This window comes from Yoonia maricola, from assembly GCF_002797915.1.
GTDB lineage: Bacteria > Pseudomonadota > Alphaproteobacteria > Rhodobacterales > Rhodobacteraceae > Yoonia > Yoonia maricola.
The window spans coordinates 1,474,091-1,531,761 of record NZ_PGTY01000001.1 but is presented as its reverse complement, the minus strand read 5'-3'; the positions used below and the strand labels follow the sequence as shown (position 1 = coordinate 1,531,761).

Here is a 57,671-nt window from a genome sequence, read left to right as displayed (position 1 = left end):
CCAGCGTTACCGCCAGCACCTGTTCAACAAGCCCGGTGCATGTCCCGCAGGACCCGGATGCTTTGGTGGTTGCCCGCACGGCACCTAGATCAGTGGCACCTGCTGCGATAGCGTCTTCGATTTGTCCCTTGCAGATACCGTTGCAGCCACAGATCTCCGCGTCACGCGGTAAGGCTGCAACAGCTGCTAAAGGGTCCAGGGGGGCACCCCCTTGGTAGGCCGGACCAAAGATGAGCGTATCGCGCATGTCAGAAATGTCGGTCTTGTCGCGGATCAGCCCGAAGAACCAGTTGCTGTCGGCGGTGTCGCCATACATCACGGCACCTTTGACAATGTTCTCTTCGATCACAAGGCGGCGATAAACGCCCCGTGCCGGATCGCGAAAGACAATATCCTCGCGTCCTTCGCCATCGGCGAAATCACCTGCACTGAATAGGTCACAACCCGTGACTTTGAGCTTGGTAGAGAGCTCTCTCTGGACGAATTTGGCCTCTTCTCCGATCAGGGTCTGAGCCGCCACTTTCGCTTGGTCATAAAGTGGGGCGACAAGGCCAAAGATAGCGCCGTCGTGTTCTACACATTCCCCAACAGCGAGCACATCTGCATCGGATGTGATCATCTGGTCATCGACATGAATGCCTTTGCCAACAGCCAGCCCGCTTTCTTGGGCTAGTGCCACGTTGGGGCGAATACCCACTGCCATGACGAGTAGATCGCAGGGCAACTCGGTGCCATCATCCAGCAACAGCGCCTTCACGTGGCCGTTCTCGCCCAAAATCTCTTTGGAATTGGCTGCGCATTTCACGGTGATGCCCTTGTCCACCAGCGCCTTGCGCAGCAGATAACCGGCGGCCTCATCCAACTGACGCTCCATCAGGTGACCCATGATATGCACAACAGTCACGTCAACACCGCGCGCGGCCATGCCTGCGGCGGCTTCCAGCCCCAGAAGGCCGCCACCAATAACAACACATTTGTTGTCTGGCCCAAGGTCCATCATGCGCTGCGTATCTTCCAGATCGCGATAGGCGATGACGCCCTCCAGATCATGGCCGGGCAGCGGGATCATGAAGGGATTGGAGCCTGTGCCGAAGATCAGCTTGTCATAGCGCAGCACATCACCGTTTTCGGCTGTAACGGTCTTGGCCGCGCGGTCAATGCTTGCGATACGCTCGCCAAAACGGCAGGTCACGCCATTGTCGGCGTACCATGCATCATCATGGGTCACGATTTCAGTGTAGGTTTTCTCGCCCGATAGAACGGGCGACAGCATGATGCGGTTATAGTTCCCTCGCGGTTCTGCATTGAACAAGGTGACATCATAGTCGGAGCCTGCATCAAACAGATGGTCCAGCACACGGCCAGTTGCCATGCCTGCACCAATGACGATCAGTTTCTGTGTCATAGTGCTGCCTTTGGGTATGCTGCATCAATCATGACCGTTGACAACGTGCCATAGGCCGCGATCCAGCTGTCTTTGGTTGCATCCGTAAAGCCGTCGCCCAATCCCTGTTCCAAGGTATAGATCAAGGCTGCGCCAACGGGTTCGTAGTCTTTGGCTTCAACGCCGTAGTGAACATGCCGCACGGCCAGCTCTTGCGCGACAGGAACGATCTTGTCCAAGTCCCGCAATCCGTTCACCACAACCCCCAAGGTCGACATAAGCTTTGCGCCCTGCTCACCCATGTCGCCTCTGAAGTAGGGCCTGACCTCAGGTGCGATTTCAAACAGACGGTCATAAAAAATGGTCGCGGCTGCATCGCTGATGGGTGCAACTTGCTTGAAACTATCCTGAATGAGTATGATCTGATCTTCAGTCATGGCACCCTCCGCGTTGGCGGGGTGCCAGCAGTTTCAGGCTGCGGTGTGTACCAGCATCGCTTCGGTCATAAGATCGGATATTTGCGTATAGGCGGCCACCCAGGCGTCGGTTTCGACCTCCGTCAAACCGCCCGGCATGTGTTTTTCCAAAGCAAAGATCAGCGCGTGCCCCACTGGCGCAAAATGCTCGGGCTTTGCGCCATAGCTGACGTGCCGCCGTGCCAATCCGATCACCGTATCCGCTATCAGCGGAAGCTGATGCAGGTTGTTGACCACCGCGCCCAGCGTTTCCGACAGTTTCACCCGTTGTTCTGTCATATCCTCGGCAAAGAACGGGCGCACACTTGGCGCTATCCGAAACAATTCGTCGTAAAAGGTCGCCGACAGGGCTTCGTGAACAGGGTAGATCTGCTGAAAACTGTCTTTGACGGTTTCGATCTGATTGGGGGTCATGCCACTGCTCCTGCGCCGCTGGGCACATGCTGGCATAAAAACCTTTAGAATGTCTTTCCATGGCTCTACTCCGCGGCAATGGCTTTGGGTTTCGGTTTGGGCGTGGCGCCGTGCTCGTACTCCTCAAGAAAATCGAGGACTTCTTGGCGATAGGCGTAGTAATCGGGATGCTCGAGCAAGGCTTTGCGGGTCCGTGGGCGCGGCAGATCGACATCCGTGATCTTGCCGATGGTCGCCTGTGGCCCATTGGTCATCATCACAACGCGGTCAGCCAGCAGGATCGCCTCATCCACGTCATGGGTGACGCAGATTGCGGTGACTTTGGTCCGCGACCAGACTTCCATCAATACCTCTTGCAGCTCCCAACGAGTCAGGCTGTCGAGCATGCCGAAGGGTTCATCAAGCAGCAGAAGTTTAGGAGAGAGCGCAAAGGCGCGGGCGATGCCGACGCGTTGCTTCATGCCATTGGAAAGGCTCGCGGCACCTTTATCCATGCTATCGGCAAGGCCAACGCGTTCGAGATAGTATTCGACCACATCCTGCCGCTCGGCCTGGCTGGCTTTTGGGTAGACTTTATCGACACCAATCGCCACGTTTTCCTTGGCCGTCAGCCACGGGAAGAGGTTGGGTGACTGGAAAACAACAGCGCGTTCAGGGTCTGCCCCCTCGACATTCCAGCCATCCAGCTTGATGGCACCCTTTGAGATTGGGTTCAGACCGGCTGCCATCGTCAATACGGTAGACTTGCCGCAGCCGGAGTGGCCGATAAGTGAAACGAATTCACCCTTGTTGATCTTCAGATCAAAGTCCTCGACCACAGTGAGTGGACCCTTTGGGGTCGGATACACTTTGTGCAGGGCCGAGAAGTTGAGGTAACGCTCTTCAAGCCCACCTTCCTGCGCCTTGGCAACAGCTGCAGGGACGCTGTGGATCGGTGTGACCTTTGGCAGCGTCTTGGTGCCTTCGACTTTTGCGGCAATACCCACATCCATCAGGTAGGTGGTGACCTCGGCGCGCAATGCCTTGAACGTGGTGTCGTTATTCATCGCAATGCGGTCGCGTGGACGGGCGATGTCGACTTTGAATTCACTGCCCAATGTCCCATCTGGCTTCAACGCGATGATGCGGTCGGCCAGAATGATCGCTTCGTCCACGTCATTGGTGATAAGAACGCAGGTTTTCTTGTCTTTCTCCCAGATCGCCTCGATCTCGTCCGCCAGATTGGCCCGCGTCAGCGCATCAAGTGCGGACAAAGGTTCGTCCAGCAGTAGCATTTCTGGATCCATCGCCAAAGCGCGGGCGACGTTGACCCGCTGGCGCATCCCACCCGACAATTCGGCAGGGCGGCGCGTTGCAGCGTGGCTGAGCCCGACCATACCAACGTAATGATCGACCTTAGCGGCACGTTCTGCCTTTGGCAGGTCAGGGAACATCGTATCGACGGCAAGCGCCACGTTCCCGTTAACTGTCAGCCACGGCATCAACGAATAGCTTTGAAAGATTACCCCACGCTCGCGCCCCGGTTCAGTCACAGGTGCACCTTTGTAAGTGACAGCCCCACTGCTGGGCTGCTCCAACCCAGCAATCAGATTGATTAACGTGGTTTTCCCTGTGCCCGAGAAGCCAAGGAGGACAACAAACTCGCCCTCTGCGACGTCAAGGTTGATGTCCTTGAGAACCGGCGCTTCACCATAGCTTTTCGAGACATTTTTAAGTGAAAGAATGCTCATCTGGATCACCGGTTATTTGAGAAAGTGAACATGGATTGCAGAGCATACATGACCCGGTCCAACAGGAAGCCGATGATGCCGATGGTGAAGACGGCGACCATGATGCGGGCCAGTGACTGGGACGACCCGTTCTGGAATTCATCCCAAACGAATTTGCCAAGACCGGGGTTCTGCGCCAGCATTTCAGCCGCGATCAAGACCATCCAACCCACACCAAGCGACAGACGCAGACCTGTAAAGATCAGCGGCAAGGCAGAGGGCAGTACCAGTTTGGTGATCTTGGTATAGGTATTCATTTTCAATACGCGAGACACACTGACGAGGTCTTTATCGATGCTGCTGACGCCAAGCGCCGTGTTGATGAGCGTGGGCCAGAGCGAGCAGAGCGTCACTGTGATGGCCGAGATCAGAAATGATTTCGAGAACATACCATCATTGGTGGTGTAGACGGCAGAAACAATCATTGTAACGATGGGCAGCCATGCCAGTGGCGAAACTGGTTTGAAGATTTGAATAAGCGGGTTGAGAGCGGCGTTTGCTGTAACAGAAAGGCCAGCCGCAATGCCCAGTGGGATGGCGACCACAGAGGCGATGAGAAAGCCAAAGAAGACCGTTTTGATAGAGGTCCAGATTTGATCGTAGTATGTAGGCTTGCCGGTATAGATACGCTCACGTACGCGGTCTGCATTGCCGTTTGCGATCAGCTCTGCATTGCGCGCCTCTTGGCGTTCGTAGAATGCGACAGCCCTTTCACCCTCGCGCAGCGCGTCTGCATGCAACACGCCGACCTGCTCCCAAACCTGAGACGGGCCTGGTACGGCGCCGAGGGATGTTTGGACTTTAGGCGCCAATGTGCCCCAAGCGATCAGGAACGCTGCGATGGCCAGCAATGGGACGCCCAGCAGTTGCCAGATTTCCTTGACCTGTGCGCGGGGATTATCCCCTGCGGCGGCTTTCAGGATGGGTGTCATCCATGACAGGCCAAAGACTTTGAACCATGCGTCAGCCTTGTTGATGCGTGTGAAACGGCGCGCGCGGCGGGCCTCAACGTCAAGTGTATCTGGGTCAATCGCGGTCATGGGTGTGATCCATTTGCTGCTTTGAAAGAAGGGTGGGCTGAAGCCCACCTTACGCATCCGCAAGGTGGGCCAGAGCGATTAGCCTTGGATTTCGTTGTCGACGACTGTTTGGCCGCTCTTCAGGCCAATTGGCAGGCTATCGATATAGGCGTTTGGTGTGCGCCCGTCGTAGCCGATCCCATCAATGATGTCGGCGGCAGGGGTCGCTTCTTTGAAGCCGTCGCTGTCCCAAGGGAAATCGGCCTCATTTGCCATACCTTCGTCGACTAGCATACGGGCCGCTTCAAGATAGATGTCGGGGCGATACACCTCGGCCGCGGTCTCAAAGTACCACTCATCCGACATGGTCTCAGGAATTTGGCCCCAGCGGCGCATCTGGGTGAGGTACCAGATTGCGTCAGAGTAGTAAGGGTATGTCGCGTTGTAGCGGAAGAAGACGTTGAAGTCAGGTGCCGGGCGCACATCGCCTTTCTCAAACTCGAAGAAGCCGGTCATCGAATTTGCGATCACGTCATAGTCAGCGCCGACATACTCAGAACGTGCGAGCATTTCGACCGCCTCGGGCCGGTTCGCATTGTCGTTTTCGTCCAGCCACATGGCTGCGCGGATCAGTGCTTTGGTCAGCGCCAGTGTGGTGTTGGGGTTCTCTTCGGCGAACTCATCTGTAATGCCGAACACTTTTTCAGGGTTGTTTTTCCACATATCATAGTCTGTGATCACCGGCACACCGATGCCCTTGAACACGGCCTGTTGGTTCCATGGCTCACCCACGGCGTAGCCATAGATTGTGCCCGATTCCATCGTGGCTGGCATCTGCGGTGGCGGTGTAACAGAGAGCAGGACGTCCGCGCCAATTTGGCCAGAAATATCCTGTGGGCTGTAGTAGCCGGGTTCTAGACCACCCGCAGCCAGCCAGTACCGGATTTCGTAGTTGTGGGTGGATACGGGGAAGACCATACCCATGTTGAAGGGAATACCTTGATCTTGGTAATCTTCAACAACAGGCGCCAGCGCGCTGGCGCTGATCGGGTGCTGTGGGCGGCCGTCGTCCATGAGGGGGACATTAGGCTTCATTTCTTCCCAAATTTCATTGGACACGGTAATGGCATTCCCGTTCAGGTCCATCGAGAAGGGTGTAATAATGTGCGCCTCGGTGCCGTAGCCAATAGTCGCAGCCAAAGGCTGACCGGCCAGCATGTGTGCGCCGTCAAGCTGTCCGCTAATCACGCCGTCCAGTAGAACCTTCCAGTTGGCTTGCGCTTCGAGCGTGACGAAAAGACCTTCGTCTTCGAAAAAGCCTAGCTCATAGGCGACGGCCAAAGGGGCCATGTCGGTGAGTTTAATAAAGCCGAATGTTAATTCGTCCTTTTCAAGCTCTAAAAACTCGGCAGAGGCAGTGGTGGCGAGCAGACTGGCACTCGCTAGCATCATGGCACGCATTGTATTCATACTGTAATTCCTTTTCCCAAGCCCCAAAGGGCAAAAACATAAAAGCCGCTCGTTTAGTTCACGGAGGAGGAGATCCGTGTTCCAAACGAGCGGCTTTGCTCTTTGTATGATGCGTGAACCGACAGTGGTTTGCGCATATATGAAGGCGTCGATGCCCTTTGAAATGAAATTGGGGGATGGCCGGCTGCAACGCAATTTTAAATCGGCGTTATCGATATCTTTTGCGCTGCAATGCAGAAACTGCCTAAGAATTGGTCAGAAATTCAGGTGAAATCGAACATGCTGCCATCAAAGAAGGCATCAGGGGCAAGAATCATATGCCCGTGCGTCGAGGCAACAGCCGTTTCAAACTTCAACGATCCTTCGATTTTTTCGGATGCGCCGGGCAAATCAGCGCCAATGCCATTCAGATGCTTGCGATAAAGGTCAGAGCGGAAGCATTGCTTGGCCCGTGCAATCCCATCCGCATCTGCGCCAAGCTGTTTTGCGATCCACGCGGCCTGACTGCGCCAGGGAAAGTTGGCGGCGTATTTGTGGAACTGCAAGAATCGCTGCACGGCAACAGGCGGTTGGCCAAGTCCCGGCGTCAAATGGCCCGTCACCGCAGGATCAATCAATTCGGGCGACAAATTCAAATGTTCACTGCGGCCCAGAATTTCGATGGCCAATGGTTTATTCTGTCGCGCATCAAGCCATTTGGCAGCCCCATAGACGGCCCGCATCAGTCGGCGTACGGCATCGTCGTTTTCGGCAATCCAGTCGTGGCGGGCGGCCAGTACCTTTTCGGGGGCGAATTTCCACACATCGCTGCCTGTCATCATCAACTGCGCGACACCGCGCTGCACAGCGACGCTGCCCCATGGTTCACCCACCCAGAAAGCATCGACATGGCCTTCTGACACAGCATCGGCCATGCGTGGTGGTGGAACAGTGATTTCTTCGATCTTGAGCGCGGGCACGGTTGCCGTCCAATAAGATAGCAACAGCCGATGCATGGCATAGTGGAATGGCACCCCGATGCGCAGCGGTCGGTCATCTTCATATGCGGCGATACATTCTAACAGGGCCTTTGCATCACCAAAGGGAATGTCGCCAAACGTAGTTGCCAAAGCTTTTGACGCCCCAAATACGGTCCCGTTGACCGAAAGGACCATGAGGGTGTCAATTTGGGCTGGAAGCCCGCCAATGCCCATCGACATCGCAACCGGCATGGGTGAGAGCATTTGTGCAGCATCCAGATGCCCCAGTGCCAGCATGTCCCGTAATGCCGACCAAGACGGCTGGCGGATCAGGTTCAGCTCCAACCCTTCTTCTGCGGCAAAGCCAAGCTCTTTGGCGATGACCAACGGCGCGCAGTCGACAAGCGGCACATATCCGCAATTCAGCACAATCCCTGTCATGAAAGAAGATCCGCTGCCGTGACAAGCGCATTTGCGACCTCGATCACCTTACGCCCTTGGTCCATCGCGGTCTTGCGCATCAGGCTATAGGCTGCGTCCTCGGACAGGCCGCGCTGACGCATCAAGAACCCTTTGGCGCGGTCGATTGTCTTGCGGTCTTCCAGCGCCTGCTTGGCTGCGTCCAGTTCGGATTGCATCTGACGAATGACCTTGAACCGGGCGATTGCCGTTTCCAGGACAGGTTTGATCCGGCCCATGGTCAGGCCATCAACCACATAAGCACTGACGCCTGCGTTCAGGGCGGCCTTGGTCAGTGTGTCATCCGTGCGATCAACAAACAGAGCGACTGCGCGCTTGTCGGTTTCTGAGGCGAGAGTGATATGTTCCAACGTATCGCGGTCAGGGTGGGCGAGGTCGATCAAGACAATATCGGGTGCAAACTCCTTGACCGTGCGATCCAGCGCTGAAATCTGGCCAAGCGCCTTCACATCGGTCCAGCCTGCGTCATTGAGCGCATCAACGATGTCGCGCACGCGCGCAGGGTCAGTTTCGACAACAAGAATACGGAGATTTTCACTCATGCTGCTGTCATCGCTGTCGCATTGAAGAAGGTCTATTTCCACTCTCGATTTTCAGTAGATGTGATATCGCGAAGTCTAAAGATTAAGCATCTGCCGCCCGATTGCCTGTTTCGTATGCAGCAAGACTGCCGTGCAACCAGAGACATGATGCTTTGCCGGGGGCGTATCGTGGCAATTCTTTGCTGATTGCTCAGTACGTTGTGTTGAGATTGCACCAAGGGGAACAGCTTGCCCGCTATGCGACATCATCAATGTTGCTGCCTTGCGCCATCTGTGGCATCACACCCTAAAAATACTGAACGAAAGAGTTTAGAGCGTGACTGATTATACCTCCCGCCGCACGATGATGGTCGATACGCAGGTGCGTCCTTCGGATGTGACCAAATTCCCGATTATTGACGCCATGCTTGCCGTACCGCGCGAGGCGTTTGTGCCGGATGCAAAGCGCGAGGCGGCCTATGTAGGCGAAAACCTGGATATCGGCAGTGGGCGTATGATGCTTGAGCCGCGGACATTGGCCAAGATGATCGATGCACTGGACATCCAGCCGCAACATGTCGTGCTCGATATTGCGTGCGGTCTGGGGTATTCGACGGCTGTTCTGGCGCATATGAGCGATTTCGTCGTGGCAGTTGAAGATGATGACGCCCGCGCGCAGGATGCGCAGTCGCTCTTGTCGCAACACGGTGCTGACAATGCCGCTGTCATGACTGGCGCATTAAACGAAGGTGCCGCGAAATCAGGCCCTTACGACATTATTATCCTGCAAGGTGGTGTAGAACAAATCCCGGCGGCGCTGTTGGACCAGCTTCGTGAAGGTGGTCGCATTGCCGCCGTCTGTGCCGAAGGCACGTTGGGCGTTGTACGGATCGGGCATAAAATTGATGGCGCGGTGAATTGGCGTTTCTCTTTCAACGCCAGCGCACCGGTTCTTGCAGGCTTTGAAAAGGACAGCGTCTTCGCGCTTTAAAAAGTCAGCGTTTGCACGAGGTTTCGCGTGCCAACTATAAAACAGGTAAGGGTATCGCATGATCAAACGTAAGGGACTTGCTACAATCGCTATTGTGCTGTCATTCGCAGCCGCACCGGCATTGAAAGCCGATACGCTGGCAGAGGCGCTGACTGCCGCTTACAATAACTCCGGTTTGCTCGAGCAAAACCGTGCACTGTTACGTGCTGCCGATGAAGGGGTTGCACAATCTGTTGCCGCGACGCTGCCGGTAATCAGCTGGTCAATTACCGCAGAACGCACACGCACCGAAACCGAGCTTACAAGCATCGCAACTACTGACTCGGTGCTTGCACTTATCTCGGCCAATCTGACGCTTTATGATTTCGGGGTGAACCGGCTTGGGATTGATGCGCAAAAAGAGGTCGTGCTTGGTACAAGGCAGACGTTGCGCGGGATCGAACAGGATGTGTTGCTGCGCGGCGTTCAGGCTTATATGTCCGTGCGTAGTACGGGTGAATTCGTGCAATTGCGTCAAAACAACGTGCGCGTCATCACGCAGGAATTCCGCGCGGCACAGGACCGCTTTGAAGTTGGTGAAGTCACCCGCACGGATGTGGCACTGGCAGAAGCCCGTCTTGCTGCTGCACGCAGTGAACTGGCAAGCGCCCAAGGCGATTTGGCGCAGGCAATTGAGGAATATCAAGCCGCTGTGGGGCGCGCGCCGGGCGGTCCGCGTGCTGTCAGCCCTGCACCTGTGTCACGGACCATTGATGACGCCAAAGCATTTGCCGTCCGCAACCACCCCGACATTTTGGAAGCGCAGCACACTGTTTCTGCGGCTGAACTCAATATTTTGGGCGCAGAGGCAGCAAAGCGACCGACTGTAGGGTTGGAAAGCTTCGTTAGTGTAGATGAGGAATCAAACAGAACCGCACAGGTGGGGGTCAGCATCAGCGGTCCTATTTATCTGGGTGGTTCACTCCTAAGTCAGATCAGAGAAGCACAGGCCAACCGTGATGCTTCACGGGCATCTTTGCTTCAAACAACGATCGCGATTGAGCAAGAAGTCGGGAATGCCTTCGCATCACTGCAGGTCGCACAGGCATCACGTCAGGCGTCGGAACAGCAAATCAGAGCAGCACAGGTTGCCTTTGATGGTGTTCGCGAAGAGGCAACCCTTGGCTCACGGACAACATTGGAAGTGCTAAACGCTGAGCAAGAGCTTTTGGATGCGCAAACAAACCGCATCGCGGCACAGGCGTCAGAGGTGATTGCCTCTTATGCGCTCTTGTCGGCGATGGGGCTTTTGACGGCGGATCACCTCAACCTCCCGGTCCAGCAGTATGACCCATCCGAGTATTATAATCTGGTCAAAGATTCCCCATCAGCGCTGTCATCGCAGGGGGCCGCACTTGACCGCGTTCTGGAAGCTATCGGAAAAGACTGACGCCGCAGTTGTCCGGTTTTGTGCTGTTCGCTAAAGTTTTGTTACTGAGTGAGAATTTGGGATGAACGGGATGTCCAAGATGGCGCCAACTGATGATATTGATGATCTCGTTTCATCAGTGCGTGATTTCGTGTCGCACAAAGAGCCGTCGCGCACACGTTCGCGCATTCTTTTGGACCGGCTTATCCTGACGCCCGAACAGCGGGTGCATGATGACGAAATTGCGACAGCGCCAGTAAATACAGGCATTGCATATACTGCACCTGCCAGAACCGCCCCTAACCTGCCGCCGGTAAAACGGTTCGATAAATCCGGTCTGGAAGCCACGATTGCCGAATTGGAAGCGGCGGTAACCACGCAATTTGATGACTGGGAGGCGGACGAGGGCGAAAGCTTTGGCAAAGCGGCCTGGGCCGAGAGCGCGTTCCCGACATCGGTGAACGATTCGGCACGCGAGGCTGTGAAAGCCGTCCAAATGGTAGATACGGCCACATTGCATGATGCAGATGCGCCACAGTCCTCCGATACGCAAGAAACCGCTGAACCTGCTTTGGATGCCGCGATTGAAAACCTGTCTGACGCTGATCAGGGTGCGCTGGCCGCGTCAGTGATGTCGGGTTTCGATGAAGAGGCATTGCGCGCCCTCGTCGTAGAAATTGTTCATGATGAGTTGGGCGGTGAGTTGGGCGAACGGATCACGCGCAACGTGCGCAAGATGGTGCGTCGCGAAATCAACCGCGTCCTGACCAGCCGTGAGATGGGCGAAGGCTAGCCCGCTAGCGTCAGTAACTGATGAATGTCCATGTGAGCTTCCAGGTGATCTGCAAGCGCATCAAGTGTGTCTTCAATACTTTGCGTGTAATCATGCGCGGTGACTGGTTTTCCGATGCTTGCAAGAAAAGCCGCTCGAAACGCATCTGCAGCAAACAACCCGTGCAGATAACACCCCATAACCTTTCCATCCGCTGACGTCGCACCTTCGTTGCGTCCATGAAGTGACAGCCACGCCCTGTTGCAATCAGGCCCTTCGGTCATGCCGATATGGATCTCATAACCGCTCACCCGGTCACCCGTTGCCAGATAGGTTGCCTCAGACAGCGCCAGCCGTTTATGTGGCACCATTACAGTGCGGACGTTCAGCAAACCAAGGCCGGGCACGCGCGCGGGCGCGCCTTCGATCCCGTCGTCATCAATGATCTCTGTCCCCAGCATTTGATACCCGCCACAAACGCCCAGCACATGGCCACCGCGGCGCACATGTGCGGCAAGATCAACGTCCCAGCCCTGCGCTCTGAAATGGGCCAGATCAGCGATGGTCGATTTAGACCCCGGAATAATCACCAGATCAGCGTCACCTGGCAGGGGGCGTCCTGCCTCGATAATCTCAACCGTGACATCCGCGGTGGCTGTCAACGGATCAAGGTCGTCAAAGTTGGCGATACGGTTCAGGCGCGGCACGGCGATTTTGATTGCACCACCTTTGCGGCTGGCAATGTCCATCACGTCTTCCGCAGGCAGCTTCCACGCATCGGCAAACCACGGGATAATCCCTAACGGCGTCCAATCCGTGCGCGCGGCGATGATGTCCATGCCTTCGGCAAACAGCGTGGTGTCACCACGAAACTTGTTGATGGCAAAACCTTTGATCAATGCCTCATCTTCCGGTGGCAAGACCGCATGAGTACCGACCAATTGTGCGATAACCCCGCCCCGGTCGATATCGCCAACCAGAACGACGGGGACATTGGCGGCAGAGGCAAACCCCATGTTCGCAATATCACCGGCACGCAAGTTTACCTCTGCGGGGCTGCCAGCGCCTTCGACAATCACCAGATCGCGATCTTTGCCTATGCGGCGAAAGCTGTCCAGGACAGGTGGCATCAGCTTGGATTTCTGCTTGCCATAGTCGCGCGCTTTCATCGTGGCAAAGCGTTTACCCTGTACAATAACTTGTGCACCGATCTCGGACTCTGGCTTCAACAGGACGGGGTTCATATCCACCAAGGGGTCCAACCCGCAGGCCATCGCCTGCAGCGCCTGCGCACGTCCTATCTCACCCCCATCGGCGGTCACGGCGGCATTGTTGGACATGTTTTGTGGCTTGAAAGGGGCCACCGACATGCCGCGTTTCACGCATGCACGCGCAATGCCCGCGACCAGCATGGATTTGCCCACATTCGAGCCTGCGCCCTGGATCATGATTGCTCTGGTCATTGCGGTTCCCTTCGCTAACTTCATAGGGGCGCGAAGGGCGCGGGGAAAGACCATGAACACGCCAGCGCATCTGATTTTCGGACTAACGGCATTTGGCAAAGCCGGACGACCCGCCGTGACGGCGGCGGCGCTGGCGGGCGCGCTGATCCCGGACTTATCACTCTACCTGATGGCAGGCTGGCATTTGCAGGTGCTGGGGACATCGCCAGAGGTTGTTTTTGGGCAGCTTTACTATTCGGATGCGTGGCAAAGCATTTTCCGGATCGACAACTCGATCATTCTGTGGGGGATCCTATTGACGCTTGGTGCGATGCTGCGGTCGCCGGTGTTGATTGCGCTTTGCGGTGCGGCCCTGCTCCATCTTGGCCTCGACTTTTTGTTGCATAATGACGATGGGCGGGCGCATTTCTGGCCGTATAGCAACTGGGTCTTTCAAAGCCCTGTCAGCTATTGGGACCCTGATCACTACGGCAATATCGTAGGCGCGATGGAAGTTGGGCTGTCATTGCTGTGTTGCGGCGTTCTTATTCGCAGGTTCACAGGTTTATGGATGCGTGTTTTCATTGTCTCACTAGGATTAGCGGAGTTTGCCCCCTTCATTATCTTGGCGATCATGTTTTCGGGCGGCTAAACAAAAAACGCGGCCCTCAACGGGGCCGCGTCTTTAGCGCAAAGCTCTAAGTTACTTTATGCAGCGCGCGCTTCTTGCTCGGCCGCATTGCGGCGTTCGCTTTCTTCGCGTGATAGGGCCACAGATGTACGGACACCTTTGCCGACGAATTCCATCAGGCCACCAACAACCCGCTCGTTGGGGTCGATACCGGCACATGACAACACTTCACGGCCATCGCGCGAACGTGCCCAGCGTGCAATCTGCTCTGGGCCGTTGCCGTATTTTTTGTCGTCTGCAATTGCATCATCAAGTGCAGCCAATACCACAGCTGCGAAGAGCTTGCGGGCACGGTTGCCTTGTTCATTGTTGAAGGCAGTACCGTCGACGAAATCTCTCATCATGCTTCCCTTTTTATTGCTCTTGTAGTTCCCGCGTGAGGGCCTTTATGCCTGTTCTTGTCTGATTCGGGGGTTCTCTTTTGGAATGGCAGCCATGCACATGGCGCATGGCTCACAAACCATAAAACACATTAACCAGTTGAACTTGCCAGACTCCCACCGCAGCGATATAGGCAGCGCTTAGACACCATTCAACCTTTGTTAAGCAAATAAGGCGCTTTGACCCATGCCCAAGATTAACGGTAACGAAATTCGCCCAGGGAACACTTTGGAGCATGAAGGTGGCCTTTGGGCTGCTGTAAAAGTTGACCATGTGAAGCCGGGCAAGGGTGGCGCATTTGCGCAGGTCGAGCTGAAGAACCTGCGCGACGGCCGCAAATTGAACGAGCGTTTCCGCTCTGCCGATAAGGTTGAACGCGTTCGGTTGGACCAAAAGGACCAGCAGTTCCTGTTCGAAGATGGTGACATGCTGACCTTCATGGACAGCGAAACTTATGAACAAATCGCCCTGCCTGCCGATATTTTAGGCGATCGCCGCCCTTTTTTGCAGGACGGTATGATCGTACAAATCGAGTATTATGGGGAAGAAGCGCTTAACGTCAGCCTGCCGCAAAAAGTCACTTGCAAAGTGGTTGAGACAGAGCCTGTGGTGAAAGGCCAGACGGCGGCGAACAGCTTCAAGCCCGCAACGCTCGACAATGGTATGCGCGTGATGATCCCACCATTTGTCGGGCAGGACGAAGATATCGTTGTGAACACCGAGACATTTGAATACGCCGAGCGCGCGTAGGGCTATTGTAGGCGTGTGAGGGTTGCATCACCTGCCTGCATCTCGCCATTGGCCCGGTCGAAGCGCAGGAAGGCGAGGGCCTTCTTACCTGAGATGGTATGCAACGTGCCAACGGGCTTGCCATCTGCCGTAATCGCATCGCCAGGGGTGGCAGCACCATTTATGGCGACCTGCCCCAAACCCTTCTTGAGCGTCGTCTTATGCTTCATCCGGGCGACGATCTCTTGCCCGACAAAACAGCCTTTCTTGAAATCCACGCCGTTCAGCGCCTCAAAACCGGCTTCGAGGACATAAGTGTCGCCGGTCAGTTCAACGCCTGTTTGCGGGATCAGGTAAGTAACCCGGATCGCATCCCAGTCGGTGTTGTCGCTGATGTCGGTGTCGCCGTAAGCCCGCCAGCCCATCGCGTCATGGCGCGGGTCCTCGAGTGCGCCTTCGGGTTTAACACCGGTCCCGCGTGAAACGATCAAATCGGTTTCCTCAATAGTCACAGCCGCCCGCAGCCGATACATCATCAGGCGCTGTCCCAGCGTTTGCGCATGTGATGCCGCCACATCGATCAACAGCCGATCTTGTTCCCCAATCACAAAAAAGTCTGCGATGTATTTGCCCTGCGGCGTCAGCAAAGCCGTGTAAATGATCGCCCCATCGGCCTTGGTCACATCATTGGTGACCAAACCTTGCAGGAAGGCGATACGGTCATCGCCGCTGATGGAAAGAACGCTGCGTTCAGGCATCACTTTGGCTTTCTTTTTGCGAAAACTGCAGGCGGTGCAGGTCCGCGTAGATCCCACCGCGTGCCATCAGCGTATCATGATCACCCTGATCGACAACGCGCCCCTGATCCATCACGACAATAGAATCTGCGTTACGGATGGTGGACAAGCGATGCGCAATCACAAGTGTGGTGCGCCCGGTTGAAAGTTTTTCCAGCGCTTTTTGCACAATCGCTTCGGACTTGGTGTCAAGCGCGCTGGTTGCCTCATCCAGCAACAAAATCGGCGTATCGCGCAGCAAAGCGCGCGCGATGGCGACGCGCTGCCGTTGACCGCCCGACAGGTTCGATCCACGCGGGCCAGCCGGGCTGTCGAGCCCGTCAATAAGCGACGGTAGAAAATCACTGACGTGAGCGGCATCCAAAACGGATTTGAGGTGCGCCTCGTCAACGTCGTTGCGACCGAGCAAGATATTGTCGCGCAGGGTTTCATCAAAAAGGGCGGCATCTTGTGTGACCACCGAAAAAAGGCCGCGCAGATCCGCAAGTTCAAACTCTGTAGTGGCGGCATCGTTCACCCGGACGGTGCCTGCGCTTGGCTCAACAAGCCGGGTCAACACGTTGAAAACCGTGCTTTTGCCCGCCCCTGATGCGCCCACCAATGCGGTTGTCTTGCCTGCTTCTGCGGTAAAGCTTGCTCCACGCAAAACGGGTAGTTCGCCATAGTCGAGAGATACGTTTTCAAGTGCGATCTTGGGCGATCCTTGCGGCACTGTCTTAGGCTGGGCAGGTGACAGGATGGTGGGGTGCAGGTTCAGCACATATTGCAGCCGTTCCACACTGGCCGCTGCCATCTGCCACTGCCCGCTCATCAACCCCAGACGGCGCAGCGGGTCAAAGGCCAGCGACATGGCCGTAAAGAACGCCATGAATTCCCCGTTTGTCTTTTCGCCGGAAATAATCTCGGCCCCGCCGTAAAGCATGACACCCAGAAAGCCGATCCCGGTCATGATGTCGATCAAGGCGGGCACTGCAGCTTGACCATAAGAGGTGCGCATACTGGCTTTGACGCCTTTGCGGATCAGCTTGTCATAACGCTGCGCCTGATAAGTCTCCAACGCGTTCAGCTTGATGGGATTAATACCATGAAACACCTCGTCCAGACGGGTTGAGACATTTCCTGCAATCTCGCGGGCATTGCGAGAGCGGCGGCGGATGTAGGCCTGCACCAGCAAAGACGGCATGATTAAAAGGGGGATGCCAACGATAGCAATCAACGTCCATTGCCAGTCGATCCATAACGCCACAGCCAGAAGGCCAATCAATGAAACCAGATCGCGCGAAACAGCCGTCAGCAAGCTACTCCAGACACTGTTGATCACGTTGACATCGCCCTGAACGCGTTCGATCAACTGACCGGGTGGATGGATTTGAAAGAACCCACTGTCGAGTGACATCAGATGTCGCAACATGTGCCTACGCATCGAAGCCGCGGCAAGTTGTTTGATCAGGGCCATCAGAATGCGCTGACCAGAGGACGTCAGCGCGCGCACAAAGAAGATGCCCATGATCGCAAAGCCCACAAAGTAGAGGGCGTTTTCGTCGCCCGCGCTGAAGACGTCGTCAAACATTGGCTGGATCAGGCGGCTGATCAGGGCCAGCATGGAGCCTTCGATCATCATCAAGACGACGGCCCCAACCAAAAGCAGCTTGTGCTCTCGCAGGTAATCGCGCCAAAGCCAGGCAAAAAGCTTAAAAGCTGACTGGTCTTTCTCAGAACCGGGTTTTGGAACGGGAGGGGGCATCAACGGCCTTTTGCAAACTGTGCTTTGCGCTGTCTATGCGTAAATGGGGTGCCAGAGCAAGCTGAGCAAGGTTGACGCGGCATTGCCCTGCATTAATGTCCGCTTGAAGTCACACATACGAAAGTCCCATTCCATGTCATTGTCACAAGGTCGCGCCTATCTGGCCATCCCCGGCCCATCTGTCATGCCTGACGCTGTTTTGCAGGCGATGCACCGTGCTTCACCCAATATTTATGAGGGGGAATTGCATGATCTGACCGACAGTCTTGTGCCGGATCTGAAGCAAGTGGCGATGACGGATGGCAATGTCGCAATTTACATCGGCAATGGGCATGCGGCATGGGAGGCTGCTTTGGCCAATGTGATCTCGGCTGGCGATACGGTACTTGTTTTGGCCACAGGGCGATTTGGCATCGGTTGGGGTGAAATGGCCGCGGGGTTGGGGGCCAAGGTCGAAACCATCGACTATGGAACACAGGACCCGATTGATCTGGCGCAGGTCGAAGAGCTCCTTTCGCAAGACAAGGACGGCCGGATCAAAGCGGTTCTTGCGGTGCATGTAGACACCTCAACCAGCGTGAAGAACGATATTGCCGGCCTGCGCGCGGTGATGAACAGCACGGGCCACCCCGCACTTTTGATGGCTGATTGCATCGCATCGCTGGGGTGTGACCGGTTTGAGATGGACGCCTGGGGCGTCGATGTCATGGTGGCCGGTTGCCAAAAGGGGCTGATGACGCCTGCAGGCGTCAGCTTTGTATGGTTCAACGAAAAGGCGAATGAGACGCGCGGTGACCGGGTCACGTCTTATTGGGACTGGCAGCCGCGTGTAAACCCGGACTATTATTTTAAGTATTTCGATGGAACTGCTCCGACGCATCATCTTTATGGATTGCGCACCGCACTTGATATGATCAAGGCGGAAGGGCTGGATAATGTCTTTGCACGCCATGAAAAGCTTGCCCAGATTGTCTGGGCGGCATTTGATGCCTGGTCAACTGTGGGTCCGACGCAGCTCAATGTCAAAGATCCTGCCGCGCGCTCGCATGCGGTGACGTCAGTTGGGATCGGATCACCCAATGGCGATGCCTTGCGAAAGTGGTGTGAACAACACTGTGGGCTGACGCTGGGGATCGGGCTGGGGCGCACGCCTGCTGATGCCTTTTTCCGCATTGGGCATATGGGGCATGTGAATGCACATATGATCATGGGGGCGTTGGGTACGATTGATGCAGGTCTCAAAGCGTTGGATATTGCCCACGGGGAAGGGGCTTTGGCAGCTGCGGCACAAGCATTGGCCGAGAGAGCTTAGCCGTTCTTGACGCGACCGATCCATTTAAAGAAGTGGTTCAAGGCGTAAGCTGTCACCGCGACCCACAGATAGCCGACTGCCGCCGCGATCACCCAAAAACTCATGAACAGGAATACCCAGAGCGTTCCGAGGAAAGCATCGGTGTAATCTTCAACAGCTTGGACCGGGCGGTGGTGCGACATGGGCCATCCTTTTGTTTTCTTGAGAATAACCTGAGGTTTCTGAAAATCATCCTAATTTTTCGTGTGCTTGTGTCATCGCGCGCGGAAGTTCTGCCTCAAAGTCTGAAATTTGTGCAGACGTACCGCAACTGACCCGGATGCATCGGTCTTGCGGTGGCACAAAGGGCATACGGACAAAGATACCGCCCGCCACAAGGGCAGTCAGCACCGCGCGGGCGAAATCACCATCTTTGCCGCAATCGATGGTGACAAAGTTTGTGGCTGAGGGCAGGGGCGTCAGACCATTGGCCTTTGCTATATCGCTGATCCTGTCGCGGGCGTTTGCGACCTCGCGCCCGACGTGGGCAAGCCATGTGGTGTCTTGCAGCGCTGCCAGCGCACCGGCCTGACTGATACGGCACATGCCGAAATGGTTGCGGACTTTGTTGAAACCATCGATCACCTCAGCTGATCCGATGGTATAACCAACACGCGCGCCAGCTAGGCCATGTGCCTTTGAAAAGGTGCGCATGCGGACAATATTGGGAGCGTCTGGGTTGATTGCGGGGGCCGTGCCCTCTGGGGCGAGGTCAACATAGGCTTCGTCCAGCACCAGCATGCAGCCTGCGGGCAGGCGGTTGATCATGTTTTGTATGACGTCTGCGCTATGCCAACTGCCCATCGGATTGTCGGGGTTGGCGATGTAGACCAGTTTGGCTGACACCTCGGTTGCTTTGGCGATCAGAGCGTCAGGGTCTTCAAAGTCGCCCGTGTAAGGAACCGTATGCAAAGCGCCACCAAAGCCCGCCACATGGTAATTGAAGGTCGGGTACGCACCCGCCGAGGTCACCACGGCATTGCCGGGGGCGACATAGAGCCGGACCAAAAGACCCAAAAGCGTATCAATACCCTCGCCGACCATGATGTTTTCAGGGGCAACACCGTGGTGCTTGGCCAGCGCACGGCGCAGGTCATGGCTTTCGGGGTCGCCGTACATCCAAGCCTCGCTTGCCGCTTTTTGCATTGCGGTGATGGCTTTGGGCGATGGACCGAAGGCGCTTTCGTTGGCACCAAGGCGTGCGGTGAACGGGCGGCCCATCTGGCGTTCTTGCGCCTCTGGCCCGACGAAAGGAACCGAGGCGGGGAGCGATTGGGCGAGGGCGGTGAGGGCTGGTTTTGTCATGGCCTCAGATAACCGGGAGGTTGAATTCGGCGCAACCATTCATATATGAGAATCGTTCGCAACAAAGGAGCGGTCCCGATGAAGATGAGTAGACGCGGATTTTTGGCAAGTACCGGGGCCGCCCTTGCCGTGCGCACGGTCCCGCAGGTGGCGGGCAAGGCTGGCGGGCGGCGGATTTTGACGCTGGTCTATGATAAGGCGTTGGGCGCGATGCGCGCGGTCGAGCGTGTGGTGCCCTGAGGATTGCCTCCGGCGGAAGTTTGATTGGACATAGAAAGTCAGGGGGCAGTCATTTGACCGCCCCCATTTTTTCAGCCGATCTCTTGTAGGCGCGCGATAGCCGCTTTCAACTGCGCCTCTTCGTTTTCGCGCAAGGCAAGGTTGGCTTTGGCCTCGGCTACAACCTCATCCGGGGCGGAGGCCACGAATTTGGGATTGTTCAAACGGCCACGCAGGCCACCGAGTTCTTTGCCCAGCTTTTGCATTGTCTTTTCAAGTCGCGCGATTTCTTCGCCGACGTCGATCAGATCGGCCAGCGGAATGCCGAAGGTGCCACCGTCCATCGGGATTGTGACGCAACCTTTGGGGAAGTCATCCACATGTGACAGGCTCTCGATCCGCGCAAGCCGTTGGATCAGCACATGGTTGTTGTCCCATGCGGATTGACCTTTCGCGTCGAGGCCCGTGACCAGCAGCGGCACTTTCGCACCTGCGGGTACGTGTACCTGTGCGCGGGCGGAACGCACGTTGTCGATCAGATCGATCACCCAGTTCATCTCGCGGTCAGCGTCGGCATCCACCAGTTCAGAGGCGGTATAAGTCGGCCAATCGGCATGCGCCAGCATCTTGGCGCGGCTACCCGCCTGCTGCCATAGCTCTTCTGTGATGAAGGGCATGATCGGGTGCAGCAGGATCAGGCATTGGTCCAGCACCCAGCGCAGGGTTTGGTCGGTCTCGGCCTTTGCCGCCGCATCATCGCCTTGCAGGATGGGTTTGGAGAATTCCAGATACCAGTCGCAGACCTTGCCCCATGTGAAGGCATAAAGCGCATCGGCGGCGTCGTTGAAGCGGTAGGCCTCCATCGCGGCATCGACGGTTTCGCGGACCTTGCCGGTTTCGCCGATGATCCATTTGTTCAGGGTCTGCGTCGCCGCAGGCCGCGCCGGATCGCCGGGGTAGGCGATTTGGTAGTGGTCGGCAAAGCTGAAGGCGTTCCACAGTTTGGTGCCGAAGTTGCGGTAGCCCTTGATCCGGTCTTCGGAGATTTTCAGCACACCGCCCAAGGCCGCCATCTGCGCGTTGGAAAAGCGCAGGGCGTCGGCGCCGTAAGCGTCGATCATATCCAGCGGGTCGATCACGTTGCCCTTGGTCTTGGACATCTTTTCGCCCTTCGCGTCGCGGACCAGTTGGTGCAGATAGACGGTGTGGAAGGGCTCTTGCCCCATGATCGCTTCGGACATCATCATCATGCGGGCGACCCAGAAGAACAAGATGTCCTGCCCGGTGACGAGCACGTCGCCGGGGAAGTATTTCATCGCCTCATCGTCCGCAGGCCAGCCGAGGGTGCCAAAAGGCCAGAGGCCGGAGGAGAACCATGTGTCGAGGACGTCGGGGTCGCGTGCGATTAATGCGTAGGTCTTGCCTGCTTCTGAGTTTTCACCAAGTGCAGTTGAATGAACACCAATACCGGTTACAGCGACTTCTCGTTGCCCGCTTTGTAGTTGGATAAATTCACCAAGCTCGCTAACCTCTACGTCAAAATCGGGCGCATAATACGCCTTGGCTAGCTCGAGGGTTTCTGCCTCCGTGGTGGCGCAAAACTGCTTTTGGCTTTGGTAGTCCAAATCACCATTTGAAATTGACGGCCCGAACCAAACCGGGATCTGATGCCCCCACCACAGCTGGCGCGAGATGCACCATGGCTCGATATTCTCCAGCCAGTGGTAATACACCTTCTCGCCGCTTTCCGGCATGATCTTGGTGCGGCCTTCTTTCACCGCATCAAGCGCAGGGCCGACGATTTGCGCGGTATCGACAAACCATTGGTCGGTCAGCATCGGTTCGATCACAACTTTGGAGCGGTCGCCGAAAGGCTGCATGATCTTTTTGGCTTCGACAAAGGGGATCATGGCGGGTTCATCTTCGCGTGGGTTGTCACCCACCCTACCGTCATCCTCCGTAGGGTGGGTGGAACCCACGAGCGGGTTCGGCACCATCACCGCGTTACCCTCGGCCGTGATGTCCGCCACCACGCGCTTGCGCGCCTCGAACCGGTCCAGCCCGCGGTATTCTTCAGGCACCATGTTCATCGCGGCGATCATCGCCTCGTCAAACTCCTGCTCCCCATTGGCGATGGCTTGGGCGATGGCGGCTTCTTCCGCGTAGGGCTTTCCATCGGCGCGCATCGCCCCTTTGGTGTCCATCAGGTTGTACATCGGGATACCGCCGCGCTTGGCGACTTCGTAGTCGTTGAAGTCATGCGCACCGGTGATTTTCACCGCACCAGACCCAAAGTTCATATCAGGGTAGGGGTCGGTGATGATCGGGATCAGGCGGCGTTGCTCTTTCGGCCCTACGGGGATTTCGCACAGTTTGCCGACGATAGGCGCATAGCGTTCGTCGTCTTTGTGGACCGCAACAGCACCATCGCCCAGCATCGTTTCGGGGCGGGTCGTGGCGATAGAGATATAGTCCCGCGTCTCGCGCAGGGTGACGTTGCCGTCTTCATCCTTCTCGACGTATTCATAGGTTTCGCCACCGGCTAGCGGGTATTTGAAGTGCCACATGTGGCCGTCGACTTCGATATTCTCGACTTCGAGGTCCGAGATGGCAGTTTCAAAATGCGGGTCCCAGTTGACCAACCGCTTGCCGCGATAGATCAGGCCTTTGTTGTACATCTCAACAAAGACTTTCAGCACCGCGTCGTGGAAATTGCCGGGTTTTTCAGTCGTGGGCGCGCTTTCGGCACCCGACATGGTGAAGGCCGAGCGCGACCAATCCATGCTGTCACCCAGACGCCGGGCCTGTTGTTCGATGGTGCCGCCTTTGGCGGCTTTCCATTCCCAGACTTTTTCCAGGAATTTCTCTCGCCCCAATTCGGTCCGCTTGGGCTGTTGGGTTTCGGCAAGGTCCTTTTCGACCATCAATTGCGTCGCGATACCCGCATGATCCAGCCCCGGCTGCCAGAGCGTGTCATAGCCCTGCATCCGCTTCCAGCGGGTCAGCATGTCCATGATCGTGTGGTTAAAGGCGTGACCGACGTGCAGATGCCCTGTCACATTGGGGGGCGGCAACATGATGCAAAACGTCTCGTCACGGGTGGCATTTGCCCCCGCTTTGAACGCGCCTGCCTGTTCCCACATTTCATAGATGCGGGGCTCAGCCTCGGCGGCGTTAAATGTCTTTTCCATTGCCATGTCTGCAACTCTCCTGCGGTTGTGGTTGCAGATAGCGGAGGGGGCCAAAAAGGAAAAGGCCTGCCCATCAAATAGGGGCAGACCAAAACTCGTTATAAGACTTAGTCAATGGAACAAGGGTCGTATGAGGTGGGATGCGTCCTCATTGCGGTGAACTGGTGTGACCTTGCCCAATCCTTCTGCTGCGAAGACGTCACAAACCCATAGGCTGGCGACAAGGCAAAGCACGATCAGTTCTTGATAATATAATATCTCCAATGCGTTCGGTATTCAGCTGGCGGGTTATCCGTCAGTCATTTGAATTACGCATGGTCGTATGTGTTTATTCACGTACGATGAAATTTTTCCATGAAATTCGTGTAATATATTGGAACTGTTTGTATTTTTTGAGCTTGCTCAGAGGGAAATAACGCGTTCGCGGTTTTTTTCTGCCGGTCATCGCACAATGACTTGATCTGGGTGGACATGCACAATGGCACCGTTAGGCTTTGAGAACATAGCGTGCGAGGCAAGATGACGACATTTGGTGGTTCACTATTAACCTATCGTTTTGATGATAGTGTCAGGATCGCATGATGCCGTTTCGTGATTGGTTCTTTGGCCTTTTTGGCAGGCGGGCACAGACCAAGGAAGGCGGCGGGCGCAAGCGCGGGCCAGCAACCCATGTTGTTATTCTCGATGGGACCATGTCATCGCTGGCACCGGGGTGTGAGACCAACGCCGGGTTGACGTTTAAACTGCTTGATGAGATCAGCCGCTCTGCCAACCTGATTGTTCACTATGAGGCGGGGATCCAATGGCGCGATTGGTCCAGCACATGGGATGTGATGACGGGCAAGGGCATCAATAGACAGATAGAGCGTGCTTATGGTGTTGTTGCGTCGCGGTACCGCGCGGGTGATCAGATCATATTGGTTGGTTATTCACGCGGCGCATATGCCGTCCGGTCGCTTGCCGGGGTCATTGATATGGTCGGGCTTGTGAAATCTGATTGCGCAACTGAACGGATCATCCGTCAGGCGTACCGCCATTATCGCAACGGTGCGCGCAGCCCCACGGCACAACACTTCCGCGATCACTACTGCCATCCAAATGTCGAGGTTGAGGCGGTGGCGGTGTGGGACACGGTCAAAGCATTGGGTTTGCGCCTGCCAATTATTTGGCGCTGGGCACAAGCGCAGCATGATTTTCACAATCATGCCTTGGGCAACCATATCCGTAACGGCTTTCACGCGCTGGCAATAGACGAACGGCGCGCAGCTTATGAACCTGTCATGTGGCAATGCCCCGTTGGATGGAGCGGCCAAATGGAACAGGTCTGGTTTCGTGGCAATCACGGTGATGTTGGCGGACAAGTCTGGCAGCACCCCAAGTCACGCCCGCTGGCCAATATTCCGCTGGTCTGGATGCTGGAACGGCTATCCGATTGCGGTGTGCCTTTGCCGGATGATTGGCGTAGTCGGTTCCCGCAAGATGTGAATGCGCCCTCCATTGGCAATTGGCGTGGATGGGCAAAGATATTTCTATCCCGTCGCAAGCGCATCATTGGCAAAGACAGATCAGAACGTTTGCATGAAAGCGTGAGCGGTGAGGCACCCGTGGTCTCAGTCGCCCCGGAGCTTCATAATCAGACAAGTGGCTGATCCGGTAGCATAGAGCTTGTGGCTGGCGACATCGCGTATTTCACCTTGCGCCACGCCTGTTGTACGGCCCGCATGGGTGATCGTGCCAATGGCCCGAATTTCGCGACCAATCGGGATCGCGCCGACCATATTCACCTTGTATTCCAGCGTTGTATAGACGGATCCCTTTGGTGTGACAGTCATCACTGCGCAAGACATACAGGTGTCTAACAGCGTGCCATACCAGCCGCCATGAACGCCGCCTGCGGGATTGCTGTGCTGGAATTCTGGCGTGCCGCGAAAGATTGTTTTGCCTTCGTCAATGTCCTCGATAGTGTAATTCATCAACGCCGCAATGGGCGGGCGCGAAATCCGACCGTCACGCATGGCTTGCATGAATTCCAGCCCCGACATCGATAGCGTTGTCTCTAGATCGGGCATTTCGTCGGGTGAAGTGGCGGTGAACATCGGTGCTCCGGCGCTGTTTATAGCACCAAAGCTGTCGTCTTAGGCCACGTTTTGCAACCGGACTTTCGGGGTGACACCCAATGCATGGCAGATATCGCGTGTCAGTTCGGGGCGGTTGAGCGTGTAGAAATGTAAATGCTCTACGCCACCTTGCAATAGATCATCACAAAGCTCGGTTGCGATCGCTGTGGCAAGCAGGTCTGTTGTGCCGTCGCGCGTGGCGTTTTCGAAAGCATCCTGCACGACCTGCGGGATATGGGTGCCGCATTGTCGGGCAAAGCGCTGGGCACCGGTCCAGTTTTCGATGGGTAGGATGCCGGGGATAATGGGGGCGTTGATACCTGCCTTTACGCAGGCATCGCGAAAGCGAAAGAAGGTATCAGCTTCGAAAAAGAACTGGGTGATCGCGGATGTGGCGCCCGCATCAAACTTGCGCTTGAGATAGGCAATGTCGGCGGCTTGATCTGCGGCTTCTGGGTGTGTTTCTGGGTAGGCGCCTACACGGATGTTGAAAGCATTCAGATCGGCAAGTGCTTCGATCAGCGCGACCGAGCTGTCAAATCCTTGCGGATGTGGGACAAATCTGTCGGTCCCTTTGGGGGCATCGCCACGCAAGGCGACGATTTCTTTCACGCGCGCATCCGCATAGCCTTTGGCGATTTGCAGGGTTTCGGCTTTCGTTGCGTCAACACAGGTCAGATGCGCTGCGACATTCAAACCGCTGGTTTTATGAATAGTCGTCACCGCCTCATGCGTCAATTGCCGGGTCGTGCCGCCTGCACCATAGGTGACGGACACAAATGTTGGATCAAGGGGGGCAAGCGTATTCACACAGTCCCAAAGCCGAAATGAGGCCTCCAATGACTTAGGTGGGAAAAACTCGAATGAGACGGATGGGATGGTCATAGGGACACCTCTGGCTTGCGCTGTCGTTGTCACATGGCTATGAACCTGAAGCAAATTCATAAACCTCACTAAGGTAATGAGACGCGCTCACATATGCATATTGAATTCAGACATCTGCGTACGATCAAGGCGATCCACGACACCGGCGGGTTGGCCCGCGCGGCAGACCAATTGCACATCACGCAATCCGCACTGTCGCATCAGATCAAAGGCATTGAAGATCAGGCAGGGGTTGAGCTGTTTGTGCGGCGATCCAAGCCGCTGAAACTCTCGGCCGCTGGTCTGAAAATGCTGGCGGCAGCAGAGCGTATCTTGCCGCAAGTTGCTGCTTTGGAGGCAGAGTTCGCAGGTTTGGTTGCAGGCAGCGCAGGCCGCCTGCATATCGCGATTGAATGTCATGCCTGTTTTGAATGGCTATTCCCTGTTTTGGAACAGTTCCGCAAAGCCTGGCCCGAGGTTGATGTTGATATCCGTCCCGGACTGGCCTTTGATGCTTTGCCTGCCTTGCGCAAGGAGGAGGTTGATCTTGTCATCTCTTCCGATCCCGAAGATTTGCCTGAAACAGATTTTACGCCGCTTTTTGATTATGAACCCGTTTTTGTTGCCGCAGCCACCCACCCGCTTGCGCAAAAGGAAGTGATCGAGGCAGAAGATTTTCGCGGCGAAACGCTGATCACATATCCGGTGGATCGGGCGCGATTGGATGTTTTCTCGCAGTTGTTAACACCCGCGAAAGTGACACCAGCCGCGATACGTCAGGTTGAACTGACAGCTGTAATCCTGCTGCTGGTGGCCTCAAACCGTGGGGTTGCCGTGTTGCCGGATTGGGTGGTCAGCGAGGTGCGGTACAATTCGGACTATGTGACACGCCCGCTCACCAAAGAAGGGATCACCCGCAGATTGTTCGCCGCGACACGGCAGGAGGACACCAGTCGCCCCTATATGGCGCATCTGATCCGATTGGCGCGGCAGGAAGCGGTCAAGTTGCAACGCAACGATTAGGCCCGATGAGCCAATCGCTGCGCGCAAACCGACTTGCCAGCGGCAAAATCTGTCTAGCGCCGATGCGTGAGGCGGAATGTCGCGCGACCCTAGGCAACGGATTGATTTTTAATCAGATTGCGCTGTGCATGCCCGCCAGAAGACAGGCGCAGATGCGTTTCGTGAAACGGCATGGCGGCGCCGTAATAAAACCCTTGCACATATTTGCAGCCCATATCGCGTAACATGTCGCGTTGTTGGGCCGTTTCGACACCTTCCGCGATCAAATCGACCTTCAGACCTTTGGTGATTGTTACCAGACCTTCGATCAGGACCTTGGCGGCGGGATCAATCCCCAAATCCCGCACGAAACCCGTGTCCAGCTTAAGTTCATCAAACTCCAGTTCCTTGAGATGTTGCAGCGATGCATAACCTGTCCCGAAGTCATCCAATGAGATGCGTACACCGGCATTGCGAAACAGTTGGATCGATCGTCTGATGATATCGCTCGAACGCGCGATGAAAATGTCTTCGGTGATTTCGAATGTCAGGTAGGGGCGCAACTCTGGATAGCGATCTATGATCGCAAACAGTTCTTTACGTCCCAGAAGCGTGGCGAGCGTAACCTCTGACATGTTGATGGATACCTGGCCGGGGTCCAGCCCATCGTCGACCAGCTTTGCAATATCTTTCAATACAAGTTTGGCTGTATGCGCCATGAATGTCCCTTGCAGAGCCAACTCATTGATCATCGGCAGGAAGTGGGATGGCGACAATGTGCCCCGCGTGGGGTGTTCCCAGCGTGATAGTGCCTCAAACCCAACAATCTGGCCGGTATCGATACGCACTTTGGGTTGGTAATGCGGAATGATCTGCCCGCTTTCCATTGCTTCGATAAGAATGCGCCGATCTTCTAAGGTTGGGCGTACGGGGAAAGCGCTTTTGTCGTAGATTTTGAGATGCGTATCAGGATCCTGTTTTGCCAGATACATCGCTTGATCGGCACCAGACAGCAGCGCAGGTGGTGTGCTGGCATCGGGCCCTTGCCGGGCGATCCCGACGCTGATCCCGACATCAAGTTTCTTTTGCTCAAAAGGTATTGTTTCACTCAGCGTCGCGATGATCTCTTGCGCAAGTTTGCGCGCTTCTTTCACGGAGGTCACGTTCGCCGATAAAACCGCGAATTCATCGCCACCCACACGCGCGACCCGGTCACCGCGATGTGCGACGGCTTCAAGCCGCGATGCAATAGCCCGCAGAACGGCGTCACCGGCCTCGTGACCATAGCTGTCATTGATCGGTTTGAACCCATCAAGATCAATCAAAAAGACAGTGACCCCCTGTTTGTTCGCATGTTGGTGCATCATGCTTTGCACAACTTCGTCAAAGGCACGCCGGTTCATGAGCCCGGTCAGGCTGTCACTGCGCGACAACCGTTCAAGATCATCCAGCCGGGCGTTGGCTTCTTGTCGGGCCCGTTCAAGTGCCTGATGCGTATCCTTTTGCAGGTTCATCGTATCAAATGTGTTCACGACATAGACGGTGGTCAGAACAGCCGTCAGGAGCCAATAAAGCGGGCGTGCCTCAAATGCGGGGTTTTGCGACAGCCCCCAAAGCATGAAGAATATTGTCCCGAAAGCGACGGTCATCTGGCTCCAGTTATAGGCTGGAAGAAGGCCGAATGTGTTACTGACGTGAACGTATATCCCAAAAACCCAAAGATAGGCCGCAAGAACGAAGGGGAGCATATCGCTTTGAGCTAAGATCACTGCGAAACTCAGAAACGGGAACATGGCGGCCCAGTTCACGCCGAAGACAGCGATGGCGGTACGCAGGTTTAACCGCTTTTCAAACTGCGACGCGCGTTTATTCAGCGGATAGGCCAAAACCTCGGCTACAAAGATGAATAAGCCTGCAATGACACCTTGAAGGCCGAAACCGGCAATATAGCAGACCCCTACCATCAAAAGTGCCGATGCCACACGCTTGGGTACATCGCGACCAGAGATATGCCCGGCGATCTGCGTTTGATGCAGGAAGTGATCTATTTGTTTCTGTTGCATGCCGTCTTTTCTGCCTCTGGCCGATGGTATGGACACAGCCTGCAAACAACTGGTTAAAAGCGGCAGAAAACCCGTTGCATGGTTAAGATTCCGTTGCCTCTTGTTCCGCACAGCGCTTGGGCCTATACGCCCCGCTTAATCCCCGAACCAAGGATCAAGCAGATGGCCGGCAGCGCAAACCTGAACGTGATGATGAAAACCGCCCGCAAGGCGGGGCGCGGGTTGCTCAAGGACTTTGGTGAGGTTGAAAACCTGCAAGTCAGTGCAAAAGGTCCGGGTGATTTTGTCAGTCGTGCCGACAAGGCCGCCGAAGCGCTGATCAAGGAAGAGTTGATGCATGCGCGTCCTACCTACGGGTTCCTTGGCGAAGAGGGTAGCGAGATTGAGGGAGACGACCCAACCCGCCGCTGGATTGTTGACCCGCTTGATGGCACCACGAACTTTCTGCATGGCTTGCCGCATTGGGCTGTCTCAATCGCATTGGAGCATAAGGGGCAGATCGTTGCGGGGGTCATCTATGATCCGGTCAAGGATGAGATGTTCTATGCAGAAAAAGGGTCTGGCGCCTGGATGAACGAAAGCCGGATGCGTGTGTCAGGACGTCATCGTATGATCGAAAGCATCTTTGCAACGGGCATACCGTTTGGTGGCAGGGCTGATCTGCCTGCATCGCTTCAGGACCATGCCCGCTTGCTGCCTAGCTGTGCTGGTGTGCGCCGTTATGGGGCCGCCGCCCTTGATCTGGCATATGTTGCCGCAGGCCGCTACGACGGGTTTTGGGAGCGCGGCTTGCACGCTTGGGACATTGCCGCTGGTATTGTGATCGTCCGCGAAGCTGGTGGCATTTTAGAGCCTTTGCATCCAGACGGCGACATTTTAGCCGATGGTCATCTGATCTGCGCCAACGAGCCTATCTTTGAAACCTTCGCCAAGATTATCCGCCAAACCTAGCGCCGGACCTTCGGAATGCTGCTGCGGCCATAGGCGGCCTCTGGATGGGGCGGGTGCCCGTGTGTTTGCCGCCAGAACAACCCGCCACCCAGCTTGAACCAGAGAGGCAGGGTCAGGATCAATCCGATCACAAAGCCGCCCGCATGCGCCCAATAAGCCACACCTCCGCTTGATGTATCCACGTTGATCCCGTTGAACAGCTGCAAGGCGAACCATAGCCCCAGCATGATCCACGCCGGGATAGGGAAGATGCGGAAGAAGACAACAAAGAAGACAAATATGTCGACGCGGGCTTTGGGAAAAAGCAACAGATAGCCGCCCATCACCCCTGCAATCGCGCCAGAGGCTCCGACTGTTGGAATGTTCGACAATGGGTCGAACGCAAATTGCGCCAGTGATGCACCGATCCCGCAGGCCAGATAGAAGATAAGAAAGGGGATGTGTCCCATCTCATCCTCAAGGTTGTCTCCGAATATCCACAAAAACAACATGTTGCCTGCAAGGTGCATGAAGCCGCCGTGCAGGAAAATCGATGTGACCAGCGCGGTGTAATTCTCGCCGTTCGACAGGCGCGCGGGCAAAAGCGCATAGTCGTAATAAAGCTGCGACAGGGCACGTTCGTCCTGAAACAACGCCAGCCCTGCCAGAAACACGACCACATTGATCGCGATCAGTGTCAGCGTCACAAAGGGCGTGCGTTCAGAGGGGTTATGGTCGCGGATCGGAAACATGCCGCGACCGTCCCCGAACCAAGGCCAAGGGTCAAGTCAAAGCTGGTCCTGCGACCTGAGCCAGCAGTGCAGCATTTCCGCCTGCTGCGGTGGTGTCGATGCAGACATGGCGCTCATACAGGACGTGGGCCGCATCAGGCATGCCGGTGATCAATGCAGTTATGGGACCATCACGCTGGCTAAGGGCGTCTTCAATCGCGCGACCTACCTCATGACTACCCCACCAGATTACCCCGCCAAGTGAAGCGATGTTGACCAACTGCGCAGGGGAAAGGTCGCCTTCTGTGCTGATGGCGATCCCGCCAATCGATTTCACTGCGGCCAGCTGATCTTGTGCCGCTTTGGCGCCTGGACCCATACACAAAATGGGACCGCGTGGGTGGGTGCTATGACGGTTCGACTCTCCGGTTGGGCCGGGCAAGTCAACGGGTGTCGTGGCGGCTGGTGCATGGGCTTCTGCAAGCCGCTTGTTTAGCGCTTTGACGTCCGCTGCACTGGCCCAGAAGCAATCTGTCTGCGGGGCTGGCTGTGCTGTGAAACGCGGCAGGTAATGCGGGCCACCCGCTTTGGGACCCGTCCCTGACAGGCCTTCGCCGCCAAACGGCTGGCTGCCGACGACCGCACCAATCTGGTCGCGGTTAACGTAGATATTGCCTGCCTGCACTTTCTCAACAATTGTTTGGACGCGATCATCAATGCGCGTGTGCAGACCGAATGTCAGGCCATATCCGGTAGCGTTGATGGACGTGATCACGTCGTCCAATGCTGAGGCCTTGAAGGTCGCGACATGCAAAACCGGGCCAAAGATTTCTTTTGTCATCTCTTCAATGCCGGAAACGCGAATAGCGGTCGGTCGAATGAAGTGTCCGGCAGCGGGTGCCGCAATCTGATGGATGATCCGGCCTTTGTTTCTGGTTGTTTCGATGTGATCCGCGATGCCGTTATGGGCTTGCTGATCAATCACCGGACCCACATCTGTTGAAAGATGCCAAGGGTCACCGACATGCAATTCGTCCATCGCACCTTTGAGCATTATCAGCAAATTGTCAGCAATATCTTCCTGCACATACAGGCACCGCAAGGCCGAGCAGCGCTGGCCTGCAGACCGGAACGCACCATTGATAATGTCGCGTACCGCATGTTCGGGCAGGGCGGTACTGTCCACAATCATGGCGTTCAGCCCGCCGGTTTCGGCGATCAAAGGTGTGCCGGGTACGCAATGCACGGCCATACTGGCCCGAATCTTCAGCGCAGTCGCAGTCGATCCGGTAAAGGCCACCCCATTGATCCGAGAGTCCGCCGTAAGGGATGCACCGACCGCACCGCCACCAGGCAACAGTTGTAGCGCGCTTGCCGGAACGCCTGCTTGGTGCAGCAAAGCGACGGCGCGTGTAGCGATCAGCGGCGTCTGTTCGGCTGGTTTGGCAATAACGGCGTTTCCGGCAGCGAGTGCAGCCGCGATCTGGCCGGTGAAGATAGCCAGCGGAAAGTTCCAAGGGCTGATACAGGTCCAGATGCCGCGCGCCCTGTGGTCAGCATTGGCACGGGCGGCATAGTAGCGCAGGAAATCAACGGCCTCGCGTAATTCGGCGATGGCGTCGGGCATACATTTGCCCGCTTCGCGGGTCAGGATTGCAAAGAGTTCGTGCGCATGCGCCTCATAGGCGTCTGCTGCGGCGTTGAGTATGGCGGCGCGGGTCTTAACGTCAGCGGCCCAGAGGGCAGCGTTGTCAATTGCGGCGGTAGTATCTTCCGATGATGCGTTTTGTACCTGACCCACTGTGTCGCCCGGTTTCGCCGGATTGGTGATCAGGATCGGGTCTTGGAGTCTCCGGCGGGAGTTTTCTGGCCAAGATGAAAGGACAGGAGCAGCGGTCCATTCGGCGGTTTGAAAGGGACTTCGGCCTTTTGAAATGTCCGCAAGCGTAGGGGCATGCGTCAGATCCCAGCCTTCAGAGTTCACGCGCTCCGGCTGAAACAGGTTCGAACCGGTTTGTAGGTCAGGACCTTGGCCGATGGCCTCGAACGGGCAGGCGGCGACGACCTGCGGTGGCACATCCTCATCAACGATCTGGTTTACAAAGCTGGAGTTTGCGCCATTCTCTAGCAGCCTACGTACCAAATAGGCCAGTAGGTCTTCGTGGGCGCCGACGGGTGCGTAAATGCGGCAACGTGTTTTTTCGGATTTCAGAACAATGGAGTGCAGCGTTTCGCCCATTCCGTGCAGCCGCTGGAATTCGAAATCGTCCGGACCGCGCCCCAGCTGGTCGGCAATATCCAGAACAGCAGCGACAGTGTGGGCGTTATGTGTGGCGAATTGTGGATAAATCCGATCCGTCATGCCCAGCAATTTACGCGCATTGCTGATGTAGCTGATGTCAGTGTGTTGCTTGGCTGTGAACACCGGGAAGCCGTCGATACCCTCGACCTGTGCGCGTTTGATCTCGGCATCCCAATAGGCGCCTTTTACAAGGCGGACCATGATCTTACGGTCCAGGCGCGTGGCCATGTCATGTAAACAGTCGATAACCAACGGGGCGCGCTGGCCGTAGGCTTGCACAACAATGCCAAACCCGTCCCAACCGGCAAGCGCTGGTTCGGACAGCACCGCCTCGATGACATCGAGCGATAGCGAGAGCCGGTCAGCCTCTTCGGCGTCAATGTTGAAACCCATACCCGCTGACTTGGCCAGTAACGCCAGTGCACGTGCGCGGGGCACCAGTTCCTCCATCACGCGCGCCTCTTGCGCGACCTCATAGCGGGGGTGCAGGGCCGATAATTTGACCGAGATACCGGGATTTTCGGCGACGCTGCCATGGGTGCAATGTTCAGCAATGGCGCTGATCGCGCGGGAATAGGCCAGATGATAGCCTTTTGCATCCGCATCCGTACGGGCCGCTTCGCCCAACATATCATAGCTGTAGGTAAACCCTTTCGCCTGCATGCCCTCAGCCCGTTTCATCGCCTTGCCAATATCCTCGCCCAGTACAAACTGACGACCCATTTCGCGCATGGCGCGGGCGACGGCGGTACGGATAACCGGCTCACCCAGACGCTTAACAGCACTGCGCAGATGGCGGGTTAACCCCTGTTGTTCATCATCCAGCACACGGCCCGTCAGCATCAGCGCCCAGGTTGAGGCATTGACCAAGGATGAGGCTGAATGCCCCAGATGCTTGCCCCAATCAGAAGGAGCGATCTTATCCTCGATCAGCTCATCCATGGTTTCTGCGTCTGGCACACGCAACAGGGCCTCGGCCAGACACATCAGGGCAATACCTTCGTCAGTGGACAGGCCATATTCGGCCAGAAACACCTCCATCAGGCCGGGGTCAGAACTGTTACGGATTTGGGTGACAAGATCAGCAGCACGGTCCGAGATGCGCGCGCGGTCGTCTTCCGTCAGCTTGGCCGCCGAAACAAGCGCCTCTACGGCGGTGGCTTCATTCATATACATGGATTGATCAATCCGGTGGTGTAAATCTGAACTGTGATCGCGAGGCATGGCAGGCAACTCCAATAGTTTCGCCCATACTACAGGATTATCGTTGGCCAGTCTGACCGCATTATGCCATTCTGAAAGTCAATTTGACTTATTAATGAGGTATTTTATGGTCGAAACGCTTTCTGATCTGGACGGTTTTGATCGCAAGATTCTCGATATTCTTGCGGTTGAAGGGCGGATCAGCGTCACAGAGCTGGCCCGGCGCATTGGCCTGTCAAAATCACCGACGCAGGCACGGTTAAAGCGGCTTGAGGATCAGGGTGTCATCCGCGGGTACCGCGCACTTTATGACCCAATCCGTCTGGGGCGTGATCACGTGGCCTTTGTTGAGGTCAAGCTATCGGATACCCGCGAACGTGCTTTGGCAGCCTTCAACGATGCGGTGCTGCTCGTGCCAGAAATAGAGCAGTGTCATTTGATCGCGGGTGCCTTTGACTATTTGTTGAAGGTACGCACTGCGGGCATGCCGGGGTATCGCGCTGTTCTGGCTGAGAAAATATCGACTTTGCCACATGTCGCGCATACGTCTACGTCCGTAGCCATGCAAGCGGTGAAGGAAGAAGGGGTCGCGCCCATCGCGCCGGGCACGGGGAGTTGACTTGACCCAAAGGCCTGCCATCGCAACTATCCCGATATGAAATGGATATTACCGCTTTGTTTGCTGGCCGCACCGGCATTCGCTGAAACCTGTCCGGCGGGCAGGGACCATAGTGCGCGTACGGCTGAAATCGTTGTGGCACTTGGTGACGCACGCGGTGAGGGTGAAGCACGTGTGCTAACACAAGAGTTGTGGGAAATCTGGACAGATGCCCCCGATGAAATCGCTCAGGCGATGCTGGATGAAGGCATGTCGCGCCGGGCGAGTTATGATTTTCTGAGCGCGCGCGATGTGCTTAGTCGTTTGGTGGCCTACTGCCCCAACTATGCGGAAGGATATAATCAGCGTGCCTTTGCGAACTACCTTAGCCAAAATTTCGAGGCCGCACTTGTTGATCTTGATCGCACGCTTGAGATCGTGCCAAATCATATCGCTGCCTTGTCGGGCAAGGCGCTCACGCTTATGGGTTTGGGACGCAATGAGGAAGCACAAGTGGTATTGCGCGCTGCTGTCCAGATGAACCCTTGGCTGCAGGAACGGGCACTTCTGACCGAACCAATGGGCACTGACCTCTGATCACTGCTTGCTCACCCGCGTCGGGGCGCATAGGAATGGTCGCGTGCCCGCGTGGTGGAATGGTAGACACTGGAGACTTAAAATCTCTTGGCCGTAAGGCCGTGCCGGTTCGAGTCCGGCCGCGGGCACCATCGCACTGATATCATTTCGATCTTTCATATTGCTGGTGGTGCAGCAAACGCCGCACGGATCAGTCGCATGAGTTGTTCCGAATAGTTGTGCTGCACGTAACCCTTCTCAGCGATAATGCCGATAGCGCGCGCTGCCTCGGGTTCTTTGAAAGGTATAACGCGAAAGCCTTTGAAACCTGCCATCTCAATGGCGATTGAGGGCAGCATAGCGATACCCAAACCTGCGGAGGCAAAGCTGAGCGCGGTAAAGGCGTTTTGCAGTTCATACGCGACGTTTAAGGTCAGGTCCTTGCCGCGCAGGATATCGTCAATCAAGGTGCGGATCGCGGTTGAGCGATCAAGTAGAATGATCGGGGCGTCGCCCAGATCTTCAAAGCTGATCACATGCTGGCCTTGGTCAAATTCTGGCGGAATACAGGCCAGCAGTGGCTCATCAGTCAGTTTTTCAAAAGTGAAGGTCTTTAGGTTCGACACGGACGGCCCGACGTAGAATTCGGCGACCTGACGTTGCAGAATTTCCAGTGCCGCAGCCGGTGGTGCCTCAATCAGACGGACGCTGCTGTCGGGAAAACGGCGTCGAAAGGTTGTCAACACGCCCCCAACACGCTTGGGTGCCAAGGTCGCAGCACAAGCAATGGTCACCGTTGACTGCCTCATCGTGGCGACATCTGCCAAAGACTGAAACCCATCATTGATGTCACGCATGGCGCGGGCTGTCTTTTCGTAAAGCAGGCGGCCATTGGGCGTCATGCTGACAGTCTTGCTCTGCCTCACGAAAAGACGCATGCCAACCTGATCCTCTAACTCTTTGATTTGCATGCTGATTGCAGCGGTCGAGCGTCTTGCGGCCTCTGCTGCGCGGCGGAAGCTGCCGAACTCGGCAACAAGTAGAAATGATTGCAGCAGCTTGAGGTTAATGTCCGACATGCGCTGCCTCGTCATTTGGCTGAGTTGATCAATTGATCGTAATTTCTTAATACTCAATAAGATTTTCTGAATAAAATCTATGGAAATCTTGCTTACACAGCGGAAAAAGTCGTCAATAGTAATGGTTCATGTTGCGGTGGGGGATGGTCAGGACCGAAAAATCCGAATGGTGTTGGGAGGCGCCTTTTGTGATTGGTCTTGGCCCTTTGATGGAAAGCTAGAGTCACAGGCGCACCCAATCGTATCGTTCTGGGGGATTGCCTCAGGGCAAAAGTGGGCGGTTTGCTGGTCATATCCCGCCCTATTGTAACAATGACCGTTAAGCCCTTTTGCAGGGTCAATAAACTGGGAGGAATACGATGAAAAAAGTAATGGCTATAGGTGTTGCCGCTGCGATGGCGACTGGGAGCGCTGCGCAAGCCCAAGAAGTGCTGGAGATGACGTCAGCATTCTCGCGCAACTTGCCGATCCTTGGTACGGCTGGTGTCGACTTTGTTGAGAAGATCAACAGCATCTCAACGGAGGTCGAGTTCGAGCACTTTGATCCGGGTGAACTGGTGCCAACGCTTGAAGCTTTGGATGCTGTTTCGAACGGGTCTGTTGACGCCGCATATACAACATCTGGCTACTGGCAGGGCAAGATAACATCTGCCTCGCTCTTTGCCGCTGTGCCATTTGGTCCCGAGGCTGGCGAATTCCTTGCATGGATGCTTTACGATGACGGCGCTGAGCTGTTCCAGCGCATGTATGACGAGAATGGCTACAATGTGAAAGTTATGCCTTGCGGCATCATCGCACCGGAAACCTCCGGTTGGTTCAAAGAGCCGATTGAAAGCGTGGCCGACCTTGAAGGTCTGAACATGCGTTTCTTTGGTCTGGGTGCCGAAGTGATGCAGCGTCTGGGTGTATCCACATCGCTTCTGGCGGCTGGCGACATCTTCCCGGCACTAGAGCGTGGCGCGATTGATGCGACCGAATTCTCAATGCCGCTGATCGACCAGCGTCTGGGTTTTTATAACATCGCGTCGAACAACTACTTCCCCGGCTGGCACCAGCCTGCGACCATGTTTGAGCTTTTGATCAACAAGGACCGCTGGGATGATCTGGATGAGTTTTCGCAGAACCAGATCGAAGTCGCCTGCTTGGCCAATATCACAACCAACTATGCCGAAGGTGAAGCCAAGAACTTTGCTGCGATGGAGGCGAATGTAAACGAGAACGGCGTGACGATCCGACAATGGCCGATCGAGATGCTTGAAACATTCGAATCCACATGGAACGAAGTTGCGGCCGAACTGGCAGCAGAAGACGAGTACTTCAAGCTGGTATGGGACGACCTGCAAGAGTTCCGTGAAGGCTATAAGACGTGGTCCAACAACATCTATCTGCCACGTCCACGGGACTAATTATCCGTTGATGTAAAATCAGCAAAGGGGCGGCCTCTGGGTCCGCCTCTTTCGCGGCGTTATACAGGCCATCAAAGGGACCAAGTGTCATGGAATCACCAGAAGAACTTGTTGCCGTATCAGACCCCGGCGAGGTGGGGCGCGCGGAACATAATCGCGGTGACAGGTTTGTCGTCTTTTTGTCGAACATTGCCGCATGGCTGTTCCCGATATTGATGTTGGCAATCACCGCGCAGGTAATCTTGCGCAACTCTGGTATGAATCAGGCATGGCTTGATGACCTCCAGTGGTGGCTTTACGGCGCGGCTGTTTTGATGGGCGTGGGCTATGCGGTCACCACGGACAGCCATGTGCGGGTTGATATTCTTTACGATGGGTTCCCTTCCGAGAAGAAGACGCGGATTAACATCTTTGCGATCGGCTGGCTGTTCTTGCCCTTTATCATCTTGTCCTGGGATGTGACTTATGACTATGCGCTTAGCTCTGTTCGTGCCGACGAAGGCTCTGACAGCCCCAACGGTCTGCATAACCTATGGATATTGAAAGTCTTTATGAATGCAGCCTTTGTCTTTATCGGCATTGCCTGCTGGTCAGCGATTGTTCGCAACATTAAGCGCCTGCACCCACCCAAGTTTTGGCGTCAAATGTGGGGCGCATTTCCAGCCACCTTTCTGCTGATCAACCTAGCTATTTATTATGGCCTCTACGGTGTGATGTCGCTCTTGGCAGAAGAAGGCGCAACCAGCCGCGATATCTCGCGCGGGCCGGCCTTTGGCGAGCTGGAGTTTGGCAACTACGAGATCACTTACACCGTGATAGCTGCATTGATCATCACACCCATTCTCATCCTTGTCCTGCGCGCCATGGATTCCTCACGTAAGACGGGGGGCTGATCCATGCTGTCATTTATCGGACAATTCCTGACCCTGAACGAAATAGCGGTCATCGTCATGTTCCTGACGTTCATCTGGATGCTGTTCCGCGGCATTCCGGTGGCAATGGCGCTGGTGGGTGTCAGTCTCGTCTTCGTTGTGATCGCCGAGGTTTTCCTCGACCCTTATCGCAGCTATTTCCGCGACATCATCGAATTTGACCGGACGGGCATCGACTATCAGCGCCTTGGCGCGCTGTCGGGGCGTATTTTTGGGAGCACGGTGAAGAACCCGGTTCTTGTCGCCTTGCCGATGTTTATCTTTATGGGCCTGATGTTGGATCAATCCGGCGTTGCGCAGCGCATGATGCGTTCCATGCAAAAGCTGTTCGGTAGCCTGCGCGGTGGTTTGTCGCTGACAGTCTTGCTGATCGGGATCATCCTTGCCGCCTCAACCGGCGTGATAGGGGCTTCTGTTACGCTTCTGGGTGTGATGGCTTTGCCTGCAATGATGGCGCAGAACTACTCTAAACCAATTGCAACAGGCACGATCGCATCCGCGGGTACGCTGGGCATCCTGATCCCACCGTCCATTATGTTGGTGATCATGTCTGATCAACTGGCGATCAGCCTTGGTGATCTTTTCATGGGCGCGTTGTTCCCCGGTCTGATCCTTGGCGCGCTTTATATCACCTTCATCGTGATCTACGGCCTGATCAGGCCAGATGCGATGCCCGTCCCAGAAAAAACCGAGGAAGTCGGTTGGCAGGTTATCAAAGAGGTACTGTTGGCCGTCATCCCGCCGATGATCCTGATCTTATTGGTGCTTGGGTCGATCTTTGCCGGTATTGCCACGCCGACCGAAGCATCCGGTCTGGGTGCCTTGGGTGCAACTTTCCTTGCGATGGCAAACGGGCGTCTGAATATGAAGGTTCTGCGTGAGGTCAGCCGTTCCACATTGAACACCTCTGGTTACATCGTCGGCATCTTTCTTGCCGCAAACTTCTTTGCCTTCATTCTGCGGCGTTATGGCGGGGATGAGATCATTGAAGGTTTGGTTCTTTCGGTCTTCGAGGACCCTTACGCGATCATCCTGTTCATCCTGTTTATCGTCTTCCTGCTAGGCTTCCTGCTAGATTGGATTGAGATCACGATCATCATTATGCCATTGATGCTGCCGATCATTCAGGGGCTGGGGATCGAAGGCGATATTCCCGACTATGGACAGGTGGCAGCACCGGTCATAACGTGGTTCGCGATCTTGGTGGCGGTCACGTTACAAACCTCGTTCCTCACCCCGCCGGTCGGTTTTGCGCTGTTTTATCTCAAAGGCGTCTGCCCGCCCGGTGTGACCATCGGCGACATCTACAAAGGCGTTATCCCGTTTGTATTGCTACAAATCCTTGGGCTTTTCATCGTGTTTGAGTTTCCGTGGTTGGTCACATGGCTGCCCTCGGTGGCCTATGGGAACTGACATAGGCCATGCTGATCCGCCCGCTGAACATCGACCCAGACAACTGCTTCATTGCAGGGGCTTGGCGCGCACCACTTTCGGGGAAAACGCTGTCTCTGACGAACCCATCAGATGGCAGCACCCTATGCCATATCGCGCGGGGTGGTGCCGACGATATTGATGCGGCGGTCTTGGCAGCCGAAGCGGCGCTCGCGGGTGAGTGGGGCAAGGCAACTGCTGCGGAACGCGGGCGGATGCTGTCCAAGATCGGCCGCGCCGTTCTCAAAAACATTGATGAACTTGCCAGACTAGAGGCGATGGACGTCGGTAAACCCCTCAAACAAGCGCGCGCGGATGTGCTGGCACTGGCCCGCTATATGGAGTTCTACGGCGGCGCCGCTGACAAGGTTCATGGCGAAACCATTCCTTACCTTGATGGCTATACCGTCTATACCCTGCGCGAACCGCATGGGGTGACCGGGCACATCATCCCGTGGAATTACCCCATGCAGATCATTGGGCGTTCGGTAGGTGCGGCCTTGGCGATGGGTAATGCCTGCGTGCTGAAACCTGCTGAGGAAGCGTGTCTGACAGCGCTCGCCTTTGCCGAAATTGCGCGGACCGCTGGGCTGCCCGATGGCGCGTTGAATGTCGTGCCGGGACTAGGGGCAGAAGCCGGTGCTGCGCTCTCGACGCATAAAGCTGTGCATCATATCTCCTTCACAGGCTCGGTTGGCGTGGGCAAGCTAATCCAACAAACGGCAGGTGCAAATGTCGTGCCGGTGACACTGGAATTGGGCGGTAAGTCTCCGCAGGTTGTCTTTGATGATGCAAATGTTGAGGCTGCTTTGCCGTTCCTTGTGAACGCGGGCATTCAGAATGCTGGACAGACCTGTTCGGCCTCGTCGCGCATTCTTGTGCAACACAGTGTGTATGATCAGGTCGTCGATGCCATGATTGACCGCTATCAGTCGCTGCAAACCGGACCAGCGCTGTCTGACTTGGATGTGGGACCACTTGTATCGCACAGACAAAAAGAAATCGTCGAAAACTTCCTTGCAAAAGGGGGTGATCTTACCATTGCGGCGCAGGGCCAAATCATTGGAGATGCACCCGATGGCGGTGCCTATGTCGCGCCGACGCTTTTTGCTGATGTCTCTCCCAATCACATATTGGCCCAAGACGAAATATTTGGCCCCGTGCAGGTCATCATCCCCTTCGATGATGAGGCTGAAGCTATCGCGATCGCAAACGGAACCGACTTTGGCCTTGTTGCCTCTTGCTGGTCGGAAAACGGCGCACGGCAGATGCGCATGGCGCGGGCGTTACGGGCAGGGCAGGTGTTTATCAACAACTATGGTGCTGGCGGCGGGGTAGAGCTGCCCTTTGGTGGGACCGGACTATCAGGTCACGGTCGCGAAAAGGGATTTGAGGCGCTCTACGGTTTCTCCGTGCTCAAAACGGTCGCGGCGCTGCATCACTGAGGGCCGAAGTTGTCGCCGTAAAAGCGGTGCCAGTTGCCACCCATGATCCCGGCCACCTCATCATCGGAAAGTCCGGTGGCTTTCAGCCCAGCTTCGATATTCCCAAAGTCCTTGTTGTCGTTGAACCAGCTCGGCATCGGCGGAAAGCCCGGTGCGGCGGCTGAGCCTTCGCCATAATCGATCTCTTTGCTCCAACGGCCTACACGCATCCATTCAACGATGCTGTCTGGTTGATCCTGGCACAGGTCTGTGCCGATCCCCAGATGTTCTACGCCAAACTTCTCCGCCGTACGCGCAATCATCTCGCAAAAACTTTCCAGCGTGCAGTCGGATTTATCTTTCAGATGATGCGGATAGATCGAAAAGCCCAGCATCCCGCCGTTTTCTGTCACGGCCCGGATCACATCATCCTTCTTATTCCGCAGGGCAGGGGACCATTCGTAGGGATTGGCATGCGTGATCGCGATGGGGCGTTCAGATAGATCAGCCGCCTCAATGGTCGAACGATCCGCAGAATGGCTCATATCCACGACCAGCCCAACACGGTTCATTTCCTTGATCACTTGCTTGCCCATGCGTGTGATGCCGGTGTCCTTGGCTTCGTAGCAGCCCGTCGCAAGAAGCGATTGGTTGTTGTAGGTTAGCTGCATGAAGCGTGCGCCAAGCGTATGAACGATCTCGACCAACCCGATGTCATCTTCAATCGGGCTGGGGTTCTGGAAGCCAAAGAAGATGGCCGTGCGCCCGGTCTGCTGTGCGCGGTCCACATCAGACGCCCACTGCCCTTTCATGATCAGATCAGGATACTGCTCAAACCAGCTGTTCCACTGCTCAAAGTTCAACACCGTTTCGCGAAAATTCTCGTGATAGGCGATGGTGACATGTACCGCATCGACCCCGCCCTCGCGCATCTGTCGGAATATCTTTTCCGACCAATTGGCGTATTGCAGATTATCAATGCGCGGAACGCGCGCCATCAGAGCGGCTTTCCAGCACTGATGTAGGCGGTCTTGACGGTGGTATAGAATTCCGCCGCAGCCTTACCTTGCTCACGTGGGCCGTAAGAGCTGTCGCCACGGCCCCCAAATGGTACGTGATAATCGGTGCCAGCGGTCGGCAGGTTTACTGTCACAACACCTGTGCACGCATTGCGGCGGAAATGCGTAGCACGGGCGAGGCTTTGGGTCACAATACCGGATGTCAGCCCGAAATTAGTGTCATTGACGGTGGCCAGCGCCTCATCATAATTGCCTACCTTTATAACAGAGGTGAGCGGCGCGAACATCTCTTCGCGGTTGATGTGCATATCGTTGGTAGAATTTAAAAAGACGCCGGGGGACATGTAATAGCCGTCATGTGGCATTTCGATCCGGGCACCGCCACATGCAAGCTCTGCACCCTCCGTCTTGCCCAGATCAACGTAAGCAAGGTTCTCGCTTAGTTGTTGTTCGCTGACGACTGGACCCATCTGTGTGCCTGTTTCCAGCGCGTGCCCGACCTTCATTGCCTGCGTGCCAGCAACCAGTTTCTCAACAAAAGCGTCATGTACTGCGTTATGCACAATCAACCGGGAAGAGGCCGTACATTTTTGCCCGGTCCCGCCAAAAGCACCCCCAAGCGCTAAAGTCACTGCCAGATCAAGGTCAGCGTCGTCCATTACGGCCAGCGCGTTTTTCGATCCCATTTCCATCTGCACTTTGGTCAGGTTCTGGATGGCGGCGGCAGCAATACCCTTGCCGACAGGCACTGAGCCCGTAAAGGAAATCGCATTCACCTTCGGGCTTTCTACCAAACGCTGGCCGATATCACGGCCCGATCCCATCACAAGGCTGAACAGTCCTTTGGGAATGTCTTGCCGCGCAATAATCTCGGTCAGCGCTACGGCAGAGGCAGGCGTGATATTCGCGGGCTTCCAAACGACGGCATTGCCATAGCAAAGGGCCGGAGCGATTTTCCAAGATGCGGTCGCCGTTGGGAAATTCCACGGCGAAATGACTGCGACCACGCCAACAGCCTCGCGGCGTACATCAATCTCTACTCCATCCCGGACGGAATCCGCATTTTCGCCTAACTGGCGCAGGCATTCTGCGGCATAGTAAGTAAAAAACTGGCCCGCGCGATACACTTCGCCTTTACCTTCGGCAAAAGGTTTGCCTTCTTCCCGGCTCAGTAGCGTTCCCAATTCTTCGGCCCGCGCCATCAATTCATTGCCGATTGCCATCAACACGGCTTGCTTACGCTCCATGCCATAAGCGGCCCATTCGGCCTGTGCTGTCTTGGCTTTATCCAAGGCTGCGTCCAACTGATCGGCGCTGGCTTGGGCGAACATGCCGATCACGTCGGTCAGGTCAGAGGGGTTGCGGTTTTCGATATCGGATGTGCCCGACACCCACTCACCGGCAATGTAATTCTGGTGCAGCGCTGACATGATGGCTTCCTTAACTCATGTGTTTCTGGTGGCTTGAGTATCCGATTAAAGAAGGCGAGGCACTTACAAAATCGCGCAAGGTATCGTGGTGGCATATCACCTCACAGAACCGCCAAGACCGTGCCTGTCACAAACCGTCGGCCTCTTTCTGCTTTGGCTTGCAGGAATGACGATCAGGTCTGGTAATCCGGGCCTGATCCGTTTGATGATAAGATCGACTAGAAAGGACGACTTATGTTGATGCAGACAATGCAGACCACGCCAATTTCGGGCCAGAAACCGGGGACCAGCGGTCTTCGTAAGAAAACGGCCGTATTTCGCGCGCCCCATTTCCTTGAAAACTACGTTCAATCGACATTCAACGGTATCGGCGGGGTTGCTGGAAAGACGCTTGTGGTTGGTGGTGATGGCCGCTTTTTCAACGACACCGCGATCCAGATCATCCTGCGTATGGCGGCGGCAAATGGCGCGGCCAAATGCATTGTGGGGCAGGGTGGTCTGCTGTCCACACCTGCCGCGTCTCATCTTATTCGTCTGCGGCAGGCCGATGGTGGGTTGATCCTGTCGGCCAGCCATAACCCCGGTGGCCCCGATGCTGATTTTGGTTTGAAATACAATGGCCCCAATGGCGGACCCGCACCAGAGGCCGTGACCGACCAGATCTTTGAGTGCACCCAAACCATTGAATACTACCGGACGTGTACGGCAGATGACCTCGATCTGGAGACGATTGGCCAGCAGTCCCTTGCCGACATGGATGTCGAGATTGTCGACCCGGTTGCCGACTATGCTGCGTTGATGGAAACCATTGTCGATTTCGAAAAGATCCGTGCGCTCTTTGCGGGTGGTTTTACGATGTGTTTTGATGCGATGCATGCGGTTACAGGCCCCTATGCCCATGCCATTCTTGAGGGGATATTAGGCGCGCCGAAAGGAACCGTGATCAATGGCACACCCAGCCCTGATTTTGGCAAGGGCCACCCTGATCCCAATCCCACTTGGGCAAAGGCCTTGATTGATAAGATGTATGGTGCCGATGCCCCTGATTTCGGCGCGGCCTCTGACGGGGACGGGGACCGTAATATGATCGTGGGGCGCGGTGCTTATGTAACGCCTTCTGACAGCCTTGCCCTTTTGACAGCACATGCGCATTTGGCGCCCGGCTACCGCGACGGTCTGGCAGGTGTCGCAAGGTCAATGCCCACATCGCGTGCGGTTGACGGTGTCGCAGAGAGCCTTGGGTTTGGATGTTTTGAAACACCGACCGGGTGGAAGTTCTTTGGCAATCTGCTGGATGCAGGCAAGGTCACGCTGTGTGGTGAGGAAAGCGCAGGCACTGGATCAGACCATGTGCGCGAGAAGGACGGGCTTTGGGCGGTTTTGCTCTGGCTGAATATTCTGGCCGAAACGCAGAAATCCGTGGCAGAGCTGATGGCCGATCTTTGGGCCACCTATGGGCGGTGCTACTATGCACGCTTTGACTATGAAGCCGTGGACAGCGCCAAAGCGACCGAGATGATGCACGACTTGCGATCAAAGCTGCCTATGTTCGCAGGGGCCAGTATTGGTGCGCTTGAGGTCGAAATGGCCGATGAGTTTTCTTACGTTGACCCCGTGGATCGGTCCCGGTCGGACGGTCAGGGTATTCGCGTTGTTTTTGAGGGTGGCGCGCGGGCGGTGTTTCGCCTGTCGGGGACCGGAACGCAGGGGGCCACGATCCGACTTTATCTTGAGCAACTGGAAACGGACCATGACCGCTTGCAAGAAGATGCGCAAAAGGTGCTGGCCAATGTGCGCGATGCGGCGTTGCAGCTGTCTGATCTGGAAGCAATTACAGGCCGGACAGCCCCTGACGTGATCACCTGACCCTAAAACGGGGCCTCGGCGCCGTGTGACAGATAAGCATATCCGTTCCCGTCCAGTGTCAGGGTATCATCGGTGAGCGTCACCGCTGCTCCGATAGCCACGTCGGCAGCAGCTTTCAGCGGGACAGTTTGCCGTTCCTTTGAAAGGTTGAAGATACAGGTGAGCGTTGCGTCGGTGGTGGTTCTGGTAAAAGCCAACAGTGGTTCCGGCAATGTGAAGAATGTGGTCTTGCCCTGTGTCAATACGGGGCTGTTTTTGCGGTAGGCGATCATTTTTTTGTAATGCGCCATGATGCTACCCGCCCCCTGTTGATTAACCGCCTTCGCTGCTTGGGGGGGCTTTACAGGTAACCAAGGCGTTCCGGTCGAAAAGCCCGCATTTGGTGCATCCCGTTCCCAGACCATCGGCGTGCGGCATCCATCGCGCCCTTTCACACCGGGCCAAAAGCGGATGGCGGGTGGGTCGGTTAGTTCAGCGAACTCTAGTTCCGTTTCGGTCTGCCCCAACTCTTCGCCCTGATAAATCCCGATTGTGCCTTCAAAGGCCATGAGCATCGCGCAGGTCAGCCGGGCCATGCTGTCCTCAGAAACCGCGTGATCGGCCCAACGCGAGACTTGGCGGATCACATCATGATTGCTGAAAGACCAGTAGGGGTGGCCGTCGGGTGCGCCGGTTTGAAAGCCCTCGATACAATCGCGGAAATGTGCTGCGCTAAAATCAGAACTGAGCATCGCAAAGCTGTACGCCATATGCAGCCGGTTTTGACCGGCTGTGTAATCGCCCATGATATTGATTGAGCGGCGGCCGACCTCGCCAACTTCACCGACCATCATGATATCATCGTATTGATCTGTCAGCGCGCGTAGTTTTTCAAGAAACGCCAGATTCTCTGGCCGGGTCTTGTTATAGATATTGTCCTGCATTCCATAGAGATCAGTCGCCATCACTTGCGGTTTGGCTTGGGCTGCTGGGTTCGAACGCAACTGCCGATCATGGAAATAGTAGTTCACAGTATCCAGACGGAACCCATCCAGCCCGCGATCCAGCCAGAATTTGCAGGTCTCGAGGATCGCCTCGACCACATCGGGATTATGAAAGTTCAGGTCGGGCTGTGCGGCAAGAAAATTGTGCAGATAGTATTGTCCACGTTGCGCATCAAACTCCCACGCGGGACCGCCAAAGTGGCTGTGCCAATTGGTCGGGGGTGAACCATCAGGCAGAGGATCGGCCCAGACGTACCAATCGGCCTTGTCGTTGTCGCGGCTGGTGCGAGATTCTTTGAACCATAGGTGTTGGTCAGATGTGTGCGACAAGACCTGATCGACTATCACCTTCAGCCTGCGCGTATGTGCGCCTGCAATGAGGGCGTCAAGATCATCCAGATCGCCAAATAGTGGATCCACCGACAGATAGTCTGATACATCATACCCCATATCGGCCTGCGGCGAGGTAAAGATCGGTGACAACCAGATGCAGTCCACCCCAAGCTCTGCGATATGATCCAGCCGCTGTGTAATTCCCGCAAGATCGCCCACCCCATTGCCCGTGCTGTCCTGATAGGACCGGGGGTAGACCTGATAAATCACAGCGCTGCGCCACCATTCCTGCATCACGAAACCCTCTTCATCGGCGATTGTTTATGCAAATTGCCTAGATGGAATGAAATCGAAGGTAAACGGGGTCTTGTGGGGTTTGTACGGGACCGGCGGATGTATTCTCTTAGTCGGCGCGCGGCGCAGGGAAATCCGGCCGTTGGGTGAAGGCTTTCCAATCCTCGGATAAGCTATCAGACAAGGATGCGGACTGTGCTTTGATGCTTTGCCGTTCTTCGGTCAAGTCTGCGCCGCCAGAATACACCCAACGTTTGACGGGTAGACGTTTGAGCATGGATTTGATCACACCGGCATTGCGCCGCCGGAAAAATGCCGTCACCGATTGCACAACCCGTGCCGCCAGCAAACTGCGCGGCACCTGGGCGGCGTTGACCTTGTTGTTGATTAGGTCGCTTCGAGGTGGTTTGAACGGTATGTCCAACGCATCGCACAGCAGACGGCAAAACGCGTCCGGATCGTCCCTGATCAATTGGTAGGGTAAAAGATGTACGCTGTCCGGGCCAAAGGCTGCTTCCCAGCGCGCTACATGTTGTGAAAATAGCCCGGCTTCTACCACGTCGGCATATTTATCCGCCATCTCACGCAGCGACATTTGCGGCGCGCCACGCATCCGGTAGTGAAAGTAATGCGACACGGCGCGATCAAACGGGTCACGCACCGTGCAGATAATCTGGGCATTGGGCAGATGTTGCGCCACGCGTTCGGACACGATGGGCTTGTGAAACAGGGATGGTGCGACTTCGGCCCGCATTCGTGTGTCTTTATCGGGCGGGAACAGCCCTGCGTACCAATCAAACCCCTGATCATAGACCTTGTCGAAAAAGAACGTTTCTTTCATGCCGTTGGGCAACGCGATATCGCCACGCGCTTTAAGATAGGCTTGTATCCATGTTGTTCCGGATTTGGTTGGTCCAACGAACAATACAAACGGGTCAGTAATGGCCATGGCCGTGTTCCTTTACCGTACCTTGGCGTCAGCCTGCCGCTTCGTAATCCGCAAGCTTTTTCATCGACACCCCGTTGATGACAGTGCCGAAAAGTTTGGGCGAATGTATCGCGGCGCGCCGCAATTCAGCAGAAAGCGATGCGGAGCGTGTATGCCCCCAATCCGCGACAGCAACGAACCCGGACACGACGTCTGACATTGCTGCCGGATCGGACGAAATGGCCATCGGCGATAGATCAATCACGATGTTTTCAAACTTCATGGACAGGGCAGCGATCAGTTCTTTCAGTTTGGTCTGATCAAATGCTTGTGGGTCCAGCGCAGCCCCCTTTGCGGTGGATCGGTTCGGTAGGAAATACATCGACGTGCGCTCATCATACCAGAACGCCTGTTCTGACCGGGTGGCAGAGTTGCGCATGGCCAATTCGGCCGCACCCCATTGCGCCGCCGGTGCGATGCTTTCGGTCAGATGCAGGCCTGTCCAGTCAAGGTCGATCAACAAGGTTAACCCGCCGCCAACAGAGAGCATTTCGGCATAGTTCACAGCGGCAATACTGCGCCCCTTGCTCTTTTGATCCGAAATGAAACCGATGATTTTGGTCGCAGGCCCGTGATCACGTTCGATAGACGCATGCAAGTTGTCAGCCTCGACGTTGACGCGCCGGATCGTTTCCGAGAAAGCGGACAAAGGATGGCTGATGGCGGCGTACATCTGTGGTGATTTATGGATCAGCGATACCAGATTTTCTGGCAGCGCAATCGTTTCTTGCCGGGTTTCGCGGATGCGTTTGACCACCTGAATGACAGGTACTTTCGACTGGTCGGCGCGCGCTGCAGCTTCTGACAGATCATCCCAACGTTCTGGCAAAGCGCCAAGAAACGGGGCGCGTGCGGCGCGCGACAGCTGCCCTGCCGTGCGGATGCGTCCGTCCGATGCCTCCAGAATGAAAGCACCCGACGCCCCAAGGGTCAGACCAACCAGGATGCCCAGCACCAACAGCCGTGTCAGGCCGGGGGTATCCGCATTATCCGGTTCAACGGCTGTTTGGATGATAGTGGCTTCGGTGGATGGAAAACTTTGCTGCTGGACGGTGCGCAGATAGCTTTCAAGGTAGCTTTCATAAAGCTGGCGATAAACGCGCGCTTCGCCTTCCAGCGAGCGCAACTCGACCTCATTGCGGTTGGTGATGCCGATGCCGCCAGCCTCGCGCACGGATGCAAACCTGGTTTGTGCCTCAAACTCTGCAGCTTCCGCAGCGACGATCCGTTCTTCGGCTTCTGCCAGCATGACAGCAAGCAGATCAGCGCCGGAGGCTTCAAGCGCGTCGAGTTGGGCAGTCACTTCGGTGATTTGCGCCGTGTCTTCGGGCGTTTCGTCGGCGATCTGTGCGAGCTGATCACGCAGAATATCGGCTTCCTCCGCGAGTGAGCGCATGTCATCCGACATCAAATTAGACGGAACGCTGCGCAGACCGCGCCCATTCGCGATAATGGTACGTAACCGAAGTACATCGGTCTGAATTTGCGCCCTGTTTGACATCGCGTTCTGGAGTTCCTGACGTGCATTTTGCAGGCTTTCCACGGATTGTGATGTTTCCAGCGCTTCAACTTCTCCGTTGCTCAGGCGCTGAATTTGCTGTTCGACTTCGATCGCCCGCAAGTTCAGCTCTGCAATACGTTCGTCAAACCATTCGGCGGCGCGCAACGCTGTGTCCTGCCGGACGCCCAGACGGCTTTCGACGTAGGTTTCGGCAACCGCGTTGACAATATCCGCCGCAAGTTCCGGCGATGTTGCCGTGAACCGAAGCTGAATAACCAGCGTGCGTGCATTACGGCTGACATCAAGGTTAGAGCGCAGCGTCTCTACGGCGTGTTGGAACCGTTCAGGATCTGTCTTTTCGTAGGTGCTGACCGATCCGGGAAGGAAGTCAGCCCGCCACTGTGCCAACCTGTCACGCATTGGCGTTGTCGGGACTGCCATGAATTCTTCATCATTGCTTAGGTCCAACCGCTCGACAACCTGTGACAGCAGGAATGGCGACCGCATCACCAACATTTGGCTTTCGACGGCGGGGTTGGACAAGCCGATTTCGGCAAAGACTTCATCGCCGTCAAAGGGGTTCACGCTCTGCTCATCCAACAGAATACGTGTGTTGGCCGAATAGGCGTTCGGGATCAGGCTGTGAAGAAATACTGTCGCACCTGCGCAAAGGGCGGTGACAAACAAAATCAAGAGGATGCGGCGTCGAAACATGCGCCAGACGGATTTGAAATCAAACAAAGGCGCTTGTGCAGGCGCGCCTGCTGGTGTCGCAGGCTCGAAATTCATCTGCGCGGGCAGGTTCAACCGCCGGGCAGGGCGCGGGGTGAGTGCGCGTTTTTCGTCCATCAGCCTTCTCCTTTAGGCCAGTCGGTTGCTTTTGGGTGTAAACCCGGTGTTGCGCCAACCAGCCCTTGTTCGTTTCTTTTCTGCAATCAGCTTGCGTGCTCTACACGGCATACTGATTTTTGATGCGGCCCTCAGTTGCGAAAGCGCACATTCACCACATCCCCCGGAAAGAGTGGCGTTTCAGGCAGCGCTTCGATCTCCTGTGCCTGTCCGGCGATCTGTCGGAATATTGTGATGCTTGGCGTCGCACTGGCGGACTGATCTGCATCCAGCGTGACGGGCCCAACTGAGCTGAGCTCGATCCGGACCCGCAATTGCGAGGCTTGCTGGGACAGTTCCTGCAAACGTGCCTGTATTTCCAAAGCGCGTTCGCGCAGCGCCTGATTGCGCTCAAGAACCAGTTGCCGCCTGTCCGCCTCGGCCTGAAGCCGGTCTGCCTGTACATTGCCCAGACGATCAATAGCTTGCAGGTACAAACGGCGAGTCTGGGTCAAAAGCTCGCTTGAGGCGAGCCTGCGTGCCACTAGCCCTTCGATACGAGTGACTTCTGCTTCTTCGGTTTCGACAATACCCGTCACCGTTTCTTCATGACGCAAGGCCGCGATGATCCGCGCCTCTGCCTCCAGTACGCTATTATCCAGAAACGAGAGTTCCTCTTCCAGAATATCGCCCGATGTGGCCAGCTGGCTGCGGGCCAATTCGGTCGCGTTATTGATCAGCTCTTGCGGGGCATTCAGGCGTTCAATTTCGGAAAAGTCGATCTCGCCTGTTCCGGCCAGAATGGCTTCATAGACGGACATTTCGGCCAAGACGCCTACCAGATCAGCCATCAGAACGCGTGGATGGTTGCGGACCTCGGACTGGCTTGGGGTGATCTGGACTTCTGTGGTCAGCCCGCGGGCGGCTGCGATGCTTTGCCGTGCTGTCATACCGACAAGAAAAGACTGTTGGCCCGGTGAATTGACGGCCCCGTCAACGAAAACGGGGCGATATTCGGCGACTTCCAGAATAACCTCATCGGCATCGACGGACACCAGAATAAACTCACCATCCGTGCGTTCGCGGTAAACCGAGCCTGCCATCAAATCCGCCACGCGCAGGCGCAGATCATTGATGTTCTGATCACGGACGTTCAGTTCGCCAATCAACGGCAGGAAAACGCGACCATCAATGCCGACTTGAACGCGGCGGTCAAAACTGGGGTTTGACAAAAAAGAGACTTCAAGCACGTCACCGGGGCCGATGGGATAATTATCCTGCGCTGACGCCGTTGTGCCAACGCAAACAAACATCGATATAAAAAGTGACAACGCCCACGGAAGACTAAAACCAGTTCTCATTTGCACTATTCCTGAACGAACTAACCAATCCTTAATAAAGCGGATTGTATCTAAACTAAAGAACTCATCATCGCATGATTCGTCTTGCATTATAATGCGTAAACGCATGATGGCTGTTTTTTCAATCATGGGGTGTGAACCGCGTTGAAAATATCTGTGTAGGCGGCGACAACGGCCTTATGCCCGAAATGCGCGGCCCTTTGTGTTGCGCGTGTCGCGTAATCATCCCGTGTGCTTTTATCGCAAAGGGTTTTGATCCCGGCGGCCATCGCCTGTTGGTGTTCCATTGGAACAAGTATGCCATGTGCTGTTGCAGGCCATGGCGGCGCGGTTGCGGCGGCCATTTCCAGAACTTCTGCCGGGCCGGAGGGGCAGTCGGTCGCGATGACCGGGCAGCCCAGCGTCATCGCCTCGATCAATGTATTCGGGAACCCTTCTGCGCGTGAGGCAGACACCAAAGCGCGTGCGCGGGCCATGATGGGATAGGGGTTTTCCAGAAAGCCTGCAAAGATGACGCGCTCTGCAATGCCCAACTGTTCGGCTTGCGCGCGTAACGCCGTTTCTTGTGGTCCGTGGCCTAGAATAACCAGCTTGGGGGCGTCAGGCACAGCGGCCAGTGCGGCGAGTGTCAGCGCGAAGTTCTTGTTGGGCACGAGACGACCGACACCAAGAAAATAATCCTCCGGTAAAGCGATGGTTGGCTGTTCCGCCGCCAATGTCTGTAATCGCACCGCATCAATTGGATTTCCAATTACCGAAATCTTGCCCTTCGGGACGGCATAATTGCTTGATAGATCGTCAGACACACCGGCGCTGACAGCAATCACGTGGTCGGCCCTTGGATAGCTTTGGCTTGTGATCCATTTCAGGACGGGGCCTGCACGCGACCCTGCCAGATGGCTTGATGTGTGGACCCGTTCACTGATCACGGCACGATGGCCAAAACGCCGCGCCAACCAGATGTTCACCACGTTCGCACGCGCGAGGTAGCTGACGCAGACATCCGGGCGATGCGTTGCTGATCCCCAGTGGCGGCGCAATTGTGACAGGCTCCGCCCCATTTTGCCACGTCCATCCAAAGTGACTACGTTAAGATAATCCGGCAGCTCTTGCTGCATCGGCATGTCATCCAGCAGAATCAACTCGACCGTTTGATTGATGAAATGCGGTTGCAAGTGGCCCAGCAAATTGGCCATGGCGCGCTCTGCGCCGCCACCTTCCATCGAGTTGATGAGAAAGCTGACGCGTGGACCCGGCGCGTTGCCCCCTTTGGACACAGAAAGATCGGCTTGGCCCTTCATGATGTATGCGGGAAAGAGTAGCCATAGCGTATCAATGTATTGCTCTGATCTGCTGCAACGATGCGCTCTTTCTCCTTCAGTTTGACGTAGGCGACAACGATAAGAACCCAGAATATACTGTTGTGTTGCAACAAAAATGAGCCAGCGACATTGCCGATCAAAGAAAAGACAACCACCATCAGCGCCACGGCTGACAACTCAGGATGATAGCCCCGCATCAGGCTGCGGAACGACAAAATGCCCACCCAAATGATAAACACCAGCGTCATACCAAGCCCTACAGCGCCGATATCGACAGCAAGATCGAGGAAACCATTGTGCGCATGCCCCACATCAAAACCGGTTAGTGCCGTCAGTTGTGGGCCGACATATTGCCATCCCGCACCATAACCACCGCCAGCGACGACATTCCCGCCAAGTGCGATAATGACGCCTTCCCAGATGATGGTGCGCCCCGTCAGCGTCGCATCGCGGCCAAGCAGGTTCAGCAGATACTCAAAAATCAGCTGTGCGGACAAAAGACCGATGACGGCAAATGGCAATGCAACAATCAAGACAAGCGACCGGGCAGGGGCGGACATGGACCGCATGCCCAAAAAGACTGCCATGATCAGCGGCACAGCCGCCCCCAAAAGAACCGCCTGCGACGAACTGGTGCGCACAATCATCAGCAATACCAACCCCGCGGCTGGTATGATCAGCAATCGCAGGATTTTTTGGCCTTTTCCGAACATAAAGCCAAGAAACAGAATAGCGATCAACAGTGCCAGAACGCGCCCAAAGTCGTTCTTATGTCCAAATAACCCGCGCCACGACCCGGCATGTTGCGCACCGACAAGGTCATAGGCTTGGTGAATGCCAAGTGATGGTTCCCGCTGAATATAGATGTAATTGGCAAACGCCATGGTTATGGCGGTCAGGACCAAAAGGCGAAAAATTTCTACCGGCGTGAACCGGATCGCGAACCAAAAGGCAAATGCTGTCGTCAAGCTAAGCCCGCCAGCACGCCGTATCGTCAGGGCGACATCTTCGCTCCATGCCAATGACATGATCGCAAAGGCGACAGGTAGGATAGCGGGCCAGTATGTCGCCAAAATCCGCGAAATCGCACCACGTATACTGAGCAAGGTGAGTGCCCCATAGATACCCAGCCCTGCACCGATTACCTGCACAATCGGTGCCGTTTCGGCGTCTTGCGGCGTCAGATAGGCTGTTAAAGCGCCGGTCATGAAGAATAGCCCAAACAGCGCCACTGCAAATTCGGATATGCGGAAAAATGACTTCATATCAAGGCCTTCGCAAGAAACGCATTGGCGATTTCGCCAATCTGATAGCGCGCGGCGATATCTGCAATGCGCTGGCGGTCCTGATCAGCGGATGCGCTGTTGCGGGCGGCCAGCACGGCATCAATCGCTTTGGCCATTGCTTCGGTATCTGCAACGGGCACGATACGGTCGGGGAATTCGCGTCCCATAATCTCGCGTGCGCCGCCGCCGGCACAATCTGTTGAAACCGCCGGGACGCCTGCCGCGACCGCTTCGATCAGAGCATTTGGGAAACCCTCTGTGCGCGAACTGAGCAAAAAGATATTGGCCCGCACCAGATAGGCAAAACGATCCATCTGGAACCCCAGAAACGATACCCGGTCGTCGATATTCAGATCGCGCGCCATGTCTTCAAGCTCTTCTTGTAGCGGTCCTTCACCCAGCACGAGCAGGCGCAAGGGCTGCTTTGTCCGCGCCACAGCGCCCAGCATGGTTGCATAATCTTTTTGCGGCATGAGCCGCCCGATGGCGACTGCAAGGGGTTGATCATCGTCCAGCCACGGATGTGTCGTGTCACTGTTGCGGGCCGCGTCGATTTGGGCAATGTCAGGTGCTGCATTATAGATGATGCCCGTCTGTTCTGGCGCCAGTCTGGCAACCCCGGCGATGTCTTGCGTTACCTCTGCGGTATTACCAATCACCGCATGTGCTGTCGGGTATAGGCGCCGCACAAACCAGGTCATCACCCTTTTGCGCAGCGGGTCAAGTTCATGCAGCAGAGCGCTATACTGGTTGCGTTCACACACGATGACGCGGGTGCCGACCTTTGCAATACGGGCGCTGAGCAACGCAGCAAGATTGGTGCGCGTCAGCGCGGAAATTAGCACCTTTGGCTTGTGATGTTTCATGTAAGTCACAAGGCGTGGGACGGCCAATGTTGCCTTGCTGACACCCAGAATATGCAGTTTCACGCTATTTGATAGAAGGTCGCGCAATGGTCCGGTGGCGTGGTTCACAATGAACGTCACGGGCCGGCCGCCCACTGCGATCTGATTGGCGATGCGGATAAAGAAACGCTCAGCCCCGCCCCCCGCAAAAGAGGGCAGATAAAAATGCACAACATCATCCGAGGGCAGCAAACCTGCTGGTGTCATAATGGCTACCTAACGAAACTAATCATACCAACGACGGTGTCGGTTCATTCAAAAAATAAACGTAACAAAGCTAAAGCTACGACAGTATTGACTCTTACTGCCCACCGACGCAACTGTTCTGATAATGCTTTTGTTTTCAAGCACTTTTTTTGCAGTAGTGTGGCTGATTAGCGCATGGTTCTATTAGAGCGCCCATTTTTTAAGCCGATTGCGCGTAAGGTATGGCAATGACAGCCCCGAAGGATAAGCCAGAGGGCCCGTCGAAGCCTCTGACCGGCAGTACAATAGGCCATTTCCTTTGGATGTTTGGCGGCGGCGGTGCCGAGTCGATCTTGAAGATCGTCGTTCTTCTGGTGCTTGCACGCCTGTTGATGCCGGTGGAATTTGGTCTTGTTGGCGCGGCCCTCACGGTTGTGGCCTTGGCCGAAGTTGCAGGGCGCATCGGCGTCGCGCCTTCTATTATTCAGGCCAAGATATTGACCCGTGATCATATCGCAACCGGCATGACCACGACGTTGATGATGGGCGTTTTGATGGCAGCGCTGGTCTTTGGCTTATCCGAACTGATCGCGCGCTTGTACCGCATGCCCGACTTAACGCCGTTCATTCAAACCTTTGCTTTGCTGTTTATCATCAAAGGCGCTGGTATGGTCAGTGAGGCGCTGATGCAGCGCGCCTTGCGGTTTCGTGAAATCGCTTTGATGCGGGTTTTTAGCTATCTATTCGGCTATGCGGCGGTTGCTGTGACCCTGTCGGTCCTTGGGTTCGGCGCATGGTCATTGGTTTTGGGGCAGTTGGTGCAACAAACATTGATTACATGTTTTTACCTGTATTCAGCGCGTGACGATCTGGCCATCGGATTTCGCTGGTCCAGCTTTACCTCAATGATCGAGTTTGGGTTTGGTATTACGCTGACACAAATCGGCAATTATCTGGCGCAGAATGCTGATTACTTTATCATTGGTCGCTGGCTTGGGCCGGAGGCGCTGGGATATTATTCGCGCGCCTATCTGCTGTTGCGTCAGGGCGCGCAATTGGTCGGAAAGATGGGGGATCAGGTACTGTTTCCTACCTTGGCTTCCATTCAAGATGACAAGCCCCGGCTGCAACGGGCGCTGAACCGCGCGTTGTCTTTGGTGGCGATGACGCAAATCCCGCTGACCGCCTTGCTTGTCGT

Annotated in this window: 48 protein-coding genes and 1 tRNA gene (2 of these 49 running past the window's edge); 19 read left to right on the top strand and 30 right to left on the bottom strand. The window is 55.7% G+C overall.

Features of this window, described 5'->3' with window-relative positions; all coding sequences use genetic code 11:
- The 8 genes from nirB to BC777_RS07710 form a co-directional block, all read right to left on the bottom strand.
- Positions 1-1,405 carry the 5' portion of a nitrite reductase large subunit NirB gene (gene nirB / locus BC777_RS07745; RefSeq protein WP_100367510.1) on the bottom strand. Its footprint begins 1,031 nt before the window's first position, so only the first 1,405 of its 2,436 coding nucleotides appear in the window; its start codon is at positions 1,403-1,405; its stop codon lies beyond the left edge, outside the window.
- The gene (locus BC777_RS07740; protein ID WP_100367509.1) at positions 1,402-1,821 is read right to left on the bottom strand and encodes a globin family protein; all 420 of its coding nucleotides are present in this window, start codon (positions 1,819-1,821) and stop codon (positions 1,402-1,404) included. Before BC777_RS07740 ends, nirB begins: the two co-directional genes overlap by 4 nt.
- Before the next feature lie 33 nt (positions 1,822-1,854).
- Entirely contained in the window at positions 1,855-2,274 is a 420-nt protein-coding gene (locus tag BC777_RS07735) for a globin domain-containing protein (protein WP_168769104.1), read from the bottom strand.
- 65 nt (positions 2,275-2,339) lie between these two features.
- Positions 2,340-4,004 (bottom strand): ABC transporter ATP-binding protein, encoded by a 1,665-nt coding sequence (locus tag BC777_RS07730; protein ID WP_211095336.1) that lies wholly within the window; start codon positions 4,002-4,004, stop codon positions 2,340-2,342.
- Positions 4,005-4,009: 5 nt separating this feature from the next.
- The gene (locus BC777_RS07725; RefSeq protein ID WP_100368051.1) at positions 4,010-5,083 is read right to left on the bottom strand and encodes an ABC transporter permease; all 1,074 of its coding nucleotides are present in this window, start codon (positions 5,081-5,083) and stop codon (positions 4,010-4,012) included.
- A 78-nt stretch (positions 5,084-5,161) separates the two neighbouring features.
- Positions 5,162-6,514, bottom strand: a complete 1,353-nt coding sequence (locus BC777_RS07720) for a CmpA/NrtA family ABC transporter substrate-binding protein (RefSeq protein WP_375342421.1) — start codon at positions 6,512-6,514, stop codon at positions 5,162-5,164.
- Between the two features lie 281 nt (positions 6,515-6,795).
- On the bottom strand, positions 6,796-7,932 hold the full coding sequence (locus tag BC777_RS07715; RefSeq protein ID WP_100367506.1) for a CmpA/NrtA family ABC transporter substrate-binding protein: 1,137 nt from the start codon (positions 7,930-7,932) through the stop codon (positions 6,796-6,798).
- Positions 7,929-8,513 (bottom strand): ANTAR domain-containing response regulator, encoded by a 585-nt coding sequence (locus BC777_RS07710; protein WP_100367505.1) that lies wholly within the window; start codon positions 8,511-8,513, stop codon positions 7,929-7,931. Before BC777_RS07710 ends, BC777_RS07715 begins: the two co-directional genes overlap by 4 nt.
- Before the next feature lie 316 nt (positions 8,514-8,829).
- On the opposite strand from BC777_RS07710, the gene BC777_RS07705 reads away from it, so the two are divergent.
- The 3 genes from BC777_RS07705 to BC777_RS07695 all read left to right on the top strand — a co-directional run bounded on the left by BC777_RS07705 (position 8,830) and on the right by BC777_RS07695 (position 11,684).
- Complete coding sequence (locus BC777_RS07705; protein WP_100367504.1) at positions 8,830-9,483, top strand: protein-L-isoaspartate O-methyltransferase family protein; 654 nt, start codon at positions 8,830-8,832, stop codon at positions 9,481-9,483.
- Between the two features lie 58 nt (positions 9,484-9,541).
- Positions 9,542-10,912, top strand: coding sequence for a TolC family outer membrane protein (locus BC777_RS07700; protein ID WP_100367503.1), 1,371 nt, complete (start codon positions 9,542-9,544; stop codon positions 10,910-10,912).
- Between the two features lie 79 nt (positions 10,913-10,991).
- Positions 10,992-11,684, top strand: a complete 693-nt coding sequence (locus BC777_RS07695; RefSeq protein ID WP_133122530.1) for a hypothetical protein — start codon at positions 10,992-10,994, stop codon at positions 11,682-11,684.
- Here BC777_RS07695 and BC777_RS07690 read toward each other — a convergent pair.
- Positions 11,681-13,126 (bottom strand): cobyric acid synthase, encoded by a 1,446-nt coding sequence (locus BC777_RS07690; RefSeq protein WP_100367501.1) that lies wholly within the window; start codon positions 13,124-13,126, stop codon positions 11,681-11,683. The genes BC777_RS07695 and BC777_RS07690 overlap by 4 nt on opposite strands.
- Before the next feature lie 52 nt (positions 13,127-13,178).
- On the opposite strand from BC777_RS07690, the gene BC777_RS07685 reads away from it, so the two are divergent.
- Complete coding sequence (locus BC777_RS07685) at positions 13,179-13,757, top strand: cobalamin biosynthesis protein CobQ (RefSeq protein ID WP_100367500.1); 579 nt, start codon at positions 13,179-13,181, stop codon at positions 13,755-13,757.
- Positions 13,758-13,813: 56 nt separating this feature from the next.
- On the opposite strand, the gene BC777_RS07680 is transcribed toward BC777_RS07685, so the two are convergent.
- Positions 13,814-14,137: a DUF6280 family protein gene (locus tag BC777_RS07680; RefSeq protein WP_008230719.1), complete on the bottom strand. Its 324-nt coding sequence runs from the start codon at positions 14,135-14,137 to the stop codon at positions 13,814-13,816.
- A gap of 226 nt (positions 14,138-14,363) precedes the next feature.
- Here BC777_RS07680 and efp point away from each other — a divergent pair, with 226 nt between their 5' ends.
- Positions 14,364-14,927 (top strand): elongation factor P, encoded by a 564-nt coding sequence (gene efp, locus BC777_RS07675; RefSeq protein ID WP_100367499.1) that lies wholly within the window; start codon positions 14,364-14,366, stop codon positions 14,925-14,927.
- 2 nt (positions 14,928-14,929) lie between these two features.
- Here the strand turns inward: efp and ygfZ are convergent, their stop codons facing one another.
- Positions 14,930-15,664: a CAF17-like 4Fe-4S cluster assembly/insertion protein YgfZ gene (gene ygfZ, locus BC777_RS07670; RefSeq protein WP_100367498.1), complete on the bottom strand. Its 735-nt coding sequence runs from the start codon at positions 15,662-15,664 to the stop codon at positions 14,930-14,932.
- The gene (locus BC777_RS07665) at positions 15,657-17,447 is read right to left on the bottom strand and encodes an ABC transporter ATP-binding protein (RefSeq protein WP_100367497.1); all 1,791 of its coding nucleotides are present in this window, start codon (positions 17,445-17,447) and stop codon (positions 15,657-15,659) included. Before BC777_RS07665 ends, ygfZ begins: the two co-directional genes overlap by 8 nt.
- A gap of 133 nt (positions 17,448-17,580) precedes the next feature.
- On the opposite strand from BC777_RS07665, the gene BC777_RS07660 reads away from it, so the two are divergent.
- Complete coding sequence (locus tag BC777_RS07660) at positions 17,581-18,759, top strand: pyridoxal-phosphate-dependent aminotransferase family protein (RefSeq protein WP_100367496.1); 1,179 nt, start codon at positions 17,581-17,583, stop codon at positions 18,757-18,759.
- On the opposite strand, the gene BC777_RS07655 is transcribed toward BC777_RS07660, so the two are convergent.
- Both BC777_RS07655 and BC777_RS07650 read right to left on the bottom strand, forming a co-directional pair.
- Positions 18,756-18,941, bottom strand: a complete 186-nt coding sequence (locus BC777_RS07655; RefSeq protein ID WP_100367495.1) for a hypothetical protein — start codon at positions 18,939-18,941, stop codon at positions 18,756-18,758. The two genes, BC777_RS07660 and BC777_RS07655, sit on opposite strands and share 4 nt — an antisense overlap.
- A gap of 46 nt (positions 18,942-18,987) precedes the next feature.
- Entirely contained in the window at positions 18,988-20,103 is a 1,116-nt protein-coding gene (locus BC777_RS07650; protein ID WP_100368049.1) for a pyridoxal phosphate-dependent aminotransferase, read from the bottom strand.
- 78 nt (positions 20,104-20,181) lie between these two features.
- Here BC777_RS07650 and BC777_RS07645 point away from each other — a divergent pair, with 78 nt between their 5' ends.
- On the top strand, positions 20,182-20,343 hold the full coding sequence (locus BC777_RS07645) for a Tat pathway signal protein (RefSeq protein ID WP_100367494.1): 162 nt from the start codon (positions 20,182-20,184) through the stop codon (positions 20,341-20,343).
- 71 nt (positions 20,344-20,414) lie between these two features.
- Here BC777_RS07645 and BC777_RS07640 read toward each other — a convergent pair whose 3' ends face one another.
- Entirely contained in the window at positions 20,415-23,519 is a 3,105-nt protein-coding gene (locus BC777_RS07640) for a valine--tRNA ligase (RefSeq protein ID WP_100367493.1), read from the bottom strand.
- Positions 23,520-24,094: 575 nt separating this feature from the next.
- Between BC777_RS07640 and BC777_RS07635 the strand changes: the two genes are divergently transcribed.
- A complete protein-coding gene (locus BC777_RS07635) occupies positions 24,095-25,162 on the top strand; it encodes a T6SS phospholipase effector Tle1-like catalytic domain-containing protein (RefSeq protein ID WP_100367492.1) in 1,068 nt (355 codons plus the stop codon).
- On the opposite strand, the gene BC777_RS07630 is transcribed toward BC777_RS07635, so the two are convergent.
- Positions 25,124-25,609, bottom strand: coding sequence for a PaaI family thioesterase (locus BC777_RS07630; RefSeq protein WP_100367491.1), 486 nt, complete (start codon positions 25,607-25,609; stop codon positions 25,124-25,126). The two genes, BC777_RS07635 and BC777_RS07630, sit on opposite strands and share 39 nt — an antisense overlap.
- Positions 25,610-25,648: 39 nt before the next feature.
- Positions 25,649-26,515: a methylenetetrahydrofolate reductase [NAD(P)H] gene (gene metF, locus BC777_RS07625; protein ID WP_100367490.1), complete on the bottom strand. Its 867-nt coding sequence runs from the start codon at positions 26,513-26,515 to the stop codon at positions 25,649-25,651.
- 93 nt (positions 26,516-26,608) lie between these two features.
- Between metF and BC777_RS07620 the strand changes: the two genes are divergently transcribed.
- Positions 26,609-27,517: a LysR family transcriptional regulator gene (locus tag BC777_RS07620; protein ID WP_100367489.1), complete on the top strand. Its 909-nt coding sequence runs from the start codon at positions 26,609-26,611 to the stop codon at positions 27,515-27,517.
- An 89-nt stretch (positions 27,518-27,606) separates the two neighbouring features.
- On the opposite strand, the gene BC777_RS07615 is transcribed toward BC777_RS07620, so the two are convergent.
- Complete coding sequence (locus tag BC777_RS07615) at positions 27,607-29,559, bottom strand: putative bifunctional diguanylate cyclase/phosphodiesterase (protein ID WP_100367488.1); 1,953 nt, start codon at positions 29,557-29,559, stop codon at positions 27,607-27,609.
- Between the two features lie 162 nt (positions 29,560-29,721).
- On the opposite strand from BC777_RS07615, the gene BC777_RS07610 reads away from it, so the two are divergent.
- On the top strand, positions 29,722-30,510 hold the full coding sequence (locus tag BC777_RS07610) for an inositol monophosphatase family protein (protein ID WP_100367487.1): 789 nt from the start codon (positions 29,722-29,724) through the stop codon (positions 30,508-30,510).
- On the opposite strand, the gene BC777_RS07605 is transcribed toward BC777_RS07610, so the two are convergent.
- Together BC777_RS07605 and putA are read right to left on the bottom strand one after the other, a co-directional pair.
- Positions 30,507-31,241 (bottom strand): rhomboid family intramembrane serine protease, encoded by a 735-nt coding sequence (locus tag BC777_RS07605; protein WP_100367486.1) that lies wholly within the window; start codon positions 31,239-31,241, stop codon positions 30,507-30,509. The genes BC777_RS07610 and BC777_RS07605 overlap by 4 nt on opposite strands.
- 31 nt (positions 31,242-31,272) lie before the next feature.
- Complete coding sequence (gene putA / locus BC777_RS07600; protein WP_100367485.1) at positions 31,273-34,746, bottom strand: bifunctional proline dehydrogenase/L-glutamate gamma-semialdehyde dehydrogenase PutA; 3,474 nt, start codon at positions 34,744-34,746, stop codon at positions 31,273-31,275.
- Between the two features lie 106 nt (positions 34,747-34,852).
- Here putA and BC777_RS07595 point away from each other — a divergent pair, with 106 nt between their 5' ends.
- The 3 genes from BC777_RS07595 (at position 34,853) to BC777_RS07585 (ending at position 36,051) form a co-directional block, all read left to right on the top strand.
- The gene (locus BC777_RS07595) at positions 34,853-35,344 is read left to right on the top strand and encodes an Lrp/AsnC family transcriptional regulator (RefSeq protein WP_100367484.1); all 492 of its coding nucleotides are present in this window, start codon (positions 34,853-34,855) and stop codon (positions 35,342-35,344) included.
- Positions 35,345-35,380: 36 nt separating this feature from the next.
- Complete coding sequence (locus BC777_RS07590; protein WP_100367483.1) at positions 35,381-35,920, top strand: tetratricopeptide repeat protein; 540 nt, start codon at positions 35,381-35,383, stop codon at positions 35,918-35,920.
- Positions 35,921-35,965: 45 nt separating this feature from the next.
- Positions 35,966-36,051: transfer RNA gene (locus BC777_RS07585), tRNA-Leu, on the top strand.
- Between the two features lie 24 nt (positions 36,052-36,075).
- On the opposite strand, the gene BC777_RS07580 is transcribed toward BC777_RS07585, so the two are convergent.
- A complete protein-coding gene (locus BC777_RS07580; protein WP_168769103.1) occupies positions 36,076-36,978 on the bottom strand; it encodes a LysR substrate-binding domain-containing protein in 903 nt (300 codons plus the stop codon).
- Between the two features lie 359 nt (positions 36,979-37,337).
- Here BC777_RS07580 and BC777_RS07575 point away from each other — a divergent pair, with 359 nt between their 5' ends.
- The 4 genes from BC777_RS07575 to BC777_RS07560 all read left to right on the top strand — a co-directional run bounded on the left by BC777_RS07575 (position 37,338) and on the right by BC777_RS07560 (position 42,192).
- Positions 37,338-38,384: a TRAP transporter substrate-binding protein gene (locus BC777_RS07575; RefSeq protein WP_100367481.1), complete on the top strand. Its 1,047-nt coding sequence runs from the start codon at positions 37,338-37,340 to the stop codon at positions 38,382-38,384.
- 89 nt (positions 38,385-38,473) lie between these two features.
- Entirely contained in the window at positions 38,474-39,277 is an 804-nt protein-coding gene (locus BC777_RS07570; protein ID WP_100367480.1) for a TRAP transporter small permease subunit, read from the top strand.
- Positions 39,278-39,280: 3 nt separating this feature from the next.
- Entirely contained in the window at positions 39,281-40,729 is a 1,449-nt protein-coding gene (locus tag BC777_RS07565; protein ID WP_100367479.1) for a TRAP transporter large permease, read from the top strand.
- 8 nt (positions 40,730-40,737) lie between these two features.
- Entirely contained in the window at positions 40,738-42,192 is a 1,455-nt protein-coding gene (locus BC777_RS07560) for an aldehyde dehydrogenase family protein (protein WP_100367478.1), read from the top strand.
- Here BC777_RS07560 and BC777_RS07555 read toward each other — a convergent pair.
- Both BC777_RS07555 and BC777_RS07550 read right to left on the bottom strand, forming a co-directional pair.
- Positions 42,186-43,169, bottom strand: coding sequence for a membrane dipeptidase (locus tag BC777_RS07555; RefSeq protein WP_100367477.1), 984 nt, complete (start codon positions 43,167-43,169; stop codon positions 42,186-42,188). The two genes, BC777_RS07560 and BC777_RS07555, sit on opposite strands and share 7 nt — an antisense overlap.
- On the bottom strand, positions 43,169-44,620 hold the full coding sequence (locus tag BC777_RS07550) for an aldehyde dehydrogenase family protein (protein ID WP_100367476.1): 1,452 nt from the start codon (positions 44,618-44,620) through the stop codon (positions 43,169-43,171). Before BC777_RS07550 ends, BC777_RS07555 begins: the two co-directional genes overlap by 1 nt.
- Before the next feature lie 234 nt (positions 44,621-44,854).
- Between BC777_RS07550 and BC777_RS07545 the strand changes: the two genes are divergently transcribed.
- Positions 44,855-46,486, top strand: coding sequence for an alpha-D-glucose phosphate-specific phosphoglucomutase (locus tag BC777_RS07545; RefSeq protein ID WP_100367475.1), 1,632 nt, complete (start codon positions 44,855-44,857; stop codon positions 46,484-46,486).
- A 2-nt stretch (positions 46,487-46,488) separates the two neighbouring features.
- Here BC777_RS07545 and BC777_RS07540 read toward each other — a convergent pair whose 3' ends face one another.
- From BC777_RS07540 to BC777_RS07510, 7 genes are all read right to left on the bottom strand, one after another.
- On the bottom strand, positions 46,489-48,096 hold the full coding sequence (locus tag BC777_RS07540; RefSeq protein ID WP_100367474.1) for an alpha-amylase family glycosyl hydrolase: 1,608 nt from the start codon (positions 48,094-48,096) through the stop codon (positions 46,489-46,491).
- 109 nt (positions 48,097-48,205) lie between these two features.
- A complete protein-coding gene (locus tag BC777_RS07535; RefSeq protein WP_100367473.1) occupies positions 48,206-49,045 on the bottom strand; it encodes a sulfotransferase domain-containing protein in 840 nt (279 codons plus the stop codon).
- A gap of 28 nt (positions 49,046-49,073) precedes the next feature.
- The gene (locus BC777_RS07530; protein ID WP_100367472.1) at positions 49,074-51,434 is read right to left on the bottom strand and encodes an exopolysaccharide transport family protein; all 2,361 of its coding nucleotides are present in this window, start codon (positions 51,432-51,434) and stop codon (positions 49,074-49,076) included.
- 131 nt (positions 51,435-51,565) lie between these two features.
- Positions 51,566-52,774, bottom strand: coding sequence for a polysaccharide biosynthesis/export family protein (locus BC777_RS07525; protein WP_168769102.1), 1,209 nt, complete (start codon positions 52,772-52,774; stop codon positions 51,566-51,568).
- Between the two features lie 125 nt (positions 52,775-52,899).
- Entirely contained in the window at positions 52,900-54,075 is a 1,176-nt protein-coding gene (locus BC777_RS07520; protein WP_100367470.1) for a glycosyltransferase, read from the bottom strand.
- Entirely contained in the window at positions 54,072-55,361 is a 1,290-nt protein-coding gene (locus BC777_RS07515) for an O-antigen ligase family protein (RefSeq protein ID WP_100367469.1), read from the bottom strand. The genes BC777_RS07520 and BC777_RS07515 overlap by 4 nt, the downstream gene beginning before the upstream one ends.
- Positions 55,358-56,494, bottom strand: coding sequence for a glycosyltransferase (locus tag BC777_RS07510; RefSeq protein WP_100367468.1), 1,137 nt, complete (start codon positions 56,492-56,494; stop codon positions 55,358-55,360). The genes BC777_RS07515 and BC777_RS07510 overlap by 4 nt, the downstream gene beginning before the upstream one ends.
- A 227-nt stretch (positions 56,495-56,721) precedes the next feature.
- Between BC777_RS07510 and BC777_RS07505 the strand changes: the two genes are divergently transcribed.
- Positions 56,722-57,671, top strand: the 5' portion of a protein-coding gene (locus tag BC777_RS07505; RefSeq protein WP_168769101.1) for a lipopolysaccharide biosynthesis protein. Its footprint extends 571 nt past the window's final position; 950 of the gene's 1,521 nt are visible here — the first part of the coding sequence; its start codon is at positions 56,722-56,724; its stop codon lies beyond the right edge, outside the window.

What these genes read in the sequence shown, in the direction of transcription:
- BC777_RS07655 (WP_100367495.1), bottom strand. Translation starts at nt 18,941, where the DNA reads ATGTCGCACCACCGCCCGGTCCAAGCTGTTGAAGATTACACCGATGCT.
- BC777_RS07685 (WP_100367500.1), top strand. Translation starts at nt 13,179, where the DNA reads ATGAACACGCCAGCGCATCTGATTTTCGGACTAACGGCATTTGGCAAA.
- BC777_RS07645 (WP_100367494.1), top strand. Translation starts at nt 20,182, where the DNA reads ATGAAGATGAGTAGACGCGGATTTTTGGCAAGTACCGGGGCCGCCCTT.
- BC777_RS07590 (WP_100367483.1), top strand. Translation starts at nt 35,381, where the DNA reads ATGAAATGGATATTACCGCTTTGTTTGCTGGCCGCACCGGCATTCGCT.
- BC777_RS07510 (WP_100367468.1), bottom strand. Translation starts at nt 56,494, where the DNA reads ATGACACCAGCAGGTTTGCTGCCCTCGGATGATGTTGTGCATTTTTAT.
- BC777_RS07565 (WP_100367479.1), top strand. Translation starts at nt 39,281, where the DNA reads ATGCTGTCATTTATCGGACAATTCCTGACCCTGAACGAAATAGCGGTC.
- BC777_RS07580 (WP_168769103.1), bottom strand. Translation starts at nt 36,978, where the DNA reads ATGTCGGACATTAACCTCAAGCTGCTGCAATCATTTCTACTTGTTGCC.
- BC777_RS07635 (WP_100367492.1), top strand. Translation starts at nt 24,095, where the DNA reads ATGCCGTTTCGTGATTGGTTCTTTGGCCTTTTTGGCAGGCGGGCACAG.
- BC777_RS07710 (WP_100367505.1), bottom strand. Translation starts at nt 8,513, where the DNA reads ATGAGTGAAAATCTCCGTATTCTTGTTGTCGAAACTGACCCTGCGCGC.
- BC777_RS07595 (WP_100367484.1), top strand. Translation starts at nt 34,853, where the DNA reads ATGGTCGAAACGCTTTCTGATCTGGACGGTTTTGATCGCAAGATTCTC.
- BC777_RS07720 (WP_375342421.1), bottom strand. Translation starts at nt 6,514, where the DNA reads ATGATGCTAGCGAGTGCCAGTCTGCTCGCCACCACTGCCTCTGCCGAG.
- BC777_RS07555 (WP_100367477.1), bottom strand. Translation starts at nt 43,169, where the DNA reads ATGGCGCGCGTTCCGCGCATTGATAATCTGCAATACGCCAATTGGTCG.
- BC777_RS07545 (WP_100367475.1), top strand. Translation starts at nt 44,855, where the DNA reads ATGTTGATGCAGACAATGCAGACCACGCCAATTTCGGGCCAGAAACCG.
- BC777_RS07525 (WP_168769102.1), bottom strand. Translation starts at nt 52,774, where the DNA reads ATGAGAACTGGTTTTAGTCTTCCGTGGGCGTTGTCACTTTTTATATCG.
- BC777_RS07725 (WP_100368051.1), bottom strand. Translation starts at nt 5,083, where the DNA reads ATGACCGCGATTGACCCAGATACACTTGACGTTGAGGCCCGCCGCGCG.
- BC777_RS07695 (WP_133122530.1), top strand. Translation starts at nt 10,992, where the DNA reads ATGGCGCCAACTGATGATATTGATGATCTCGTTTCATCAGTGCGTGAT.
- BC777_RS07540 (WP_100367474.1), bottom strand. Translation starts at nt 48,096, where the DNA reads ATGCAGGAATGGTGGCGCAGCGCTGTGATTTATCAGGTCTACCCCCGG.
- BC777_RS07740 (WP_100367509.1), bottom strand. Translation starts at nt 1,821, where the DNA reads ATGACTGAAGATCAGATCATACTCATTCAGGATAGTTTCAAGCAAGTT.
- BC777_RS07665 (WP_100367497.1), bottom strand. Translation starts at nt 17,447, where the DNA reads ATGCCCCCTCCCGTTCCAAAACCCGGTTCTGAGAAAGACCAGTCAGCT.
- BC777_RS07610 (WP_100367487.1), top strand. Translation starts at nt 29,722, where the DNA reads ATGGCCGGCAGCGCAAACCTGAACGTGATGATGAAAACCGCCCGCAAG.
- BC777_RS07515 (WP_100367469.1), bottom strand. Translation starts at nt 55,361, where the DNA reads ATGAAGTCATTTTTCCGCATATCCGAATTTGCAGTGGCGCTGTTTGGG.
- BC777_RS07660 (WP_100367496.1), top strand. Translation starts at nt 17,581, where the DNA reads ATGTCATTGTCACAAGGTCGCGCCTATCTGGCCATCCCCGGCCCATCT.
- BC777_RS07535 (WP_100367473.1), bottom strand. Translation starts at nt 49,045, where the DNA reads ATGGCCATTACTGACCCGTTTGTATTGTTCGTTGGACCAACCAAATCC.
- BC777_RS07680 (WP_008230719.1), bottom strand. Translation starts at nt 14,137, where the DNA reads ATGAGAGATTTCGTCGACGGTACTGCCTTCAACAATGAACAAGGCAAC.
- BC777_RS07730 (WP_211095336.1), bottom strand. Translation starts at nt 4,004, where the DNA reads ATGAGCATTCTTTCACTTAAAAATGTCTCGAAAAGCTATGGTGAAGCG.
- BC777_RS07570 (WP_100367480.1), top strand. Translation starts at nt 38,474, where the DNA reads ATGGAATCACCAGAAGAACTTGTTGCCGTATCAGACCCCGGCGAGGTG.
- BC777_RS07575 (WP_100367481.1), top strand. Translation starts at nt 37,338, where the DNA reads ATGAAAAAAGTAATGGCTATAGGTGTTGCCGCTGCGATGGCGACTGGG.
- efp (WP_100367499.1), top strand. Translation starts at nt 14,364, where the DNA reads ATGCCCAAGATTAACGGTAACGAAATTCGCCCAGGGAACACTTTGGAG.
- BC777_RS07690 (WP_100367501.1), bottom strand. Translation starts at nt 13,126, where the DNA reads ATGACCAGAGCAATCATGATCCAGGGCGCAGGCTCGAATGTGGGCAAA.
- BC777_RS07605 (WP_100367486.1), bottom strand. Translation starts at nt 31,241, where the DNA reads ATGTTTCCGATCCGCGACCATAACCCCTCTGAACGCACGCCCTTTGTG.
- BC777_RS07715 (WP_100367506.1), bottom strand. Translation starts at nt 7,932, where the DNA reads ATGACAGGGATTGTGCTGAATTGCGGATATGTGCCGCTTGTCGACTGC.
- metF (WP_100367490.1), bottom strand. Translation starts at nt 26,515, where the DNA reads ATGACCATCCCATCCGTCTCATTCGAGTTTTTCCCACCTAAGTCATTG.
- BC777_RS07530 (WP_100367472.1), bottom strand. Translation starts at nt 51,434, where the DNA reads ATGGACGAAAAACGCGCACTCACCCCGCGCCCTGCCCGGCGGTTGAAC.
- BC777_RS07630 (WP_100367491.1), bottom strand. Translation starts at nt 25,609, where the DNA reads ATGTTCACCGCCACTTCACCCGACGAAATGCCCGATCTAGAGACAACG.
- BC777_RS07640 (WP_100367493.1), bottom strand. Translation starts at nt 23,519, where the DNA reads ATGGCAATGGAAAAGACATTTAACGCCGCCGAGGCTGAGCCCCGCATC.
- BC777_RS07620 (WP_100367489.1), top strand. Translation starts at nt 26,609, where the DNA reads ATGCATATTGAATTCAGACATCTGCGTACGATCAAGGCGATCCACGAC.
- BC777_RS07615 (WP_100367488.1), bottom strand. Translation starts at nt 29,559, where the DNA reads ATGCAACAGAAACAAATAGATCACTTCCTGCATCAAACGCAGATCGCC.
- BC777_RS07700 (WP_100367503.1), top strand. Translation starts at nt 9,542, where the DNA reads ATGATCAAACGTAAGGGACTTGCTACAATCGCTATTGTGCTGTCATTC.
- BC777_RS07520 (WP_100367470.1), bottom strand. Translation starts at nt 54,075, where the DNA reads ATGAAGGGCCAAGCCGATCTTTCTGTGTCCAAAGGGGGCAACGCGCCG.
- putA (WP_100367485.1), bottom strand. Translation starts at nt 34,746, where the DNA reads ATGCCTCGCGATCACAGTTCAGATTTACACCACCGGATTGATCAATCC.
- ygfZ (WP_100367498.1), bottom strand. Translation starts at nt 15,664, where the DNA reads ATGCCTGAACGCAGCGTTCTTTCCATCAGCGGCGATGACCGTATCGCC.
- BC777_RS07560 (WP_100367478.1), top strand. Translation starts at nt 40,738, where the DNA reads ATGCTGATCCGCCCGCTGAACATCGACCCAGACAACTGCTTCATTGCA.
- BC777_RS07550 (WP_100367476.1), bottom strand. Translation starts at nt 44,620, where the DNA reads ATGTCAGCGCTGCACCAGAATTACATTGCCGGTGAGTGGGTGTCGGGC.
- BC777_RS07735 (WP_168769104.1), bottom strand. Translation starts at nt 2,274, where the DNA reads ATGACCCCCAATCAGATCGAAACCGTCAAAGACAGTTTTCAGCAGATC.
- BC777_RS07650 (WP_100368049.1), bottom strand. Translation starts at nt 20,103, where the DNA reads ATGACAAAACCAGCCCTCACCGCCCTCGCCCAATCGCTCCCCGCCTCG.